The sequence below is a fragment of the uncultured Bacteroides sp. genome, assembly GCF_902491285.1.
Lineage (GTDB): Bacteria > Bacteroidota > Bacteroidia > Bacteroidales > Bacteroidaceae > Bacteroides.
Map to the genome: position 1 here is coordinate 115344 of NZ_CABUHK010000002.1, position 49288 is coordinate 164631.

At 42.6% G+C, this 49288-nt stretch carries 47 protein-coding genes and 2 tRNA genes (1 of these 49 running past the window's edge); 24 read left to right on the top strand and 25 right to left on the bottom strand.

The features are described 5' to 3' along the window. The 7 genes from RDN93_RS00970 to rpsO form a co-directional block, all read left to right on the top strand. Window positions 1–453: the 3' end of an Mfa1 family fimbria major subunit gene (locus tag RDN93_RS00970; RefSeq protein ID WP_117814731.1), read on the top strand. The gene continues 1245 nt to the left of window position 1, outside the view; 453 of the gene's 1698 nt are visible here — the last part of the coding sequence; its start codon lies beyond the left edge, outside the window; it ends in the stop codon at window positions 451–453. A gap of 84 nt (window positions 454–537) precedes the next feature. Then, entirely contained in the window at window positions 538–1584 is a 1047-nt protein-coding gene (locus RDN93_RS00975) for a FimB/Mfa2 family fimbrial subunit (protein WP_005850416.1), read from the top strand. 23 nt (window positions 1585–1607) lie between these two features. Continuing rightward, window positions 1608–2711, top strand: coding sequence for a FimB/Mfa2 family fimbrial subunit (locus RDN93_RS00980; protein WP_057098678.1), 1104 nt, complete (start codon window positions 1608–1610; stop codon window positions 2709–2711). A 15-nt stretch (window positions 2712–2726) separates the two neighbouring features. Then, window positions 2727–4862 carry a DUF4906 domain-containing protein gene (locus RDN93_RS00985; protein ID WP_224205239.1) on the top strand — a complete coding sequence of 712 codons (2136 nt, stop codon included), beginning with the start codon at window positions 2727–2729 and terminating at the stop codon, window positions 4860–4862. Between the two features lie 17 nt (window positions 4863–4879). Beyond that, window positions 4880–5125 (top strand): hypothetical protein, encoded by a 246-nt coding sequence (locus RDN93_RS00990; RefSeq protein WP_005844436.1) that lies wholly within the window; start codon window positions 4880–4882, stop codon window positions 5123–5125. 11 nt (window positions 5126–5136) lie between these two features. Next, window positions 5137–5436: a hypothetical protein gene (locus RDN93_RS00995; protein ID WP_005850422.1), complete on the top strand. Its 300-nt coding sequence runs from the start codon at window positions 5137–5139 to the stop codon at window positions 5434–5436. Between the two features lie 280 nt (window positions 5437–5716). After that, window positions 5717–5986, top strand: coding sequence for a 30S ribosomal protein S15 (gene rpsO, locus RDN93_RS01000; protein ID WP_005844439.1), 270 nt, complete (start codon window positions 5717–5719; stop codon window positions 5984–5986). 102 nt (window positions 5987–6088) lie between these two features. On the opposite strand, the gene RDN93_RS01005 is transcribed toward rpsO, so the two are convergent. Further along, on the bottom strand, window positions 6089–6574 hold the full coding sequence (locus RDN93_RS01005) for an S-ribosylhomocysteine lyase (protein ID WP_057098675.1): 486 nt from the start codon (window positions 6572–6574) through the stop codon (window positions 6089–6091). An 11-nt stretch (window positions 6575–6585) separates the two neighbouring features. Continuing rightward, window positions 6586–7281: a 5'-methylthioadenosine/adenosylhomocysteine nucleosidase gene (locus RDN93_RS01010; protein ID WP_005844442.1), complete on the bottom strand. Its 696-nt coding sequence runs from the start codon at window positions 7279–7281 to the stop codon at window positions 6586–6588. Between the two features lie 84 nt (window positions 7282–7365). Here RDN93_RS01010 and RDN93_RS01015 point away from each other — a divergent pair, with 84 nt between their 5' ends. Next, window positions 7366–9858, top strand: coding sequence for a YfhO family protein (locus tag RDN93_RS01015; RefSeq protein ID WP_100262901.1), 2493 nt, complete (start codon window positions 7366–7368; stop codon window positions 9856–9858). Window positions 9859–9883: 25 nt separating this feature from the next. Here the strand turns inward: RDN93_RS01015 and RDN93_RS01020 are convergent, their stop codons facing one another. Genes RDN93_RS01020 through RDN93_RS01050 form a run of 7 tightly spaced genes read right to left on the bottom strand, consistent with a single transcriptional unit; the run spans window position 9884 to window position 17719 of the window. Next, entirely contained in the window at window positions 9884–10630 is a 747-nt protein-coding gene (locus RDN93_RS01020) for a glycosyltransferase family 2 protein (protein WP_005844447.1), read from the bottom strand. Beyond that, a complete protein-coding gene (locus RDN93_RS01025; RefSeq protein WP_005844449.1) occupies window positions 10623–11885 on the bottom strand; it encodes a glycosyltransferase family 4 protein in 1263 nt (420 codons plus the stop codon). The genes RDN93_RS01020 and RDN93_RS01025 overlap by 8 nt, the downstream gene beginning before the upstream one ends. Before the next feature lie 12 nt (window positions 11886–11897). Next, a complete protein-coding gene (locus RDN93_RS01030) occupies window positions 11898–13013 on the bottom strand; it encodes a glycosyltransferase family 4 protein (RefSeq protein WP_008781382.1) in 1116 nt (371 codons plus the stop codon). Continuing rightward, the gene (locus tag RDN93_RS01035; protein WP_005844454.1) at window positions 12986–14002 is read right to left on the bottom strand and encodes a hypothetical protein; all 1017 of its coding nucleotides are present in this window, start codon (window positions 14000–14002) and stop codon (window positions 12986–12988) included. Before RDN93_RS01035 ends, RDN93_RS01030 begins: the two co-directional genes overlap by 28 nt. A gap of 13 nt (window positions 14003–14015) precedes the next feature. Beyond that, on the bottom strand, window positions 14016–14813 hold the full coding sequence (locus RDN93_RS01040) for a phosphorylcholine transferase LicD (RefSeq protein WP_016271728.1): 798 nt from the start codon (window positions 14811–14813) through the stop codon (window positions 14016–14018). A 3-nt stretch (window positions 14814–14816) separates the two neighbouring features. Then, a complete protein-coding gene (locus tag RDN93_RS01045) occupies window positions 14817–15917 on the bottom strand; it encodes an NAD/NADP-dependent octopine/nopaline dehydrogenase family protein (protein ID WP_008781385.1) in 1101 nt (366 codons plus the stop codon). Further along, window positions 15914–17719 (bottom strand): aminotransferase class I/II-fold pyridoxal phosphate-dependent enzyme, encoded by a 1806-nt coding sequence (locus RDN93_RS01050; protein ID WP_117814730.1) that lies wholly within the window; start codon window positions 17717–17719, stop codon window positions 15914–15916. The genes RDN93_RS01045 and RDN93_RS01050 overlap by 4 nt, the downstream gene beginning before the upstream one ends. Before the next feature lie 90 nt (window positions 17720–17809). On the opposite strand from RDN93_RS01050, the gene RDN93_RS01055 reads away from it, so the two are divergent. Next, entirely contained in the window at window positions 17810–18640 is an 831-nt protein-coding gene (locus RDN93_RS01055) for a hypothetical protein (RefSeq protein ID WP_005844462.1), read from the top strand. A gap of 22 nt (window positions 18641–18662) precedes the next feature. Here RDN93_RS01055 and RDN93_RS01060 read toward each other — a convergent pair whose 3' ends face one another. The 3 genes from RDN93_RS01060 to metG all read right to left on the bottom strand — a co-directional run bounded on the left by RDN93_RS01060 (window position 18663) and on the right by metG (window position 23248). After that, window positions 18663–19688: an acyltransferase gene (locus RDN93_RS01060; protein WP_032946186.1), complete on the bottom strand. Its 1026-nt coding sequence runs from the start codon at window positions 19686–19688 to the stop codon at window positions 18663–18665. Further along, window positions 19688–21124 carry a lipopolysaccharide biosynthesis protein gene (locus tag RDN93_RS01065; protein WP_032946185.1) on the bottom strand — a complete coding sequence of 479 codons (1437 nt, stop codon included), beginning with the start codon at window positions 21122–21124 and terminating at the stop codon, window positions 19688–19690. Before RDN93_RS01065 ends, RDN93_RS01060 begins: the two co-directional genes overlap by 1 nt. Window positions 21125–21205: 81 nt before the next feature. Continuing rightward, window positions 21206–23248 carry a methionine--tRNA ligase gene (gene metG, locus RDN93_RS01070; protein WP_005844468.1) on the bottom strand — a complete coding sequence of 681 codons (2043 nt, stop codon included), beginning with the start codon at window positions 23246–23248 and terminating at the stop codon, window positions 21206–21208. Window positions 23249–23534: 286 nt separating this feature from the next. Between metG and RDN93_RS01075 the strand changes: the two genes are divergently transcribed. After that, window positions 23535–23702 carry a hypothetical protein gene (locus tag RDN93_RS01075; RefSeq protein ID WP_005850567.1) on the top strand — a complete coding sequence of 56 codons (168 nt, stop codon included), beginning with the start codon at window positions 23535–23537 and terminating at the stop codon, window positions 23700–23702. Window position 23703: 1 nt separating this feature from the next. Here RDN93_RS01075 and RDN93_RS01080 read toward each other — a convergent pair whose 3' ends face one another. The 4 genes from RDN93_RS01080 to xerD form a co-directional block, all read right to left on the bottom strand. Beyond that, on the bottom strand, window positions 23704–25242 hold the full coding sequence (locus RDN93_RS01080) for a YifB family Mg chelatase-like AAA ATPase (protein ID WP_117814729.1): 1539 nt from the start codon (window positions 25240–25242) through the stop codon (window positions 23704–23706). Between the two features lie 4 nt (window positions 25243–25246). Further along, window positions 25247–26314 (bottom strand): thioredoxin-like domain-containing protein, encoded by a 1068-nt coding sequence (locus tag RDN93_RS01085; protein WP_005850569.1) that lies wholly within the window; start codon window positions 26312–26314, stop codon window positions 25247–25249. 153 nt (window positions 26315–26467) lie between these two features. Next, entirely contained in the window at window positions 26468–28144 is a 1677-nt protein-coding gene (locus RDN93_RS01090; protein WP_005844474.1) for a tetratricopeptide repeat protein, read from the bottom strand. 141 nt (window positions 28145–28285) lie between these two features. Beyond that, window positions 28286–29227, bottom strand: coding sequence for a site-specific tyrosine recombinase XerD (gene xerD, locus RDN93_RS01095; RefSeq protein ID WP_005844476.1), 942 nt, complete (start codon window positions 29225–29227; stop codon window positions 28286–28288). Between the two features lie 66 nt (window positions 29228–29293). On the opposite strand from xerD, the gene aroQ reads away from it, so the two are divergent. The 5 genes from aroQ to RDN93_RS01120 all read left to right on the top strand — a co-directional run bounded on the left by aroQ (window position 29294) and on the right by RDN93_RS01120 (window position 33523). Beyond that, window positions 29294–29716 carry a type II 3-dehydroquinate dehydratase gene (aroQ, locus tag RDN93_RS01100; protein ID WP_008781394.1) on the top strand — a complete coding sequence of 141 codons (423 nt, stop codon included), beginning with the start codon at window positions 29294–29296 and terminating at the stop codon, window positions 29714–29716. A gap of 32 nt (window positions 29717–29748) precedes the next feature. Beyond that, entirely contained in the window at window positions 29749–31212 is a 1464-nt protein-coding gene (gene pyk, locus RDN93_RS01105) for a pyruvate kinase (protein WP_005850571.1), read from the top strand. A 15-nt stretch (window positions 31213–31227) separates the two neighbouring features. Beyond that, window positions 31228–31866, top strand: a complete 639-nt coding sequence (locus tag RDN93_RS01110; protein ID WP_005844483.1) for an O-methyltransferase — start codon at window positions 31228–31230, stop codon at window positions 31864–31866. Window positions 31867–31939: 73 nt separating this feature from the next. Further along, the gene (gene rbfA / locus RDN93_RS01115; protein ID WP_005844486.1) at window positions 31940–32275 is read left to right on the top strand and encodes a 30S ribosome-binding factor RbfA; all 336 of its coding nucleotides are present in this window, start codon (window positions 31940–31942) and stop codon (window positions 32273–32275) included. 9 nt (window positions 32276–32284) lie between these two features. Further along, the gene (locus RDN93_RS01120; protein ID WP_005850573.1) at window positions 32285–33523 is read left to right on the top strand and encodes an FtsX-like permease family protein; all 1239 of its coding nucleotides are present in this window, start codon (window positions 32285–32287) and stop codon (window positions 33521–33523) included. Between the two features lie 386 nt (window positions 33524–33909). Here the strand turns inward: RDN93_RS01120 and RDN93_RS01125 are convergent, their stop codons facing one another. The 8 genes from RDN93_RS01125 to ribD form a co-directional block, all read right to left on the bottom strand. After that, on the bottom strand, window positions 33910–34782 hold the full coding sequence (locus RDN93_RS01125) for a pyridoxamine kinase (RefSeq protein WP_032952995.1): 873 nt from the start codon (window positions 34780–34782) through the stop codon (window positions 33910–33912). Window positions 34783–34838: 56 nt separating this feature from the next. Next, window positions 34839–35684 carry a glutamate racemase gene (gene murI / locus RDN93_RS01130; RefSeq protein ID WP_005844493.1) on the bottom strand — a complete coding sequence of 282 codons (846 nt, stop codon included), beginning with the start codon at window positions 35682–35684 and terminating at the stop codon, window positions 34839–34841. A 102-nt stretch (window positions 35685–35786) separates the two neighbouring features. Continuing rightward, the gene (locus RDN93_RS01135) at window positions 35787–36290 is read right to left on the bottom strand and encodes an OmpH family outer membrane protein (RefSeq protein ID WP_005844495.1); all 504 of its coding nucleotides are present in this window, start codon (window positions 36288–36290) and stop codon (window positions 35787–35789) included. A gap of 57 nt (window positions 36291–36347) precedes the next feature. Then, window positions 36348–36863 carry an OmpH family outer membrane protein gene (locus tag RDN93_RS01140; protein ID WP_005844497.1) on the bottom strand — a complete coding sequence of 172 codons (516 nt, stop codon included), beginning with the start codon at window positions 36861–36863 and terminating at the stop codon, window positions 36348–36350. A gap of 20 nt (window positions 36864–36883) precedes the next feature. Continuing rightward, on the bottom strand, window positions 36884–39526 hold the full coding sequence (gene bamA / locus RDN93_RS01145) for an outer membrane protein assembly factor BamA (protein WP_005844499.1): 2643 nt from the start codon (window positions 39524–39526) through the stop codon (window positions 36884–36886). Between the two features lie 11 nt (window positions 39527–39537). After that, a complete protein-coding gene (locus tag RDN93_RS01150; protein WP_117814728.1) occupies window positions 39538–40269 on the bottom strand; it encodes an isoprenyl transferase in 732 nt (243 codons plus the stop codon). Window positions 40270–40302: 33 nt separating this feature from the next. Continuing rightward, window positions 40303–41700 carry a DUF6242 domain-containing protein gene (locus RDN93_RS01155; protein ID WP_057279276.1) on the bottom strand — a complete coding sequence of 466 codons (1398 nt, stop codon included), beginning with the start codon at window positions 41698–41700 and terminating at the stop codon, window positions 40303–40305. A gap of 127 nt (window positions 41701–41827) precedes the next feature. Then, a complete protein-coding gene (gene ribD / locus RDN93_RS01160) occupies window positions 41828–42880 on the bottom strand; it encodes a bifunctional diaminohydroxyphosphoribosylaminopyrimidine deaminase/5-amino-6-(5-phosphoribosylamino)uracil reductase RibD (protein ID WP_057279277.1) in 1053 nt (350 codons plus the stop codon). A 44-nt stretch (window positions 42881–42924) separates the two neighbouring features. Between ribD and prmC the strand changes: the two genes are divergently transcribed. The 9 genes from prmC (at window position 42925) to RDN93_RS01205 (ending at window position 48779) form a co-directional block, all read left to right on the top strand. Then, on the top strand, window positions 42925–43761 hold the full coding sequence (gene prmC / locus RDN93_RS01165; protein WP_057279278.1) for a peptide chain release factor N(5)-glutamine methyltransferase: 837 nt from the start codon (window positions 42925–42927) through the stop codon (window positions 43759–43761). Window position 43762: 1 nt separating this feature from the next. Next, a complete protein-coding gene (locus RDN93_RS01170; RefSeq protein ID WP_057279279.1) occupies window positions 43763–44248 on the top strand; it encodes a regulatory protein RecX in 486 nt (161 codons plus the stop codon). Continuing rightward, entirely contained in the window at window positions 44229–44924 is a 696-nt protein-coding gene (locus RDN93_RS01175) for a ComF family protein (RefSeq protein ID WP_057279280.1), read from the top strand. The genes RDN93_RS01170 and RDN93_RS01175 overlap by 20 nt, the downstream gene beginning before the upstream one ends. Window positions 44925–45023: 99 nt before the next feature. Beyond that, entirely contained in the window at window positions 45024–45662 is a 639-nt protein-coding gene (gene pyrE / locus RDN93_RS01180) for an orotate phosphoribosyltransferase (RefSeq protein ID WP_005844513.1), read from the top strand. Window positions 45663–45759: 97 nt separating this feature from the next. Then, complete coding sequence (locus RDN93_RS01185) at window positions 45760–46164, top strand: hypothetical protein (RefSeq protein WP_005844515.1); 405 nt, start codon at window positions 45760–45762, stop codon at window positions 46162–46164. A 14-nt stretch (window positions 46165–46178) separates the two neighbouring features. Further along, window positions 46179–47519: an argininosuccinate lyase gene (argH, locus tag RDN93_RS01190; RefSeq protein WP_005844516.1), complete on the top strand. Its 1341-nt coding sequence runs from the start codon at window positions 46179–46181 to the stop codon at window positions 47517–47519. A 23-nt stretch (window positions 47520–47542) separates the two neighbouring features. Next, entirely contained in the window at window positions 47543–48535 is a 993-nt protein-coding gene (locus tag RDN93_RS01195) for an aldo/keto reductase (protein ID WP_117814727.1), read from the top strand. Between the two features lie 70 nt (window positions 48536–48605). Then, window positions 48606–48678 (top strand) — tRNA-Gly (locus RDN93_RS01200). A gap of 16 nt (window positions 48679–48694) precedes the next feature. After that, window positions 48695–48779 (top strand) — tRNA-Leu (locus RDN93_RS01205). 117 nt (window positions 48780–48896) lie between these two features. Here the strand turns inward: RDN93_RS01205 and RDN93_RS01210 are convergent. Further along, window positions 48897–49288 (bottom strand): transposase (locus tag RDN93_RS01210; protein ID WP_308743853.1); only part of this gene is annotated, 392 nt, incomplete at its 5' end.

Sequence of the window (49288 nt, forward strand, 5' to 3'; positions counted from 1 at the left end):
CAGGTAGGTCATCGTTTGGCTTATTGTTTAGAAAATATTGTGAAAAAAGAAAAGCAAGTACCAGCTTTAGTGACTGGTATTATTTTCCGTGGTCAGATTGGCGATGAAACGGGTGAGCCTGTTGGTACCATTTATAAATGCAATAATAAATTTTATACATCTATTGATGCTGTAAAAGCTGATAATGGTGCAGATGCATCTTATGATACTTATGAAAATGGACATTGCTATTATTATTCATCTGAAATTTGCCACAATAAAGGAGATCAGTATATGGATAAGGCAATCATGAGAAATAATATCTATGTACTGAAAGTTACTGGATTCGAGAATATCGGTGGTGCAACAATAACAATAGATCCTAGCGGTGAAGAGAGTGATAATAATTTCTATTTGCAATTGAATGCTAAGATTATTCCTTGGATTGTACGTTTCAATAACATTGAGTTCTAACAAACACTATGACAGACAGGGGAGGATTCATCTCCCTCCCCTTTATACCTTTCTATATTCTAACATTATAAAATGACCAAAAGCATGAAAACAGTAAAAACATTCGCCCGACAATTCTCCTTCAGCCTGATGATGGCCATGACATTGGGAAGTGCCGTTGTGTCGTGCGACAGCATACTCGGTGAAGAAGAGGTAGATTGCTCTGTAGAGTACAGAGTGAAATTCAAGTATGATTATAATATGAAGTATGCCGATGCTTTCTCGCGCGAGGTGGGGACTGTGACACTTTATGCTTTTGACGATAACGGCAAGTTGGTATATCAGAAGACAGAAGAAGGCGATGTGCTGGGAGAAGAAGGATATACCATGAAAGTGGATTTGGAACCGGGTGACTATCATCTTGTCACTTGGGCGGGACTGAATGATGAGGCTTCATTCTCAGTGCCTTTGGTTACGGCAGGGGAATCCTCGCTAGATGAACTGCAATGCAGGATGGATCGTCTGTACAGTCGTGCGGCTGATGGAACGGCTGTTGTGAACAGTAAACTTTCTGCGTTGTGGCATGGTGAAGTGACCAAGCAATCTTTCTCGCGGGCAGCAAGCTCGCAGGTAGTGACTGTGCCACTGGTGAAGAACACCAACACCATACGCATCATTCTCCAGCAAATGGACGGAGTGACTGTGGAGGTAGATAAATTTGAATTTACGATTACAGACGACAACGGTTTGATGAACTATGATAATAAGCTGCTGGAGGACGAAACATTAACATATTATCCCTATTACCGTATGCAGGGTGGCACGGATATGGGAACACGTGCCGATGGAGATGCAGAGGACAGCAATATCAGCGTAGCTATTGCACAGATTACCGTAGGGCGTCTGGTGGTTGAAAATAATCCCCGCCTCACCATAACCAACAAGGAAACAGGGGAGCCTGTACTTTCCATACCATTAGTGAAATACTTGCTGCTTACTGAAGCAGAAGGACATGAGATGACCAATCAGGAGTATCTGGACCGCCAGGACGAATACAATATGACTTTCTTTTTGGACGAGAGCATGAAGTGGATTAATACTAGCATCATTATCAATGATTGGGTGGTACGCTTCAACGAACTGGACATGTAATAACGAAACTAAAAAAGCAATCTATGAAAAGAGGTTTATCCTATATAGTGATGGCGGTGTTCTGCGGACTGTGCTTCTCGTCGTGTGCGAAGGACGAGTTGGCGGCGAAGGCTGGGGGGGACGGAAGAGCGCCGGTACGTCTTGCATTGTCTCTTTCGGGGAATTCTTCCAGAACGGTTGACGCGCCCACAGCAGATGGTAATTGGGATTTTACCACTCCGGAACAGGGGACTATTGTGGAAGGCGATGTGTATGTACTAGTGATTGATGCGGTTACTCAAAGACTGAAATATTTGGTAGAGGATTTGAGAGTGATTAATGATTATGCCGACCAAAAGATACTGGAAGGGACTATGCAGAGGACGATAGGTAATGAACAGGTACGGTTGGTGGTTCTCGCCAATTTGAATCAGAACCAAATTCAGGGAGTCAGTGAGGGAATGCAGGCATATCTTAATACGATGGTAGGCAATACTGCCGTTGAAATCTATAATAAATTGGTTTATAATTACACTGGTCCGACCCCGTGGAATCTGGCCGAAAGGCGTCTGCCGATGTGGGGGATCAGTCCCGCTACCGGTGTCCCTCCTGCAGGACCAAGCTTAGAGTGCAAACTGTATAGGGCAGTGGCTAAGGTGAGCCTTTGGGTGAACGGGAAACAAGGGCTTCAAGATACAAAAGGCGATTTTACTATTACCGGCATCACGGTGAATAACGCTAATGATAAAGGGTATTGTGTGTCACAAGCTACGTTGAGCCCCGATGAAACAATTCAGTACCAAAGTCCTTACGTAACAGGGTTGTCGATGAAGCCGCAGAACTTTGTTTATACGGGACTGAATGTGACAATGGCTTATGAGGATTTGATTTATTTGCCGGAACAAGAAAATAACGACAGCCGGGCAGTATCCTTGGATGTGACTTACACGTATGGAGGTGAAACCAAGACAAAAACGATCGAGTTCAGAAAAGATGGGGTTGGAGATCGGTTTGAGGTGGTGCGTAACCATGTGTATATATTTAATATAAAAGTGACCGAGACTCCTGCTGGAGGCGGTTTGAAGACGGATGTGGAAACTTATGTGGCAGATTGGGATGAAATATTGCTTAGCCCGGGCTATGAATAAACAAAAGGAGGAAAAATGAAGACAATAAGACTGATAATGATGTTTTTCATCATTTGTATGTTGGGTGCTTGTACGGCAGAGGAGTTAGCCGGTCCGGAGTCCGGAGTGGAGGACGATGCTCCTGTGGTCATAGCAATATCACCAGCCGATATTACTTCTGTGAACATGAACAGCAGGGCTGCCGGAGATAACTCCATATTCTCCGTTATTGATGATGTGAATGTAAAAGTGAATTATGGAGGAAATACGGTAACCGTCTATCTGGTTAAGAATGGGGATTCGTTCGAAGTTTCCGGTAGTGTGGAGAATGGTAGTGCAGAGGTCGTTTCTTCTAAAACAGCAGATGGAAAAGTATATATCCACATCAATGCCAAACAAGGTAACCAGGCTGTAAGAGTAGAGGTTATCGCTAATTATGGACGAAAGATTACTTTGTCATTGTGGCAGAGTGTTAAAGAGAGTTTGATTCAGTGGCCGGTGGATTTTGATGAAACATCCGTTTGTCTCCTTTACGGTGCATCCGAGCAGTTTATCTATACCGAGAATCCGCATGAGGGGGCTCAAGGTGGTAATAAAGGTTGCTATTTGGCTAAAGTTTCTTTGAAACGCCCGTATGCTATGATTAAAGTAAATATCAATACTTCCGGGCTGGACAACGAAGTGACCTTGACGCCCCGATCAGTACAATTATGTAATGTGCCTAAGACTTGTACCTTGGCTTCGGATAATAGTATAACGGATTTTACTTCTTTTGACAAGGAAGGACAGAAGTATGACTTCCCATCCGGTTCGTTGCTTACGGGACCAAGTGGAAATGGCGAAACTCAAGTGATGTCCGAGCGTCTTTATCAGTTTGAGAATAAACAGACGGTTCATGCCCAAAACTGTACGGATGCCCAAAATGGTAATGAAAAAGCCAAAACCCCGAATCGTATCAAAAATACGATGGAGGCAGGTAAAGAAGTGTATGCTGCATTTACCGACTATACAGACAATGAGAACTTGGGTCGCAGATGTTCATACATCCTTGTTACGGCGGATTATGAATATAAATCGAGCAGTGCACATGTAAAGGGAACTATTAGTTACCGACTGTTTTTAGGTAAGAACATATCGTATGATTTTGATGTGAACAGAAATACCATTTATAATGTTACGCTTCATTTGCGCGGAGCGGGAGGTGTGAAAGAATCGGGCTGCATGGATGAGAACGGTGTGATCAACATCTCGGGAAACACGAAGGATGCTCAATGGAGGGTAGACAGCGAATTGTCTGACTTGTTTATTCAGTTCAATGAAGGGCAAGATTATAATATTGACGGACATTTGGTGAAAATCAAAGTGGTGAGTACCGATAGGCAGAAATGGCAAATCAAAGTGGATGATTTTGATGGCGTTTCTGGAGACTATTGGGTGATGTTTGAGTCTGATATGAGTTGGATTACTCCTAGATATGATGAATACAATGTGATACAAAAGGAGGGAACGGCAGAGCTTAGAATGTATTTAAAGGGATACGCTGATCAAAAAACGATTTGGGAGAAAGAATGGAACTCAGAGAAGCCGTATCGTTCGTGCAATATTTATGTGCGTAAACTGGATGCGCAAAACAAGCCTGTTGCGGGCAGCGAAATGAAATATCCTATCAAACAATGGTATCCTATCCAGATTACAGAACAATTGTATGTTGACAGAATAGACCGTTTTGCTGTTGGCGGTCTGCCCTGGGGAGACAATGGGTACACAACGAACCTGACGGACGGACAGAAAATAATAAAGGAGTATTATAAGAAGATAAATAAAGAACATTATTCCAGTGACAATGATGAAAGAAGTGTAATGGATAATGCGATAGGTGTGGCGGTTAATTCCAGTGGTAGTTCTACTCCTGTCACATCGGGTAATAGCTATACGGTTTTTTATCATTTCTCTTTGCCCGCAGAAGCAGAGTGGCAGCAAATAAATGGGGTGATTACCAGTTCCGGTATTAAGTATAATAATTGGTCAGGTGTGCCTTATTGGACAGCTACGACGGAGGGAAATCAGTCAAAAGTATATATTCCGGGGCAGGGAGTGTCAGAAAACAGGTCAAGAAATGAGTCGCATCGTTTCAGGCTGGTATGGCGATATAATAGCTTAGGCTATTATTAAGTATAAAGGAGGATGTTATGAGCAACCTGTTAGAAATCATGGACAAGAAATCATGCGGTAAATCGGAAATTTATATATCCGAAGAAGACGGACGTTGGTACGCTTGCTACCGTTCTGCTCATTTGTTGAAGAAACTTAATGAGACGGTATTGAGAGGTGTTATGCTGGATAAGGTGGAAGTCGATTTGAATAAGTTACTGAACGGCCCTTGGATTGTGGTTCTGTGCTCGGACAATGAGATGATACTGATTAAAAACGAGTAATCTATAAAATTATGCGCGAGATAATAATGATGTTGGAAAGAGAATTAAGCAATGATGGCTTGATATATATCTATCGGGAAAGTGACGGTAAATGGTATGCCTATGAACAGTCTGCTTTTTATTTGAGCCGGATGATGCTTGAGCTTTCTTTAGACCGTTATGTGATGGAAAATGCTTTGTGGCTGGCAAGGGCGGAAATTGATGTAAACCGGATTCCTTGGGATAAAGTTATCAGTCATAGCCAATCCGAATATGTATTGCACTATACCCCTTATGATGGGTTCCATGAGTGGCTGGTTGAAATAAAATAGCGATAGTTTAAAAAGTGTCCAGTCCGAAATTCATGAAGAAACGGTTTCGGACTGGGCACTTTTATTCATCGGATGAAAAGAAATCGGGTTTACAATTTCATTCAATGTCAGTTGGGCAGCCTTTGCTATGATGTTCGAAGATATGCTGAAAGATGCGACAGTAAAAGAGATAGAAGATTATTTTTAAAATAAATCGCTCTAATTCATTGTGATATAAAAGATAATGTCTATCTTTGCACCCGCTAAATGAAAATTTTATATATCAAAAAATCTAAGAATTATGTATTTAGATGCAGCTAAAAAACAAGAAATCTTTGAAAAGTACGGAAAGTCTAACACTGATACTGGCTCAGCTGAAGCGCAGATAGCTTTGTTTTCATACCGTATTTCTCACCTGACTGAGCACCTGAAGCTCAACAGAAAAGATTATAGCACTGAAAGAGCTTTGACAACTTTGGTAGGTAAACGCCGTGCGTTGTTGAACTACCTGAAGAACCGTGATATCGAAAGATATCGTGCTATTGTTAAAGCACTAGGATTACGTAAGTAATTCAATCTTTATTGAAAAGGACTTAAAGAAAAGCCGCTCTCTGAAAAGAAAGCGGCTTTTCTATTTTCTGTTATTACGTTTCTACTGTTCTGTTGTTGAGAATTACTCTTTAGTAGGATAGTACAGATTATCTTTTGTCATGTGCTCCAATACTTCATGCAGATATTTGGCCGACTCCCATTTGGCCATAGGCAGGTCGTGAAGCAAGTAGTTACCGCAATCTTTAGGGGAGGCTCCCGGAACTTCGCCTTCAAAATCGGCTACAAAGCGGAACGTTTCCTGCATCAGTTCTACAATATCTTCCGATTTTAAATCGCCTTTCATTAACAGGTAGTTACCGGTGAGGCATCCCATCGGTCCCCAGTAGACAATTTTGTCAGACCATATAGGGTGGTTACGCAGGTAGGTAGCGGCTAGATGCTCTATGGTATGCAAGGCTCCTTGTCCCAAAGCAGGTTCCCGGTTGGGTTCTTTCATGCGGATGTCAAAGGTGGTGACCGTTTCACCGCCCACTTCGTCTTTTCTGGATACATAGATACCGCGAAGCAAGCGGATATGGTCAATGGTAAAACTGGGTATTGTTTTCATATTATTCGTTTTTATAAATTAGCTGGTAATGAGGAAAGGAAGGTATGAGTGACCTCGAAGGAACGGTCGGCTATAGTCTCCCAAAAATTTGTGTATTGTTCCCAATGGTTGTCGGATCCCGGCGTATCGCTGATGATACGGAAACTGATGAACGGTACCTTATATATATAACAGATTTGGGCGATGGCTCCCGATTCCATATCTACTGCCAGCCCTTCGTGGAACTTTTCTTTAATGTCGTTCAGTTCGGAACGGTCGGTGATGAATTTGTCTCCGCTGCATATCAGACCTCCATGAATGGCGGTCGGAGTATCCAGTGACATGGCGCAATCAAACAATGTGGCATTACCTTCGAATCGGGCGGGAAGTCCTTGTATCTGTCCGTACATATTGCCTTCTCCACACCATACATCATGATATACAACTTGTCGGCTCACCACAACATCCATTATTTTCAGGCAGCTGTCTATGCCTCCTGCTACACCGGTGCTGATGACACAGTCGGGTTGGAAGGTACGGATCAGTTCTACAGTACCGGCAGCAGCGTTCACTTTACCTATTCCGCATTTCATCAGGATAATGGTATTATTTCTAATGCTGCCTTCAGTATATTGGAAAGGACCTTCGGTGTATTCTTTCTTGTTTTCGAGCAGTTGCGCTACTTGTTTCTGCTCGGAACTCATGGCTGTTATAATTCCTATTTTCATAATTCAACTTTATTTATGGCTGCAAATGTACGCATTTTATCAGAGTATATCGTATCTTTGCAACGTTAATAAACAGATATACTTATGAACTTATTTAAAAGAATACTACCTGATATAGTAGTGATTATCCTTTTTGCTGTCATCTCATTCGTCTATTTTTTCCCGGCAGTGACAGAAGGGCGTATCCTTTCACAACATGACTCTGTGGCGGGCATTGGTGCCGGTGAAGAAGCGAAAGAATATCTGGAACGTACGGGAGAGCGTACGCGCTGGACTAATTCGATTTTTGGTGGTATGCCTACTTATCAGATGGCACCCAGTTATGATTCTACGGATACCCTGAAGGGAGTGGAGAAGTTATATCATTTGTATCTCCCGAATTATGTGTGGTATGTATTTGTCATGCTGTTGGGCTTTTATATATTATTGCGTGCATTCGATTTCTCGGTCTGGCTGGCTTCATTGGGGGCTGTGTTGTGGGCGTTTTCTTCTTATTTTTTCATCATTATAGCTGCCGGACACATCTGGAAATTTGTAACCTTGGCTTATATTCCACCCACTATAGCCGGTATGGTATTGGCTTATAGAGGGAAATACTTGTCAGGTGGTTTGCTGACAGCGGTTTTTGTTGCTTTGCAAATAGTGTCGAACCATGTGCAGATGAGTTATTATTTTCTTTTTGTCATGCTCTTTATGGCGGTTGCGTTCGGAGTGGATGCTTGGCAGAAGAAGGAAATGCCGCAATTTCTGAAAGCAACTGGTGTGTTGTTGATGGCCGGTATTTTGGGAGTTTGTATAAATCTATCTAACTTATATCATACGTATGAGTATAGTAAGGAAACGATGCGTGGAAAGAGTGAGCTGGTGAAACCGGATAGTCATAATCAGACAAAAAGTGGTCTGGAACGAGATTATATCACTCAGTGGAGCTACGGTATCGGTGAGACTTTCTCTTTGCTTGTCCCTAATGTGAAAGGTGGTGCTTCCGTACCTTTGGCAGCTAACGAAAAGGCGATGGAAAAGGCGAATCCTATGTATAATAGTATCTATAGCCAGATAGGTCAGTATTGGGGTGAGCAACCCGGTACATCCGGTCCTGTATACGTGGGGGCGTTTGTGATGTTTCTGTTTGTTCTTGGGCTGTTTATAGTGAAAGGTCCTATGAAATGGGCGCTTTTGAGTGCTACAGTTTTGTCTGTCCTGCTGTCATGGGGAAAGAATTTTATGGGATTCACTGATTTCTTTTTGGATTATATCCCGATGTACGATAAATTCCGTGCGGTTTCTTCTATTTTGGTCATTGCTGAGTTTACCATACCTTTGTTGGCAGTCCTTGCTTTAAAGGAGGTAATGGCACGCCCTCAGTTGGTTAAGGAACAGGCCCGGTCGTTTTATATCAGCCTGGGATTGACAGGTGGCATCGCTTTATTGTTTGCATTAGCTCCCGGTTTCTTTTTCCCGTCGTATGTTTCAAGTATGGAAATGCAGGCATTGCAGGGTATTCCGGCAGATCAGCTGGCTCCGTTACTTGCTAATCTGGAAGAAATCCGTCAGAGTATCTTTACTTCGGATGCATGGCGCAGTTTCTTTGTTATTATGATAGGTACGGCAGTTCTTTGGTTATATGGCATGGGCAAACTAAAGGCGAAGGTGACGATTCTGGCATTGGCTGTCCTCTGTCTGGCAGATATGTGGAGTGTGAACAAACGTTATTTGTATGATGAACAATTTGTGGAGAAGGTGCAGCAGGATAATTCCTTTAAACCGACCGAAACGGATAAGGCAATATTGGCCGATAAAACGTTGGATTTCCGGGTACTGAACCTAGCCGGCAATACGTTTAATGAAAATACGACTTCTTATTGGCATAAGAGCATCGGTGGATATCATGCCGCCAAGTTGCGCCGCTATCAGGAAATGATAGAGGAGCATATCAGCACCGAGATGAATGGCGTGTTCAAGGCTGTTTCGGAGGCGGGAGGCGATATGCAGAAGGTGGCTCCGTCCGGTTTTCCTGTGTTGAATATGCTGAATACCCGTTACTTTATTTTTCCGCTGCAAGATGGAAAGACTGTCCCGATACAGAATCCTTATACGCTGGGCAATGCTTGGTTTGTAAACGAGGTGCAGTATGTGGATAATGCCAATGAAGAGATAGATGCTTTGCATCGGATAGATCCGGCAAAAACGGCTGTCGTAGATAAAAAATTCAGTGCGGAGGTAAAATCGGCGGCTGAAACAGATACACTGGGTACAATCAAACTGACTGCGTACGAACCTAATGACTTGAAATATGAGGTTAATTCGAAGACAGGAGGAACAGTGGTTTTTTCGGAAATTTACTATCCTGGTTGGCAGGCATATATTGATGGTGTGGAAGCACCGCACGGAAGAGCGGATTATATTCTTCGGGCGATGAATGTGCCGGCCGGAAAGCATGTAGTGGAATTTAAGTTCGATCCGAAATCGCTGCATGTTACGGAAACGGTGGCTTTTGTGGCGTTGGGTGTATTGACCTGTGTGCTGGTCTTGTTCTTATTCTTGCAGGTCAGAAGAGCCCGTAGGAAAATTGATTAAGGCCCGTCGTAAGCCAGACTCCGGATTATTTGTAAAGCAGGCGCAGAACGAACCATAAGTGGTGTGTCACTGTGCTTGCCCATCCATAGTGACGGCTCATAATACGGAAGCGTTCTTTCAAGGAGGCTTTATGGTTACGGGTGGTCATTCCTTCATTCAGGTAATCAATAAGAGTAAGATGGGTGTTATGGAGTACATCCGCTTTCTTCATGATACGGATACACCAGTCAAAATCTGCCGAGAACCGATATCTCAGGTCATATGGTTCCACCAGATCACGGCGGGCGAAAAAGGCTTGATGGCAGACTAGCATTCCTTGCTTGAAGCTTTTCCAGGTAAGCGTTGCGGGTGCGGACAGGCGGCGCATATATAAAAAATGCCCTTGACTGTCCACAATTTCTGTTTCTCCATATAGCACTCCCGGCAGGGCTGTTCCATTGATGGAATGTACCATTTGCAGCAAAGTATCATCCTCGTGCAGGCCGTCACCGGCATTCAAGAAACAAAGATAATCTCCGGTTGCCAATTTTATTCCTTTGTTCATGGCATCGTATAAACCTTGGTCGGGTTCACTGATAACAGTGGTGATATGTTCCTGGTATTTGTGAATGATATCCAGTGTTTCATCTGTTGATCCCCCATCTACAATAATATACTCCAGATTCTTATAAGTTTGTGTAACAATACTTTGTATAGTATCCTCCAATACTTTTGCGGCGTTGTAGGTGACAGTAATAATAGAAAACTTGGGATGAGGATGATGGTTATGCATGATTCCCTGTAATCTTGTTATAGATTTCAACATATTTCTTGGCGATGGTACTTTCCGAATAGCTGGATACTGCCTTACGGCAGGCTTCTTCGCTCAGACTTTCATATTCTCCTTCGGTCAATGCCCAGTGAATTCCGTTTGCCAGATCCTTGGAAGACTGATATTCGGCTACATAGCCGTTGTGCAGGTGGTCAATCATTTGTGGAATACCTCCTACATTGAACCCTATGCACGGAATACCACAGGCCATTGCCTCTACGATGGTATTGGGTAGGTTGTCTTGTAAAGAAGGTGTGACGTATAAGTCGACTGCGTTGTAAATATCTACCAGTTCCTTCTCGTTGCTGACATAATTCATCGGATAGATAGGGAAAGGAAACAGGGAAGCGTATTGTTCGGCTTGGTTGCCAAAAACCACTACACCTAACTCTTTACTAAAATCAGGATACGAGGAAGCTATTTGTTTGCAAGCTGATACCAAATAGTCTATTCCTTTTCTCTTGTCTGTAATTTTTACGGAGCCGAAAAGCAATAACTTCTTGTCTTGCGGGAGGTGGCATTTTTCTCTGGCCTGTTTTTTATCACGAGGTTTGAACAGGTTGGTGTTGATTGCATTGGGAATATTGGTAATGGTCTGACCTTTAATCAGATCACTTTTCTTAGCCAATGATTCTAACCAGCGGCTACAAGCTACAAAGGTGATTTGTGCTCCTTCAAACAGTTTTTTCTTTTTCTGGAAAGTACGGTAGGCTATGTCTTTCCTGCTTCCTTTGTAAAGTTGTGGACAGTTGTGGCATTGTGTGGCATATTTATCGCAATCTCCTGCATAGTGGCAGATACCGGTAAAAGGCCACATATCATGCATTGTCCAAACGATGGGCTTGCCGGATTGGATGATACGCCGGATATCTGTCAGTGACAACATACCTTGGTTAATCCAATGCAGATGAATGACATCGGCTTGGGTAAATTCGGGCAATGCTGTGATATTGGTGCCGGTATTCGCTATGTCAACGGCAAACAAGTTATGTTTCTTGAAGTGGTTGGCTTGCCAGATAACGACACGCTCCCAGATGAATTGCCATACTTTCCACCATGATTTCTTTAGTTCAACGACACTTATCTGGTCGGTCTGCTTGTCGCGTACAAGCATTTTTGTCTTTATTCCGTTGTTTTTTAAAGCCTCCATGAGGCGGTTGGCTGCAATGGCGGCTCCACCTATTCGCTCAGACGTATTGATGATAAGTACTCTCATGTGCATAAAAGTTTATGCAAATGTACGCTTTTTAGGGGACATCTTGGATATTTCCAGTAAGCTTTCTGCTATTTCACGGGAAAAGATTTCCAAATTGAAACGTTTTTCTGCCAGCTTTCGGGCGTTGGCGCCCATTTTTTGGGCTTCTTCGGGATGGTCGGCTATGCGATGAATGGCATTGATCCACCCTTCCACGTCATCATAGGCTACGGTAATTCCTATTTCTTCTTTGTCTATATCCATTTCAAAATTAGGATTACGTGAGCAAATGACAGGGATGCCTAATGCAAAGGCCTCTACCAGTGTGGTAAGACCTACGGTATAAGGAAAATCCATGCAGCAGATGACAACACAGCTTTTTCGTGCCACTTTCTGTGCCAACAAGTATGGGATGACACCGTCCGTATAATGTACTCGTACAGAATCGGGCAGACAGAAGCTTTCAATAATCTGTTGGTAGTTTACACTTCCATTGGTGGGGGCTATGTACAAGTCCAGTTGTTGATCGGTGGCGCAGAAAGCTTGCAGCATTGTGTCTACATCCCGGTTTTCTTTCCCGGTGGAGATAAAACCTTCCGGTTTCCGATCCGGCATTGTTTGTAGAAGATGGTCATAGAAAGCGAGGTCCGGCCCCCAATGGATAAGCTGAAGCTTTTCTTCGGGAGCTTTTCCGGTTGCTAATGAGTCTTTAATCAATTTTTTACTGAACAGGAACATATGATCAATGCCCTTATAAAAGAAACGTGAGATGCGTTCTCTTATTTTTCTGGATGAGGTTTTTAAAGCAGTGTGATGCCAAATGACAATGGGCTTGCGGTAGAGGCCTAATGCTCTGAGTAGGATGATAAGTTCCAACCCACGGAAAGATGTACCGTAGAGCACTTCGTATGGCTCTTTGCAGCACAGAATCTCTTTAGTGGCATAGAACATTAGTTTCAGACGGCTGGGGAAAGCTTTGTATTTATGCATCACCGACCGGATTCCATATTTTTCCAGCAAAGGAAGTCCGTAGAGGATATGTCCCGGAAACTTATAATCTTTCCATTCCTCGTAACTTTCACGGGTTAATCGGGTGTGATAAAAATAAATAGTGAGTGGTTTTACCGGTGTTGGTCTCTTTTCAGCCATTTGTTAATTCTGTTTTTTATTGCTTTAGTGATGATGGAAAAATTGCCGTATCGCAGGTTCAGAAATAGTTCTTCAAAAGAACGTCCTATCTTAATCCAGGGATGTCCCCACCCCATAATGCGGTAGACAGCTTTTTTATAAGCTACATTCTCAATGACATAACGAGGATGCTTGAGAGGAAATTCTACTTCATACCGTTTCATGGTGAAGATGCGGCGGTATCCTTTAGGTAGTGTATGCACAGAACCGGCAAAATGGGTGGAATCTGCCGTGGCTCCCAAGTTGTTAATCATGTTGCGGGTGGGCACGATAGCCAGTCCCGAGTTGAAAAGCATGGAAGCGTGGAAGATGGTTTCATAATAGGCTTTGTTGTTTTCTTTATGGCGATGGCACATATAGATAAAGTCTTTACGGAATTTCCGTTCTTTAATGAGCTGTTCCAGTTGTTGCATATTGAACTTGTCTTCTAGAAAAGTATAATGTTCGTCCCATTGGTCAATGACCCTTTTCCAACTGGCCCATCCCCAGATAGAGAAAGTGGAGGCAAAGAAATAATCGTATGGTACACCCGGAGTAATCTCTTCGTTATTGAAACCCGCAATCATGGTGATACGGGGGTCTTGCTCGTATTTGTCTAACATTTCTTTACAGAATGTGAAAAAAGAAACGGAAGGCACATCGTCATCTTCCAATACGATACATTTGTCAACCATAGAAAAAGCCCATTTTTGTGAAATGTATTCCGAAGGGTCGCAACCGTAGTTTTTTTCCTGATACATACGGTGGACTTCGCAGTCCCAGTCTATCTGATCTGTCACTTCACGACATGCTTTTATACCGGGCAGGTCGTGTTCGCTGCGTGGTCCGTCCTGATAGAGGAAAAGCTTGGAGGGACGGGCATTCCTGACTTGTTCAAACACTTGCGACAGCTGTTGCGGGCGGTTGAAGAACAAAATGAGTACAGGTACATCTACAAGGAACGGTTTCATAGTTCAATCTCCTTTATTTGTAAAATTCGAGTTTGTTGTAATGCGGATGTATATTCTCTAAATCTGGTAATTGCATATAGTCACCGTATATCTTCCTTAGCACAGCATCTGTTTGGCGTGGTACGGGGAACATTTTTCCTTCAAATTCCATTTCTGTCAGTGGAAAAATATCGTCTGTATAGCGCGGTTTGAAATAGGCGGTGCCAAAAGAATGGCGTAATTCTTTTCTGGGGAATAACTTGGCAATGAACCTTAGGATGGGAAAACCGATGCGGGTATTAAAATGATAAATCCTACGAATCCGTTTGTATAATGTGCTTTCTTTTATATTTTTATTATTCAACTGATTGTATATCTGCCCTTGCATGTGTCCTCCTATCCAAGCCAGACAATAAGGGATCTTTTCTAAAGGAAAAATATCAATGTAGATACCGGTATAATGGAAAATACGGTCATATGAATTTGTTTCTTCCAAATGAGAATCCTTATCACGTAATTTGCCGTATATAAAGATGTAATTGGGATCTGTTTCATTAGTTTGCAATGCAAGATTGTCCGGAAGTTCTTGAGGAAGAACTTTCAGCAGACGCAGGTAATCTGAGCGAAGCATTTCTATGTCCAGATCATCATCCCAGGGAATGAAACCTTTGTGACGTGCTGCACCTATTAGAGTTCCGGAACTGAGCCAATAGGGTATTTGGTGCTTGCGACAAATCACATCAATAACCTCCAGAAGCTCTAACATACGTAGTTGCTGGCGACGGAGAAGGGAACCATCGGGGTTAAATCGCTTTCTTAGTTCACTATCCATACATTAATTTTTTAGTAGTTTATAAAACAAATCAGCGTTGATGTAACCTGTTTCTGACAGGTCTTTTCCTTTTAATTCTCCTTCGTGGATATATTCTTTGTTTAATACATCTTGCCCCCATAGCAATATTTTATCAATGTTTGGGGTACAAATATTTAATACATCTGCTATTGATTTGATTATCAATAATCCAAATGGAAAATCCTCAGTGAAATACCGGCTTTTGAAATCAGGCAGAAATCCTTTTTCTGTTTTTTCCATAGGAGCTGGAATATGTTTGAAGGCAATGATGGAGCGTATCTTGCGGGTAAGTGACCTTGCATCATAACTGTCATAATATTCCAATAAAGTAGGAATTGGCTCTATTCGGACTGGCAGTGCTTTCAGAATTTGTTGGAATTCATTGTCACAAGCAATGAGGAGCTCTGAACTTTCTTCATCCCAACTATTATAGAACCCGGGAATCTCATGATATGCTTTTCCTCTACTCCAGGTATGGAAAAGTGAATAAAGACGGGCTGGATGAAGCAATGGATTGCTATTGGTCAGGCTGGCTTCTAGAAAATGATGAAGCATACGCACCGGCGTATCTAACATTTCTTGAAGAGTTCGTAGTAAAATATCGGATTTTGATATGTTTACGGTGGCTATTTGTAATTCCTTTTTGTATCCCAACAAGAGTGCTTTTTGGCCATAGGTTTGCACACGGGCAATGAATGGAGCACGCTGGAATCCGAAAAGTGAAGCTGTTTTGCCTAATATTCTATAAGCGGTAAAGAAAAAACCGGTACAACTGACTACACTTCCTATGCAAGTTTTTTCCTGCAAGAACGGTTGTATGTGGAGAAGTTCTTCCTCAATGGCAAATCCGGGGAGACAAAGCAATACGATATCAGAGTGTGGAATGACCTCTGCCGGGTTAGCCGTAACGCAGGCTAATGAGCCGGAGAATGTATTTCCCCGGCAATTTTCAATGAGTAATGATGGATTCCATTGCTCGGGATGCCGGGTGAGGACGGAAACATTAAAGCCTTTATGTGCAGCTACTCCTGCAATGACGTGCCCCAGACCGCCACCGCCACAAATACAGATATTGATACTCATGCTTGCAGTTTTTTTAAGTTTTCAGCCAGATAATTGTTGTCTTCAGTGTCGCGTATGGCGATACGGATGTAATTCCTGCCATTGAATCCTGTCTTGGTACTACAATCTTTTAACAAGAGATTATGCTCCAGCAATAAAGAAACGAGTTTGGTGGAACTGAAGCGGGAAGTTACTTCGCACAGGAAATAATTGGCTTGTGAAGGTATGACACGTAGGAAGTCAACCTGTTGCAATACCTCGAAAAAGCGTTGGCGCTCGGCTATGAATTTTTTACAGGCATTTTGATAATCATTATTATACTTGCTGTATATCTGTAAATAGAATTCGGCGAAGGAGTTTATATTCCATATGGCCATGTTTTTTCGTAAATAGGATATTATCTCTTTGTCGGAAGATGCGGCTATCCCCAAGCGTAATCCCGGAACTCCATAAGATTTGGAAATACTTTTAATGACTGTGAGGTGTGGGTATGTTTCCAGAACTTCATTCTTAAGCAGCGTATTTTCGACACTTTTTTCGCTGAAGTCAACAAAAGATTCATCCAGTATTAAGTGGATATTTCGCTGCTGCGTCCATGCCAGCAAATCCATAAGTTCGTTAAGGGGGATGAAGTTACCTGATGGGTTATCCGGATTGATCAAGAGTAAATGGCGGATATCTTTGTCCGCATAAAAAAGCATCAGTTCTTTTGCCGTATAATGAAAATCGGCATTCTGTGGATAGAATGCAATGATTTCTTCTGATTGCCGGTTGGGATATTCTTCAAAAGTGGGATAAATTACTCCCATTTTGCCATCTGAATGTTCCATCAGCGCTTTGATGATTTCGGCGGCTCCGTTGCCAACAACCACATAATCTTGCCGGATACCGAAGTTTTTTGCCATGACAAGTGTGTTCACTCCCATGCCGGAAGGGTATTCACGGAGAAGCACATTAAAATTAGCCTGTAGTTCTTCACACATTTTTTGTGGTGGAAAATAGGGGTTTACTAAATAGCAGAAATCTTTCAGCTTTGGGAAACGCCAGTATCCGCCATATCTTTTTTGGTAGCGTTGTAGCTGGTCCTGTTCGGCAAAAATGGTTTCAGCGATGTCAAGATCTTGTATATCATCAATCTCATACCAGCGTTCTCCTTCCAAAGGGAGTCCTTTCAGTTCACATCTCTCCAGCAGGGTGATTACCCGTAATACCTGTTCGTAATATTCGTTATTACCCAGGGCTTTGCTGTAGGCTTCAAGAAATGGCACATAACTGTTGCGGAGAAACTCCTTGCTGAATTTATAGATATTGACGGTTTTGTAGTAATCGTCAATATCTGCGTAGCGGAACGTTTTTTTTGAGATAAAATCAATGATGTCATTTTCAGTATTGAGCCGTACCATCGTGCCGTCCATCCATGGCTCATATTTAGCTACAAGTGCCAGATTGGGATAGGGGTTATTTAAAATTTTGTGGAAAAGTGTATCCTCAAAAATCAAATCGGATTCAATTAATAAAGTATCTTGCTTTTGCAATTCCTCTTTAGCAAGATAGAGAGAATAGATATTATTGGTCTTATTGTAGACAGGATTGTAAATATATTCTATCGGAGTATTTCTACTTTGTTTCTCTATGTGGGTACGTAATTTCTCTCCCTGGTAGCCTATGACTAAAATGATGCGTTCCAGATTTAATGAATCTAACTGTGAGAGCAGACGGTCTATCAGATAGGTCCCGTTTACTTTAATCATACACTTGGTGTTATCTTTGGTAAGATCTCCCAAGCGCTTGCCCATGCCGGCGGCTAGAATGATTGCTTGCATAATAAATTTAGGTATATATATTGCAAAAGTAGTAATTAATTAGCATTTATAAGCGATGTTATTTATATTTGCCTCAAATTTTAAACAGGAATGGGTAAAATAACATTTGTACCGGTAGGAGGATTGGCCAACCGTATGCGTGCAGTGGCTTCGGCGGTAATGCTGGCAGGAAAGACGAAAAGTGAATTAAGCATCATTTGGTTTCGGGATTGGGCACTGAATGCACCGTTTTATCAGTTGTTTAAGCCTGTAGACAGGGAAGTGGCTTGTTTACGGGATGCTTCGCGGTTGGATTATGCATTATTAGACAGACCTCGTTCCAAGAATTTTCATTTCCCGCTTTTGTTTCAGAAACTGCTTTTCAAGTCTTGTCTGTACGAGCGTTCCATTACTCCTTTATGTAACCGGCATTTTGATTTTGAACGGTGGGTTAAAGAAGGTGGCTGTGTTTATATGGCATCATACACCGCTTTCCAACTTTATGATTATGCGTGGATCAGTCGGTTGTTTGTTCCGGTAGACGAGATTATGGAAGAGGTAGAAAACCGTTGTCGGAATTTTTCGGATGCTATGATTGGTGTGCATATCCGTCGTACAGATAATCTGGCTTCTATCAGGCAAAGCCCTATCGAGTTGTTCTATCAGAAATTAGATGAGAAGATAAAAGAGGACGGCAAGGTGGCTATCTATTTGGCTACAGATTCGGAAGAGGTGAAGCGGGAAATGAAAGAGCGTTATGGCGACCGGATATTCTGTTCCGGAAAAAAGGCAGACCGTGGATCTTTGGAGGGAATAAGGGAGGGTATCACGGATATGTACACATTGGCTCGTACACAAAAAATATATGGTTCTTTTCAGAGTTCATTTTCGGATATGGCAGCTCAGATAGGAGGGGTTCCATTGGAGATTTTGAAATTATGAGTTGCGGAAATAAATCATTGTTTTAATGATTATCTGCAAACATTTTTATTTTTGCTCCTCTTCTTTCTATGGCATTTGCCAATTTGTTTTCTATTTTTCCTAATAGCAGCCGTCTGCTCCATTCTATAACAAGCGTCGTCAGACAGATAGAAACAAGTGTTCCCATAAAATACAGAACAAGTAGGTTGCTGTCTGCATAAGGGATATACCAGGGTTGTAAACAGTGGATAAGAAGTCCTTGAAGCATATATAAGGCAAAAACGTATCCTGCTAGGTAATTGATGATGCGGGATGAAAAATGCCATCGGGTGAACTGGTAGAAAATCATGATAGAGGCGATGATAATCAGTAGATTATTATCTCGGGCGAATCTCAGTATGATATTTCCACTCATTGCTGTAAGCAGGGAATTCAGTATAAAAATACCGGCAAGGCTGCCTGACAAGATTTCCCGGCTATGTCGTTTCATGTTTTCCGGAAGACCATAGGTCTTTAGATATTGTCCTATGAGATAAGCTAGTGTGACATTGATAATTCCCTTGCCCGTGTCATTCTGAATTTCAAAAAACAGGATTGTCGGGGCAAATACAAAAAAGAATCCCCATAGTAACAGTAGTTGTTTATAACTTTTTTGTGAGAGGTTATGAACCAGCCGGTTTAAATAGGGCGAGAAACAATAAAGTACTACATAGCAGGTCATAAACCAGTATTTTTTGCTAAGTATCGGTAGCAATGAGGAGGCCAGCCCTGTCCAGGTATGCGGAGTGTGAAGCCATATTGTTTCGATCAGATAAGAAACGATGGAATAAAACCATACGACAACCAGCATTTTGAAAAATTTATGTGTATTGAAACGGATTCCAAAATAACCTGAGATCAGAATGAACAAGGTTACTCCGGTGTTTCCCAGTGTATTGATAAATAGTATGAATTCTTTGTTCAGCCAGTTACCGGTGTGGAAGGTATTTCCTAGAATATGCATGGATACAATCAGTATGATACTGATAATTCGTAAACATTCTAATCCGGAGTGACGTGTAGCATCCATTATTTCTTGATTATATAGTGTAAACTCTCTTTAAAAGTGACGGAGCCGCTCAACCACAGGGTGGCTGTGTAGAGTGTGCCGGCTATGATCATTTTGCTTGCCATTAATAAATACAGATTGGCAAAGCCGATAGTGATATAATAGGTAGCCGCCATTACTGCGGTAGCTATGAAGGCAAACGGAAGGATGTCTTTCAGCGCTGCAAACAAGCTGAGCCGTATTTGTTTCCATACAAAATAGTGCCATACAAACAGCCAGCAGATATTGATGGATACATACACTATAATCATGGTATGTACGCCGTATGGATAGAGCAGAAGCATGGTTGTTAACTGGATGATGCCTAAGCTGATGGTATTCCACATATAGATATCCGATTTTCCTTTGCTGATGACTAGGTTGGAATACAAATTGGTTATGGGAATGAATGCGCCACCGATGCAGAGCAATTGCAGAATGAAGGCACTGGGTAGCCATTTGTCTGTAATAGTCAGTATAATCAGTTCGGGTGCGATTAATGATAATCCTAACATAGCCGGAAAAGAAATAAAGGCAGTGAAGCGGAGCATCTTCCGGAAAGCGCGTTGTTGGCGTTCCCTTTCATCCGACAAACTGGAAAGTACAGGTTGGGCTACACTGTTGACTGTTCCTGAAATTAATGAATGTCCCATATAATTCCATTTATTAGCTTGAGTAAAATAGCCTACTTCTTGTCCCGAATAGAATTTACCAAGGATAACGGTAAAGATATTATTATTGATGTGGTTGAATATATTGGTTACTAATAATTTGCTGCTGAAAGAAAGCATCCCTCTCAAAGGCTTGAAGTCGAAAGTAAGTGTAGGTCGCCAGGGTGAGAAGCACCAATAACAGATATTAATGGTTCCTACATAGACAATGCTTTGTGTGGCTATCCCCCAATAGGCAAATCCCAAGCAGGCCATAGTTATACCGATAGTTCCTGAGGCGGTTAATCCGATAGTGACCGCCATTGCCTTTTGCTTGACCATTAAGTTGCGGAACAGGTAAGCACTGTGGGCAATGCCCAAACTGGCTACAAAGAAACCGAGGAAAGTGTATCGTGCCAAAGCTGTCAGTTCGGGAGTGTGATAGAATTCGGCAATGAGTGGGGCGCAAAGGAACAGAATGAGGTAGAGACAGGCACTTAGCCCGGTACTGAACCAGAATACGGCATTATAGTCTTTGTGGGAGATATTCCGTTTGTTGGCTAGGGCGGCCGTGAACCCGCTTTCCTGCAAAGAACCTGCAATAAGGGAGAAGATGGACAGCATTCCCACCATGCCATAATCTTCCGCGTTCAGAATGCGTGACAGGAATATCCCGAAAAAAAGATTCAGCAGCTGCTGTACTCCATTGCTTAATCCGCCCCAGAAGAGGCCTTTTGCTGTCTTTTCTTTCAAGGATTGTTCTGCCATTTTTATAGATAGATTATAAAACAGTCAGGCTGAAAGCGGACGTTTCAGTTGCTTTCAGCCTTTTCTGTATTTGGGTGTATATTATTTCACTTCACTGCCCGGCTTTACCTCTCTTAATAAAGAGGTCACCGCTAAGGTGCCGTCAAAGTTTTCAGCACTCAGGATCATGCCTTCGCTCACCAATCCGTTCTTGAATTGGCGCGGAGCAAGGTTGGCAATGAATAAAACTTGTTTGCCCACCAGTTCTTCCGGTTTATAATGTTGTGCGATACCGCTGACGATGGTACGGTTCTCCAGTCCGTCAGCAATCTTGAATTTCAGCAGCTTTTTCATTTTAGGCACTACCTCACACTCTAATACGGTACCTACACGGATATCTAACTTTTCAAATTCTTCAAAAGCAATTACCGGTTTTATCGGGTTGGCTTTATAGTTGGCAGCCTCGTTTGCTTTTTTGGTAGCCAACAGTTTGTCTACTTGTGCTTGAATGGTTTCATCTTCGATCTTTTCGAACAACAGTTCTGCCTTATTCAATTGATGTCCTTCTGCCAGCAGATCGGTACGCCCCAGTTGGTCCCATTCAAATGTTTCCATATTCAGCATTTGGCGGAGCTTTTCGCTGCTGAAAGGCAGGAAAGGTTCGAATGCAATAGCTAGATTGGCAACTAGTTGCAATGCTATGTTAAGGATGGTGGCTACACGGTCCATATCAGTTTTTGCCAGTTTCCAAGGCTCTGTATCGGCTAAGTATTTATTACCGATACGTGCCAGGTTCATTGCCTCTTTTTGTGCATCGCGGAATTTGAATACATCCAGTAGCTTTTCTACTTCTGCCTTTACGTCTGCAAATTCTTTTAATGTTTCTTTGTCGTAGTCGGTCAATTCACCGCAAACGGGAACTTTCCCGTCGAAATATTTATGAGTCAGCACTAAAGCACGGTTTACAAAGTTACCGTAAACAGCCACCAACTCATTGTTGTTACGTGCTTGAAAATCTTTCCAGGTAAAATCGTTGTCTTTTGTTTCGGGGGCATTGGCTGTCAATACATAGCGCAATACATCCTGTTTGCCGGGGAAGTCCTGCAAATATTCATGCAACCATACTGCCCAGTTGCGTGAAGTGGAAATCTTATCACCTTCCAGATTCAGGAATTCATTGCTAGGTACGTTATCCGGTAAGATATAGCTTCCTTCCGCTTTCAGCATAGCAGGGAAAACAATGCAGTGGAATACAATATTGTCTTTTCCGATGAAGTGAATCAAACGGGTTTCTGGATCTTTCCACCAAGTTTCCCAACTGTCGGGAAGTAATTCTTTTGTATTTGAAATATAGCCGATGGGGGCATCGAACCATACATAAAGTACTTTTCCCTCAGCGCCTTCTACAGGAACAGGGATTCCCCAATCCAAGTCACGGCTTACCGCACGGGGTTGCAAGCCCATATCCAACCAGCTTTTACATTGTCCGTATACATTGGGGCGCCATTCTTTATGATTTTCAAGAATCCATTCACGCAGCCATCCTTCGTGTTTGTCCAATGGCAGATACCAATGTTTGGTTTCACGCATCACTGGTTTACTGCCACTGATAGCACTTTTCGGATTGATCAGGTCGGTCGGAGAAAGTGATGTTCCGCACTTCTCGCATTGGTCACCGTAGGCTCCTTCTGCATGGCAGTGAGGACATTCACCGGTAATATAACGGTCGGCCAGGAACTGATGGGCTTCTTCGTCGTAATATTGCATGGAGGTCTTTTCAATGAACTCACCTTTATCATACAGGGTTTTGAAGAATTCGGAAGCCAGTTCGTGGTGTGTCTTTGATGTAGTACGAGAGTATATATCGAATGAAATTCCAAATTCTTTGAATGATTCTTTTATCAAGGTATGATAGCGGTCCACCACATCTTGTGGAGTAATACCTTCTTTCTTTGCACGAATGGTGATAGGTACTCCGTGTTCGTCAGAGCCTCCGATGAAAAGAACATCTTCTTTTTTCAGGCGGAGATAGCGCACGTAGATATCAGCAGGAACATATACACCTGCCAGATGACCAATATGTACCGGACCGTTTGCGTAGGGCAAAGCGGATGTGACGGTGGTTCTTTTGAATTTATTTTCCATTGTATGATGTCTTTTTTGTTATTTCTACCAGTAACGTGCAAAGTTAGTGATTTTTAGTAAGTATATGGAATAATCAGAAATATTTCTCCCTTAAAATCTCTGACAGGCCGTACTTATTATAAAATATGGTTATTCGGGGGCTTTGTCGGAAGAAGTGAAAATACAGAAAAATGTTATATCGTGATGCAGTGATTTGCACTTATTTGCATTTAATCTTAAGGAGAGAAAAATGATGAACTAAATTTTACTTATCCTGTTTTTTATAAAACCTTAAGTCGAACGAGACATGAATACGTGGTATAAATTCATTTTAAATGCACTTTTCTCTAAAAAGAGAGAGGATAAAGATTGGGAAACGACCGATAAGGAAGAGGATGTTCTTTCAAATTACATTGAACTGGACTCATTGATGCAGGTCATTTATCATGCAAAGGAAACTGAGTCGGGCAGCTAAACTAACCGGCCCAGTCTTCTCTATCAAGATTTCTATAGCTTATCGCTTCTGCCAGGTGGATGGAAGTAATGTGTTCGCTGTTGTCCAGATCGGCAATGGTACGCGCTACTTTTAGAATACGACCGTATGCGCGCGCCGACAGGTTGAGGCGTGTCATGGCAGTTCGTAATAATTTTAGCCCTGCTTCATTGGGTTGAGCGTACAGATGGAGTAACCCGGCTTCCATTTGTGCGTTGCAGTAAATACCCGGATGGTTGGCAAAACGTTGAGCTTGTATTTTCCGGGCCTTGATAACCCGTTCGCGTATGCTTGCACTACTTTCCGCATGATGGCGTTCTGCCATTTTTTCGAATGGAACCGGAACTATTTCTATTTGGATATCTATGCGGTCCAGTAAAGGACCGGAGATACGGTTCAGGTACCGTTGCACTTGTCCGGGATTACAGACGCAAGCTCGTGTGGGATGATTATAATATCCGCATGGACAGGGATTCATACTGGCTACCAGTATGAAACTGGCCGGATAATCCAGACTGTATTTAGCTCGTGCGATGGATATATGCCTGTCCTCTAGGGGTTGGCGAAGTACTTCAAGTACACTTCTGTTAAATTCCGGCAACTCGTCTAGAAAGAGCAAACCGTTGTGAGCCAGACTGATTTCTCCTGGTTGGGGATTGGTGCCGCCACCTACCATTGCTACTTGCGAAATTGTATGATGGGGACTACGGAAAGGCCGGATGGCAATCAGTGAACTGTCTTTTCCTAATTTTCCTGCTACTGAATGTATTTTAGTCGTTTCCAGACTTTCACCCAATGAAAGGGGAGGGAGAATGCTTGGCATGCACTTTGCCATCATGGACTTCCCACTTCCGGGTGAACCGATCATAATCAGGTTGTGTCCTCCGGACGCGGCTACTTCCAATGCGCGTTTTACACTTTCTTGTCCTTTCACATCAGCAAAATCGTATGGAAAGCTACTTTGGTGTTCATAGAATTCCTCCCGTGTATTGACGATGCTAGGCTCCAGATTGCGCTCATTATTGAAAAATTCGATGACCTCTTTGATATTTTCTACGCCATATACTTTCAGGTTGTTTACTACAGCAGCTTCCCGCGCATTTTGTTTGGGAAGTATGAAGCCTTCAAAACCTTGCTCGCGGGCACTGATAGCTATGGAGAGGGCTCCTTTGACTGGTTGAAGGCTTCCATCCAGGCTAAGTTCTCCGATAATAAGATAACGTGAAAGTTTTTCTTCCGATACGATTTGGGTAGCGGCCAATATTCCGATTGCTAGCGGAAGGTCGTATGCAGACCCCTCCTTGCGTATGTCGGCAGGGGCCATATTTACTACAATTTGACAAGTGGGGAATTTATATCCGTTTACCTGTAAGGCGGAAATAATACGTTCATGACTTTCTTTCACGGCCGAGTCCGGCAGACCGACAAGGAAGAATTTTATACCTCGTGAACTATTTACTTCAATAGTTACAATGGTAGCGTCGATACCTTGAACGGCTGCTCCATAGACTTTTACCAGCATTCTTTTATTTTTTATTTTGTCTCTTTCGAGCACGTTCTGCCTCTTTGGCGGCTTTTTCTTTCTCTTTATCTTGTTCTGTCAGCTGTCTCACTTTGTCTATCAGTTCTTTGCCCCGTATATCTTGTGTGATGACCCGCTTGTCAGGACCTATCAGTATATTGGCAGGAATCCGGGTTATGCCTTGTTGCTTGACAATGGAATTGTTCCAGCCTTTGAAATCGCAAACTTGTTTCCATTGCGTGGTATCTCTTTGAATGATTTTCTCCATCCATTCCTTTTTATCCAGATCAAGGGAGAGGCTGATAATAACAAACTTGTCTTTTTTCAATGCCTTTTGTACGGATACTAAAGAATCTTGTGTGGCAATGCTTTCTTTGTTCCAGCTTGCCCAAAAATCCAAAAGGACATATTTCCCTTTTACACTGTTCCAGTTGACGGTCTTTCCTTTTTTATCCGTGCACGAGATGTTGGAAACGTAGCGATGTTCTGTCAGTTCTTTTTTCTCACTTAATTTATTCTGGAGTTCTATAATATAAGGTGTGTCTTTTATAATACCGCTTAGTCCTTTTATCAGCTGATCTATGTGGTTGTAATCAGGAAGCGAGTCCTGTACGTAATATTTGTCTATCAGATAGATATTGCTGTACGAGCTTGGGTTGGTTTTAATCAACGAATCCACAGCAGTCATAACAGCTGCCTTGTTATTTTCTAAGGTGCTAAGGTACTGGATATGTTTTGCCAGTTGTGCGTTTTCTCCCTTTCCTTTAACCTCTATCTTTCCGACCATTCCGTTTAGGGTAACACTTTCTCCTTTATCAGCATATATCGGTAAGATTTGTTTTTCTCCCAATAGTAATGAGAAGATAGTAAATGTGTCAGGGGTAATGGTGTAAGTGAATTTACCTTTTGAGAGGAGTATGGTATCCAGCTTGTAATCGGGTTCTTGATAAAATACTAATATAGTGTCTGAAGGAAGTCCTTTAATGCTTCCTTCCAAGGTGAATGTATTTTTCTTGCCGCAGCCGCTTGCCAGCACAACAAGAGTGAAAAGAAAGAATAGTAATTTTTTCATTTCAAGATATTTTTTGCGAAAATACGCATTTTGTGGCTAAAGGCAGGTATAAATGAAGGTTATTTTACATAAAAAGACCGGAAGCTTCATCACGAAGCCTCCGGTTTCAGTCATAATCATCTAAAAAACTAGACAAGATGATATCTAGTTATATTATTTGATAGCATCAGCGTATTTAGCGAACTCGCGATCGTTAGCAGCTTTTTCAGCCATTGAAGGATCTTTTGCGATTGCGCTCTTGATGCTGCTGCTTACCAATGAAGCATTGTTTGTGCGAGCACCAACGATAGCCATCAAGTAGTCAGTCATTGCATCCGGATTCTTGATTGCAGACAAAGTAGCTTTTGCTTTGTTATAGTCTTTAGCCAAAATCTGAGCTTGAGCGGCACTGTTAGTCTTAGCGTCACCGAATGAGTTGACAGCTCTGTCATACTGGCCTTGTTTGATATATAAGTTACCCAAAGCTTCGCCGGCAGCGTTAGCACCTGTAGCTTTGCCTAAGTAAGTTTCGGCAGCTGCAACATTGCCCTTAACCAATTCGCAAAGACCAAGGTTAGCGTTTACTTCAGGAGCGTTAGCGTTCTTAGAAGCAGCTTGTTTGAAGTAGCTTTCTGCTTTAGCAGCATCACCGGCAGCGAATGCCAATTCACCCAAGTTATTATAAGCACGGAAATCGTTCGGATAAAGTTGAGTTGTCTTGGTGAAGATAGCTTCTTTGCGAGCGTTGTCGTTAGTCAGGGTAGCAGCGTACAATAATTCTTCTACACTCAATACTTTAGGATCAGAGTTGAATGCTTCGTTGATTTCGTCATCGCTACGACCGATGATGTCATAGTTGGCAGTTAAACGGGCACGACGCAACTGAGGCAGGATTTCGTCAGCCAAAGTTTTGTATACAGAAGAGATATTCTTGATTTCAGCTTCTCTTTGTTCAGGATCATTGTACATAGAAAGAACACGTAAGATCAAATCTTTATCCTGCAAGTTTGATTTAGATACCAGTTCTTGGAAGCCTTCCCAGTCTTGTGCAGTGTATTTTGCATCCAGGTTAGTATCAATCTTGCCCTTCTTCAACTGGCGTTCCATATATTTTTCTGTGTTTGCTTCACGGTTTTCAGCCAAACCGGTGTTCAGTTCCACACCACCATCAGGTGAAGCGTATGCAGAAATTTCGATGTTGTTCAGTTTGTAGTTCTTTGTGTCGGCATTAATTTCAGCCACTTTCTTATGGAATTCTTTGATATCGTCAGAATTCAATTCGCTGTTGCGCAAGTTGGCTTGCTGGATCAAGAACATGATGTTGGCAGTCTGAGCATCTTTAATAATGCGTTGGAAAGCATCGTTAGCGTATGATGCGTTAGAGCTGGCAGCAGTAGGCAGTTCAGAAGTCGCGATAACGCCATCAGCGATTTTTACAGAAGGAATAGTGTATGATTTCTTTCCTTTTGTAATCTTGAAATCAAGATAAAGTTCAGAGTTTGCCATTTCGGGAACGTAGTCGAAAGAAGCTTTCATCGTGTAGCTGCCACCTGCCTTGTAAGCGATAGTCTGATTGTTTCCTTCTACTTTTTCTCCTTGGAATACAGCGGGCTGGCCTTTAGCTTCGCCGCCTTTCCATCTCAGAACGGGGGTAACTTCAACAGTTGCGTTCTTCTTGAAATACTTTTCGGGGAATTTACCATTAATTGTCACAGGCACTTTACCACCGATTGCTTCAAGCACTTCAGGGTTAGTTGTGAAATAGTCAGAAGACAATTCTCCCATCTTGCCGCATGATGATAAGGCAAGGACCAATAAAGCCACTAAGGGCAAATACAACTTTTTAATCATAGTTACTTATTAATTTAACGTTTGTAATGTAAAATTCGCTATAGTACGTTTTTGTGCGTCTCTTTGGGGGCAAAGATAGGAAAAACTCTATTATATGCTAGCTTCTTAGCCTGCTTTTTTTTCAATTTATCTTAAAATATTTTAGAATATAGAACCTTTATTATCTTTTTCTCTGAATTTGATGTTACGGGGGTGATGTTCTATGATTTCACTGCGTAGCATATTACGGTCTATATGTGTATAAATTTCTGTTGTCCCGATACTTTCATGTCCCAGCATGCACTGTATGGCACGCAAGTTGGCACCTCCTTCCAGCAAATGTGTTGCAAAAGAATGGCGGAATGTGTGAGGACTGATTTTTTTTTTCAGACCTATCCGGGCTGCCAGTTCCTTGATGATATGGAAAACCATGATGCGGGAGATGTTCTTCCCGAAATTGCTGATAAAGACAAAGTCTTCAAATCCCGGCTTTATTTTCATCAGGTTACGGTCGGTGAAGTAGAGCCTGATTTCCTTGATGGCGCGCGGTGAAATAGGAACCAGCCGCTGTTTGCTTCCTTTTCCTTCCACTTTGATGAAGCCTTCTTCAAAATAAAGTTCGGATAATTTCAGGTTGCAGAGTTCGGAAACACGGAGCCCGCAACTGTAAAGCGTTTCCAGTATGGCCCTGTTGCGCTGTCCCTCTTTGGTGCTGCGGTCTATGCTTCCTATCAGCAGGTCTATCTCTTCTACTGTCATTACTTCGGGCAGTTTGAAACCTGTCTGGGGGGATTCCAGCAATTCTGTCGGATCGGCTTTCAGGTAATCTTCCATAATGAGGAAACGGTAGAAAGAGCGGATGCCCGACAAGATGCGTGCCTGCGAACGGGGGTGGATGCCGATATCATGTAATCCGGCCGAGAAATCTTCCAGATTTTCAAGCCGGACATCCAGAATGTTGATGTTTTCTAATGTAAGATAAGCCAGTAACTTGTCCAGGTCAGTAAGATAAGCATCTACCGTATTGTCAGATAACGATTTCTCCAACTTTAAATATTGTTTGTATTTCACCAATATCTTGTCTGTTTTCTCGGTTCTTTTCATTTCTTTTTTCTACCTTTGTACCCAAATTCCCTGCAAAGGTAGAAAAAGTTCAGATATAGTATAAATATGAAAATACAAATTATTAATGGACCTAATATCAATTTATTAGGCAAACGGGAACCTTCCATTTATGGCGCTGTTTCATTTGAAGACTATCTGGTGGAATTGCGCCATACTTATCCGGACATTGAAATAGCGTATTATCAGTCGAATGTGGAAGGTGAGATGATCAACAAAATACACGAAGTGGGTTTTGATTATGACGGCATCGTGTTGAATGCAGGGGCTTATACGCATACTTCCATTGCTTTGCAGGATGCTATCCGCGCCGTGACAGCTCCCGTGGTTGAGGTGCACATCTCGAATGTACATACCCGTGAGGAGTTTCGCCATAAGTCGATGATTTCCTGTGCTTGTGCGGGAGTGATTTGTGGGTTCGGGCTTCATTCATATCGTTTGGCGATTGAGGCTTTGTTAATGAGAAAATAAAACGTTTAGGTATAATATAAGGTGATAAGATTATGATGTTGAAACAAACAAAAATCGTAGCGTCCATCTCAGATCAGCGTTGCGAGGTAGAGTTTATAAGAGATCTTTTCAAGGCCGGTATGAATGTGGTCCGTATGAATACGGCTCACGCTTCACGTGAAGGTTTTGAAAAATTGATAACCAATGTACGTGAGGTTTCCAACCGTATTGCCATATTGATGGACACAAAAGGGCCCGAAGTGCGTACTACTGCTATTGCGGGCGGCGAGCCTATTCCTTATCAGATTGGTGACAAAGTGAAGATTGTAGGTAATCCTGCACAAGAAACGACCCGTGAATGTATTGCTGTATCTTATCCCGGTTTTGTGCATGATCTTCAGGTGGATGGCGATATTCTGATTGATGATGGTGATCTGGAGCTGCGTGTGATTGAGAAGACAGACGAGTATTTGTTGTGTGAGGTGCAGAATGAAGCTACTTTGGGTAACCGTAAGAGTGTAAATGTACCGGGCGTGCGCATCAATCTCCCTTCTTTGACAGAAAAGGACCGTAACAATATACTGTATGCTATTGAAAAGGACATTGATTTCATAGCACATTCGTTTGTTCGTAATAAGCAGGATGTGCTGGATATCCGTCAGATACTGGATGCATACGGCAGCGACATTAAGATTATCGCCAAGATCGAAAATCAGGAAGGAGTGGACAATATTGATGAAATATTGGAAGTGGCCGACGGAGTCATGGTGGCTCGTGGTGACTTGGGTATTGAGGTTCCTCAGGAACGAATTCCCGGCATTCAGCGTCTGTTGATCAAAAAATGTATTCTGGCAAAGAAACCGGTGATTGTTGCTACCCAGATGTTGCATACCATGATTAATAATCCGCGTCCTACCCGTGCTGAAGTGACCGATATTGCCAATGCTATTTACTACCGCACGGATGCATTGATGCTGAGTGGGGAAACGGCATACGGCAAGTATCCGGTGGAAGCCGTGAAGACGATGGCCAAGATTGCAGCGCAGGCCGAGAAAGATAAACTGGCCGAGAATGACATCCGTATTCCTTTGGATGAAAACTCCAATGATGTAACCGCTTTCCTGGCAAAACAGGCAGTAAAGGCTACCAGCAAACTGAATATCCGCGCCATTATTACCGACAGTTTCAGCGGGCGTACCGCACGTAATATTGCTGCTTTCCGTGGCAAATATCCTGTATTGGCCATCTGTTATAAAGAAAAGACGATGCGTCATCTGGCTTTGTCATATGGGGTGGAAGCTATCTATATGCCCGAAAAGGCTAACGGACAGGCATATTATTTCGCTGCTTTGCGTAAATTGCTGGATGATGGTGTCTTGAGTGAAAGCGACATGGTGGCTTACCTGAGCAGCGGCAAGCAAGGTACTCAGACTTCTTTCCTTGAAATCAATGTAGTGGGAGATGTGTTGAAGTATGCTATGGACTATGTGCTGCCCAACCGCAACCGTTACCTATAATAATAGAAGATAGGAATGAAAGAAACGGACGCTATTGACGAATATATCCTTCAGCACATTGATGAAGAAAGTGATTATCTGAAGGCACTTTATCGCGATACGCACGTCAAGCTTTTACGTCCCCGTATGGCTTCCGGCCACTTGCAGGGACGTATGCTGAAAATGTTTGTGCAAATGATACGCCCCCGTCAGGTGCTGGAAATCGGGACTTACAGTGGCTACTCCGCACTTTGCCTGGCCGAAGGGTTGGAAGAGGGGGCCACGTTGCACACATTTGAGATAAACGATGAGCAGGAGGACTTTACACGTCCCTGGCTGGAAGGTTCGCCTTACGCCGGCAAGATTAAATTTTATATAGGTGATGCGCTGAAGTTGCTGCCTGGCATGAACATTACCTTTGATTTGGCGTTTGTAGACGGTGATAAGCGGAAGTATATTGAATATTACGAAATGGTACTGGAGAAATTATCACCCGGCGGATACATCATTGCCGATAACACATTGTGGGACGGACATGTATTGGAGGAACCGCATCATACAGATCTTCAGACTATTGGAATAAAGAAATTTAATGATTTGGTAGCTGCCGACAAACGGGTTGAAAAGGTGATTCTTCCCTTGCGCGACGGGCTGACAATCATAAGAAAATGTTGAATAATGTGCCAATAGGTTATGCTATGAACCGTATGGCATATTAACAAATTAGTAAACTGAATAATTATTAATTATGGAAACGACCAGACAAAATAAGATTTCTCGTTTGATCCAAAAGGAGTTGAGTGAGATTTTCCTGCTTCAGACCAAGTCCATGAATGGTGTTTTGGTGTCGGTAAGTGCTGTCCGCATCAGTCCCGATATGAGTATTGCACGTGTCTATCTCAGCGTGTTCCCTTCTGAGAGGAGCCAGGAAATAGTAAAGAATATCAATGATAATATGAAATCCATCCGTTATGAATTAGGAACACGGGTACGCCATCAGTTGCGCATCATTCCCGAGTTGAAATTCTTTGTGGATGATTCATTGGATTATGCCGAACGTATAGACGAATTGTTGAAAAAGTAGAACCGGGCGGTGAATTTTCCCTTTTATATAGCGAAGCGTTATCTTTTTTCCAAGAAGTCGCACAATGCCATTAATGTCATTTCAGCCATTTCCGTCTGCGGAGTGGCTTTGGCTACATTGGCATTGGTATGTACTTTGTCTGTTTTTAACGGCTTCCAGGATCTGGTGGCTACTTTCTTTACGGCTTTTGATCCGGAGCTGAAAATTACGGCTGTCACCGGAAAGGTCTTTGACGGACAGGAAGCGCGTATAGAAGCTTTGCGCCGGATGCCGGAGATCGCTGTTTTTTCTGAGTCCTTGGAAGAGAATGCGATGGTTCAGTATAAGGGCCGTCAGACTATGGCGGTGATCAAGGGAATTGAGGATAATTTCGAGGATCTGACCGCTATTGACAGTATTCTTTTCGGCCGGGGGCAATTCGTGTTGCATGATGAAGTGGTGGATTATGCCATTCCCGGCATAGAATTGGTTTCCATCTTGGGAACGGGTATCAAATTCCTCGATCCGCTAGAGATTTATGCTCCCAAACGGGGAGCTAAAGTCAATATGGCCAATCCAGCTTCCAGCTTTAACTCTGCCGATTTATATTCCAGCGGCCTTGTGTTTGCGGTGAACCAACAGAAGTATGACTCTTCTTACATTCTGACTTCCCTCCAATTTGCCCGTAGGTTGTTCCAGTATGACACAGAAGTGAGTTCGGTAGAATTGAAATTGAAGCCGGATGCAGATGTAGGGAGTGTAAAATCGAAGATACAGAAAATATTGGGAGATGGTTTCCGGGTGCAGGACCGGTATGAGCAGCAAGCGGATACTTTCCGCATTATGGAGATAGAGAAGCTGATATCTTATATTTTCCTTACCTTTATCCTGATGATAGCTTGCTTTAATGTAATAGGCTCCTTGTCCATGCTGATTATAGATAAGAAGGCAGATGTAGTGACATTGCGCAATTTGGGGGCCAGCGACAAGCTGATCACGCGTATATTCCTGTTCGAGGGGCGTATGATTTCACTGATAGGTGCGGTGGTTGGTGTGATACTGGGGCTGATCCTTTGCTTTATCCAGCAGGAATTCGGATTGCTTTCGCTGGGAGGTGGTAATTCCGGCGGTAATTTTGTGGTGGATGCCTATCCCGTCAGTGTCCATGTATGGGATATTGTTATAGTCTTTGTCACTGTGCTGGTGGTGGGCTTTCTTTCCGTGTGGTATCCGGTGCGTTATCTCAGCCGCAGGTTGCTGGGCAGGTAATTTATTTATTATTGTTGATACGGCTGATGTTTGTCGGTTTGTACGGTACGGCTTGGCTGCTTTCTTTGTTTTTATTCTTTTCGTCTTTTGGCCTTATGGCTTTATCTGGTTAAGTCTTTTCTTCTTTGTGGTTAACCTTGTTTTACCTTATGGTTAAGCTCTTTTTTATGGCTGTGTACTATAGTCTCTTGCGGTGGTTTGTACAGTCTGATATAGTGGACTGTATAAACTCTTGCAGTAGACTGTACAGTCCACTGCCGGAGTCTGTAGTAGTTAACTGTATGATAAGGGTTAGCTATAAGGGAAAACGACCTTAATCGTCGGAGCAATAGGGCTTGGTACAAGCTTCTTTCCAGGGTGTTTCGGATCTTCTACTTTCAGGGTCCTCAAATCAATTCGTAGCTGCTCACCTGAATAGGCATATCCAGATTATGCAGCACCTTCTCCAGCAAAATGCCTTCCCGATTATCATATTCATAGCCGAAAGTGGCGCGGATGCCTTGAAGGATAAACTGTGTGGCGCGGTCCAAGGCGATAGGAAGACTGTCGCCTTGCATCAGTGAGCCGGTTATCACACTGGTAAATGTATCGCCTGTGCCGGGATAGTGTGCGGGCAGGTAGGGACACGTTACTTTCCAATAGCGGTTTCCCTGTCTGTCATAGGCGTAAACGGAAGTTTTGCGAGGATCTCCCTGTACGGGCACGCTGGTGATAATAACGATGCCGGGGCCGTGCTCCGAAATCTCATGCAGGTAAGCTTTTAGTTCTTCGTCTGTATTCTCCGCTTTATAGGGTTTGTCCAGCAAATAGAACAGTTCGGTCATATTGGGCGTGATGACATCTGCTTTCCGGATGAGGTGACGCATTTCCAGAATCATTTGTTCGTCAAAGTTGGTATATAGCTTTCCGTTGTCTCCTAATACGGGATCTATCATGACCAGGTTGTCGGACTGGCGGAAATCATCAATGAACCCGGATACGATTTGTATCTGGCGGGGAGATCCCAAGTAGCCTGTATAAATAGCATCGAATTGTACGCCAAGTTGTTTCCATTCACTGATAATCTTGGGCATCTCGTCCGTGAGGTCCAAGAAAGAGAAGTGCGGGTATTGGGTGTGGCTGGATAATACGGCTGTGGGCAGAGGGCAGACTTGAAAGCCCATGGATGAGAGGATAGGGATAACGACGGTGAGGGATACGCGCCCTGCACCGGACAGATCGTGTACCGCAGCTATCTTCTTTACTTTATTTGTATACATATCTTCATGAATTAAGCGTTATGGATGGTATATATAACAGGTAAACCGGAAGAAAGTTATTCCAATGCTATGCTTTTTACCTTTATGTCTTGCCGGCCCAAGAAGATGGAAGCGGATTCCTCAAACTTGTTTTCGCTTTCTGTGGTGAGGAAGCGGCAGTTTCCTCCTTTATCGCAGCGTGCGTCCATTTCCGGATGGCGGTTTAAATAGTCTCGCAGGCTCCGGGCCACATATTCCCCTTGTGAAATGATGCGGATAGGTTCAGGCGTAAATTGCCTTATTTTATCCAGTAGTAGCGGATAATGGGTACATCCCAATATGATGGTGTCAATCATCGGATCTTTATCCAGCAGCCGGTTGATATGTTGTTTGACGAAATAGTCGGCTCCTTCCGATTGATATTCATTATTCTCTACCAAGGAAACCCACATGGGACAGGCTTCTCCTGTTACCACAATGTCGGGAGATAACTTATGTATTTCCAAAAGATAGGATTCGGATTTGATGGTACCGGCTGTGGCCAGTATACCTACGTGCCGGCTTCGGGTGATTTCTCCTATACATTCTGCTGTAGGCCGGATGACACCGAGTACTCTGCGGGTAGCGTCTATTACCGGAAGATTGATCTGCTGGATGGTGCGTAAGGCTTTTGCCGATGCTGTGTTGCATGCCAATATCACCAAAGGACATCCCAGTTCAAACAGTTTGCTTACGGCTTGCAGGGTAAATTCGTAAACAACTTCAAAAGAGCGCGGTCCGTACGGACAGCGTGCGCTGTCTCCCAAATAGATATAATCATACTCAGGCATCAGTCCGCGTATTTTGTCCAGAATGGTCAGACCGCCGTAGCCGGAGTCGAATACACCGATGGGACCGGTTGAAGGGAGGATAGATGGGATCATGGCAGTATAGCTATATAATACAGGCACGGATTACACGGATGTTCACGGTTCTGAAACCTGTGAAATCTGTGTAATCCGTGCCTGTAAAGGTCCTTAACTTAATTATTTGATTCCTACTTTAGCTTTGACAGCAGCAGTTACATCTGTAGACTGCGCTTCATTTACGTAGGGAATTTCTGTTCTGTTCAAATCGAAGATATAAGTATATCCACCTTCCTGGCCTACTGCTTTGATGGCGTCTTCAATTTTCTTGTAGATAGGTTCCATCATATCAGCGTATGATTTCTGCAACTGTTGTTGTGCATCTTGTTGGAACTGCATTCCTTTTTCCTGTAACTCCTGCAATTCTTTCTGGCGTCTTTCCTGAATGTTCTTAGGAAGGTTGGCTTGTTCCTGTTGATATTCAGTATATTTTTTGGTCAGTTCATCAGTTGCACGTTTCATTTCATCCTCGTATTGTTTCTGCATGGCTTGGATGTCGGTCTGGGCCTTTGTGAATTCCGGCATGACAGTAAGTACATCTGCGGATTTAATATGCCCGAATTTCTGAGCAAATACACTCATCGGAGCGATAAGTAAAAGTAGTAAAGCAATTTTTTTCAACATAGTTCTATTTTTTATTAGTTATTGCAAATTTGGATTATCGGTTGCAAATGTAGGAAATTAATTTGAATATCCTAATCTTGAGAGCACTTCATTGCTGATATCAATGCTTGGAGATGCGAAAATAATGCTTTGGGCGGAGCCTCTGTCCACTACTGCCGCATATCCTTTTTGCTCTGAAATCTGTTTTACCGCTTCATAGATTTTATCTTGAATTGGTGCGATCAATGCCTCTTGTTTTTTGGCCATTTCTCCTTCGGGACCGAAATATTTCTTTCTCAGTTCGGCTGCTTCCTTTTCTTTTGCTACAATCGCTTCTTCTCTTTGCGTTTTCTGTGCGGCCGACAGGGAAGCCGAGGCTTTCTGGTATTCTTTATAAAGTGCTTCCGCTTCTTTTGCTTTTGCTTCCACCTCACTTTGATATTGTTGTGAAGCTTGATTCAGTTGGGTATTCGCCTGTTCGTATGCAGGAATATTCTTCAGGATATATTCCATATCAATCAAGGCGAACTTTTGAGCGCTGGCTGTGAATACACAAGCCACAAACAATAGAGATAATAGGATAGCCTTTTTCATAATCACATTGTTTTTAGTTATTAAAACTCTTGTCCCAGGATAAAGTGGAACTGGCTTCCACTATACTGGCTGGATCCGTTAATCTTGTCGAAACCGTATGCCCAGTCAATACCCATCATACCAATCATCGGCAGGAAGATACGGACACCGACACCTGCCGAGCGTTTCAACTGGAACGGATTGAATTTGCTTACATCTGTCCATGCGTTACCTCCTTCAATGAAGCCTAGTGCATAAATACTGGTCGAATTTTCCAGCATCAACGGGTATCTTAATTCTGCACCTAAACGTACGTAAGCATAGCCTTCACTACCATAAGGAGTCAATGAACCGTTTTCGTAACCACGCAGTGCAATGGTTTCGGAAGCGTAGCTGGTGCTATAGCCTGTCATACCGTCACCACCCATATAGAATGTTTCAAAAGGTGATTTCTTGTACTTGTTATAGTGACCCAGCAAACCGAACTCTGCACGTGTCATGATAACCGGACATTTCTGACCTCCTGTAAGAGCGGTATAGGTCTTTGATTTGAATTTCCATTTGTGGTATTCAATCCAGTTGAACATACTTGCCGCTTCATCATAATCATCTTTACCGTATACCGAGTAGTCCTTGTTACTGAACAATGAGTACGGAGGAGTCAGCTGTACGGAAGCCGAGAATTCAGAACCGCGACGCGGGAAAATCGGGTTATCCGTAGAGTTACGTGCCAAAGTCAGATTCAAACTCAGGTTGTTGCAATTACCGGTTGACATGTATTCTCCGTTGTTCAACTTGATATACAAGTAGCTCCAGTCTTTCAAAATAAAGCGCTGGTAAGAAAGTTCGGCTGACAAGGTAAAATAGTCATCCGGCCATCTCAAACGCTTACCCCAACCGATAGATGCTCCATACATCTGGATAGATTTATCGGGGTCATAAAAAGACTCGTAGTTGTTATTATATCCGCCATAATAATTTCCATAACCGCTGTAATAATTGTAGTAATTATTCATATAAGCTGAGTTATAGTAGTTACTGCTGATATCTGTCTGTATGGAGTAGAAAGCCGAAACAGAGAATGAATTCGGACGTTTTCCGCCAAACCATGGGTCAAAGAACGATACACTATATGACTGGTAATAACTACCGTTGGTCTGTCCGCTGATGGTTAATGTCTGTCCATCACCCTGTGGCAGGAATCCGCGGTAGTTGTCACTCTTATGGAACAAGTTGGCCATAGAGAAGTTCGTGAACTTCAAACTTAATTTACCGATAACACCGGTTTGTCCCCAACCTGCCGAGAATTCTACCTGGTCGTTTGCTTTGGACTCCAGGTTCCAGTTGATGTCTACCGTACCGTTGGTCGGGTCCGGTTGTACATCCGGCTGGATATTTTCAGGGTTGAAGTGTCCCATTTGGGCTATCTCACGATAAGAACGTTCCAATGCTTCTTTGCTGAACAGATCTCCCGGCTTGGTTCTTAACTCACGGCGTACTACGTTTTCATACAAACGGTCGTTACCGTTGATACGCACTTTGCTGATAGAGGCCTGAGGACCTTCCTGAATACGCATTTCCAAATCAATGGAGTCGCCGTCTATGTTTACTTCTACGGGGTCAAGGTTATAGAAAACGTATCCTTTATTATAGTAGTAGTTACCGATAGCATCTTCATCACCGGTCAGACGCTCGGTCATTAATTTCTGGTTATAAACATCTCCCTTTTTCATACGGAGCTGTTCGTTCAGCCAGTCCGAAGCATAAATGGTGTTACCTACCCAAGTCACGTTGCGCAGATAGTATTTGTCACCTTCTTCTATTTTCATGTACACGTCGACGGTACGGTCATCGTACGGAGAAACACTGTCCACAACAATTTGTGCGTCGCGGTAACCTAATTCGTTGTATTTGTCGATGATATGCTGTTTGTCTTCTTCGTATTTCTCTTCAATGAATTTTTTGGTACGGAAAAGGTTGACAAGTTTGTTTTTCTCATTCGTCTTCTTCATGACGCGTTTTAACTTCTTGTCACTTAACACGGTGTTGCCGTCAATGGTGATCTTGTGGACTTTCACCTTTTCTTTCTTGTCAATCATCACATCAACATCCACTTGGTCCTTATTGTCAGCCAAATCACGCTCTACGATGGTCACTTCGGCGTTTTTAAAACCTTTTTCATCGAAATGTTTCTTGATTAATATTTTAGCACGGTCTATCAAGTTGGGAGTAATCTGGCTTCCTTTTACCAAACCTAGTTTGGCTTCCAAATCTTCACGCTCGCTTTTCTTTACGCCGTGGTAACGAATGTCGGCAATACGTGGACGTTGGGCCAGGATGATTTTTAAATAGATCTTGTCTCCAACAATTTTTTCAGCTAGGATTTGTACATCCGAGAACAGTCCGTGTCGCCAATAACGTTTTACAGCTGTGGTGATGTCATCTCCCGGAACAACAATGGTCTGTCCTACCGATAGTCCTGAAAGTCCGATCAATACATAATCTTCATAGTTTTTTACGCCTTCTACTTTGATTCCGCCGATTTCATACTTCTTGGGCGTTCCGGAATAAAGTATGACTGGATTGTCGTTTTCTTCTACGTTTGCTTCTTGGGCGTAACTGCCTGTTGAAAAGCAAAATAGGCATGTAAGCGTTAATAGTATAAGTGAAATACGATATAGCATTTTATCTAACTTTATATTTGTTCACTGGTTTTGCCGAAACGGCGTTCTCTTTTCTGATAATCATAAATGGCTTTGCAAAATTCTTCTTCGCGGAAGTCCGGCCAGAACGTTTCACAAAAATATAGTTCGGAATAAGCACATTGCCAAAGCAGATAGTTGCTAAGGCGGATTTCTCCTCCGGTACGTATAAGCAAATCCGGGTCGGGCATATAGTTTGTACTTAAATGTGCACTTATCAAATTGTCATCGATGTCCTCAATGGCTAGTTTGTCGTTTTGAATCTTGGCCGCTATTTGTCTTACCGCTTCTGTTATTTCCCATTTGGAAGAGTAGCTTAAAGCAAGTGTCAGACACATACCGGTATTGATTGAGGTGCGTTCAATGCATTGGTTCAATCGTTCCAGAACTTCTACCGGTAACTTTGCCGTATCACCGATAATGCGAAAACTGATGTTGTTTTTCATGAAAGTTTCTTCTTCAATGGAGTCCATCAGAAGACTCATCAGAGCAGCGACTTCATCTACCGGACGATTCCAGTTTTCGGTAGAGAAAGTATATAGTGTCAAGTATTTGACTCCCAGTCTAGCCGCTTCTTCTGCTATGATGTGTACAGTTTCTGCACCGGCTTGATGTCCGAAGCTGCGCGCCTGTCCACGTTGTTTAGCCCATCTTCCATTTCCATCCATTATAATGGCTATATGGGCAGGTATACGGCTTTTGTCTATTTGCTCTCTATATGGCATGTCGCAATCTATTTTATATGACTCTCTTTGACTTTATTCCTTGGAATCGAATCCCAACTTATTGATTCGTCCTCTCCATACTTCTCCGCTTCGGCTCCATATAATCCACAAGAAGTTATTCTTGTCTACAACATAAGAATAGTTGCCGTCTGCCTGGTTGTATAGATCAGTGAATTCTGTAGGGAAGAATACATATCTTGAAACAGGTTTCCATGTAACGCCTTGATCCGTTGATCCGTAGAATCGGCTGAAAGCGGGAATGTCCTTACCGAAACTTTTACCCGGACCACCGAAAGCGTATAATTGGTCGTTGTAATGAATCATGGCTATATTAGCCAGCTTGGGACAATAAAAACTATCGTATGCGGCTGTAGGATAATCTGCCCAACTGTCTTCTGTAGTCAGTCTGGTCCATACAGTAGAGGTCGTGTCGGTCGCAATGGGATTTTCTCCCATTAGTACCATACGGTCTATGAATTTATTGGTTACCAACGGGTAAGCTGTGTATGATAACTGATTTTTCGGGAAATTGGCCGGAACCTCGCCATTAGTATCCCAAACCAGAGCATCCGTGCTTTCCATAAAATGATTGTTGGTGTCTATGGCGTACAATTTGCAGTTATGTTCTGAATGAACACCGGCAATCAGCTTCTCGAATTTGGTGTTAGTGCCCATCTTGCTCCAGCTTTTTCCGTCAGAGGAGCAGTACAGATCATTGTCGGCAAGTATGTATAACTGGTTTCCCCATGCCATGACAGAAGAATAGTCCGCATTTTGCATATTTTCAGGTAAAGCCTGTAAGGGCGTCCAGGTTTTTCCGTCATTGATGTGGGTGCTTGTAACAGCGGCGCCATTGTCTTGCTGTGCGAAAACATAAATATAATCCCCTAATGTGACTGCTTTCTGTGCTTGGATAGTGTTGTCGAAACTACTTCCCCTATGGCTCCACTGCAATGAGTCGGGAACTTGTTTATGTACATTAATCTCGGCTTTATAAATAGGTCCATAGACTCCGCTCATCGCCATAACTTTAAATTGGACAGGCTTTTCGAAATTCAGGGAGTCGGTATCACTCCACAACGAATCTTTGTCCTCAGAGACAATAAAAATGCCAATACCGTCTGATATTATGCTGACTACGACTTTGCTGATGTCTGTACCGACTGGCAGGGAGTCTACGTTGTAGATATGTCTTGTGCCTTGGTCGATGGCAAAAGGGTATTTGGTACCATCAACGGTGAATGTCAGCGTTGTGTCTTTGCCATTAACCTTTTCGGTATATTGAGTTTCAATTTTATCTTTTATAGCGAAAGAGGTAATGCTTGATTCTGAACTATATTCTGTTTCTACTTCGTTGTCGTCCAAGCAAGATGTAATCATAAAAGCCGCAGCAAGCAGACTTGTGATGACAGTCAAAAACTTTATTTTCATTTGCAAATGAGTCTATTGTTACAAGTCGCAAAAGTAGGAAGATTTTTTTCTATATAGAAGTTTTGGGACAAGTTTTATATTAATTTATAGATAAACCAGCCCTTTTTCTCGGTCAATCAGCCACATTTTATCTTTGAATTTGTGAATGGACGGCATGCATTATTTCTCTTCCAAAGTATATTTTATTCAGTTTAAAGTGTTTTTTTTGAATAGAAGGTGCCTGTATTCCATTGTTTAAGCGTAGTGGAACCTTTTCTATGAAGGCTTCATCCCATAAGCCGGAGTCTATGAAAGACTGTAATAAAATACTTCCGCCTTCTACTAGAAGTGATTGTATTTTTTTCTGATATAATACTTCCATTATTTGCGGCAGGATATCTTTGTTGAAATCCAACGATATGTATTCTGTTAATGCGTTTGGCTGACAGGGGGATTCCCGGGTAAACACGAATGTCTTTATTTTGCCGTTGAAAAGTTCCAAATCTCGGGGTAATGTCAATTCTTTATCTATTACCAGACGCACGGGATGCTTGCCGTACCAATTCCGGGTGGATAGGGAGGGATTGTCAAGTAATGCCGTGTGTCGTCCTACTAATATAGCGTCATGTTCGGCGCGTTTTTTGTGTACCAGCATGCTGGTCAGCGGATTGGAAAGTATGATCGGCTTTCCTCCTGTGCGGTTTATATCGATAAAGCCATCAGCGGATTCTGCCCACTTTAAGGTTATGTATGGGCGTTTGAGCGTGTTGAATGTTATGAAGCGTCTTATCAGGTGCCGGCATTCCTCTTCTAAGACGCCTACGGTTACTTCAATGCCGGCTTTGCGCAGTTTCTCGATGCCTCTGCCGGCTACTTGGGAAAACGGGTCTATGCAGCCTATTACGACTTTGGGGATTCTCTTCTCTATAATCAGGTCGGCGCAGGGAGGGGTTTTTCCATAATGGGAGCATGGTTCCAGACTTACGTATATGGTTGATTCCTTCAAAAGATTTTCGTCTTTAACGGAACGTATGGCGTTTACTTCGGCATGTGCCTCTCCGCAACGGATGTGGTAGCCTTCTCCAATAATGGTGTCGTGATATACAATGACAGCACCTACCATCGGATTAGGGGCTGTGTTACAAAGTCCGTTGTATGCCAGTTGCAGGCAACGGGAAATATATTTTTCATCTTTTGTCATAACGATCTTGTTTAAATTCTTACTTTTGCATATAAAATGACATTATGAATCCTGTTGTATCTTACATAAAACAAACCTTGCAGGGATATTACCCTGATTCAGAACTTGTGCCTATGGCTAAATTGCTGCTTACACAAGTCTTCGGCATGTCTGTTGTTGAATTGTATGCAGGCAAAGATACTACTTTTTCGGTGAATGAGCGGAAACAGCTGGATGATATTCTGGTTCGTCTGCAAAAACTGGAACCTATTCAATACATAATAGGTACGGAAGAATTTTATGGCCTTACTTTTGAAGTGAATAAACATGTATTGATTCCACGTCCGGAAACAGGGGAGTTGGTAGACTGGATTATACGGGAGCATAAGTATGGTCGGGTTAGAATATTGGATATTGGTACGGGGAGCGGCTGCATCGCTGTCTCTTTGGCCAAGAATTTGGAAGGGGCGGAGGTCGTTTCATGGGATGTTTCAGAAAAGGCGTTGCAAGTTGCGGAACGTAATTGCAGGCGGAACGGCGTTCGTGTAACTCTTGAGCAAAGGGATGTGCTGCTTGCTTCTCCTGCAGGTGAGCGGTTTGATGTCATTGTCAGCAATCCACCTTATATTACAGAAAAGGAGAGGGCGGATATGAGTGCTAATGTCTTGGAATGGGAGCCGGAATTGGCTTTGTTTGTGCCGGATGATAGTCCATTGCTGTTTTATCGGAAAATAGCAGAATTGGGTAGGGATATGCTAGGGTCTGGTGGAAGGCTTTATTTTGAAATTAATCAGGAATACGGTCGGGAAACGGTGGATATGTTGGCAGGTTTGGAATACAAAAATATAGAATTGAGAAAAGATCTCTTTCAAAATGATAGAATGATAAAAGCGGAGAAATAAGATGAAGGGAGAATTAAGTGAGAATGATTTGAGGTATAAGGCAGAAGCTTATTGCTCTTCAATGGAGCGTTGTGTAGCAGATGTAGAGGCTAAATTGTCACAATGGGGAGCCACTCCGGAAATGATGGAGAAAATCGTTCGGCATTTGCAGGATGAGAGATACATTGACCAGAAGCGTTTTTGCTCGGCCTTTGTTCGCGATAAATATCGCTTTAACCAATGGGGCAGAGTGAAAATCTGCCAGGCTTTGCGCATGAAGAAAATCCCTGCGGATGTTATAGCCAAAGGATTGGAGGAGGTAGATGAGCGGGAATATATGGAGGTACTATCTGGTTTGATCGAGCAGAAAAGAAGAAGTGTGAAAGCATGTACGGAATACGAACGGAATGGGAAATTGATTCGTTTTGCAGTTGGTAGAGGATTTGAAATGGAGGCTGTTTGCCGTTGTGTGAAACAAACCGGAGAAGATGATGCCTATCTGGACTGATCTTTGGAATTTATTTTTCCCTCATAGTTGTCTGCTTTGTGGGCGGCAGCTTATATCAGGGGAGAGAGTGCTTTGCTTGAAATGTTTGTCGGGGCTTCCGCGTACTCAATTTCATTTACGGAAAGATAATATTGTAGAATGTAATTTCTGGGGAAAAATACCGGTGGGGCATGCCACCTCTTTTCTTTATTATGCAAAGGGAGGAAATGTCCGACAGTTGTTGTACGAACTGAAATATCATGGTAATCAAGAAGTGGGTGAAGTGATGGGGCGGATGATGGCATCTGAACTTATGTGTTCTCATTTTTTTGATGGGATAGATTTGATTGTTCCTGTTCCGTTGCATCAACGTAAAAAACGTTTAAGGGGGTATAACCAAAGCGAATGCCTGGCAAGAGGAGTTTCGGTGGTGACAGGTATTCCTATGGATACTAAAGTTGTGATAAGAAGCAGGTATACTGACACACAGACGCATAAAGGACAATATGCAAGATGGGAAAACGTGCGAAATTTGTTTGCCTGTATTTTCCCTGACAGCTTGGAAGGAAAGCATCTTTTGTTGGTGGATGATGTGCTGACAACAGGGGCTACGGTTGTTTCTTGCGCTGATGCCTTTCGTGGCATACCCGGATTACGTATCAGTGTGCTTACTTTGGCATTGGCAGGGGAATCCTGATAACAACAACTATTTTTTAGAAAAATACCTTGTCCGATTTTTCATTATCTCGATGTATTTCTATATTTTTGCACAATATTTATCAGATATAGTTGAGTTATGAAGACTTTAGAAAAATTATTCGCAGAGAAATTACTGAAGATTAAGGCTATCAAGTTGCAGCCGGCTAATCCTTTTACTTGGGCGTCCGGTTGGAAGTCGCCTTTTTATTGTGATAACCGCAAAACTCTTTCGTATCCTTCTCTTCGTAATTTTGTGAAACTTGAGATTAGCCGTATTGTCCTGGAGAAGTTCGGTCAGGTAGATGCTATTGCCGGTGTGGCGACAGGGGCTATCCCTCAAGGAGCTTTGGTGGCTGAAGAGTTGAATCTGCCGTTTGTGTATGTTCGTTCTACTCCGAAAGACCATGGCTTGGAAAACCTGATTGAAGGTGAACTTCGTCCTGGTATGAAAGTCGTAGTTATTGAGGACTTGATTTCAACTGGCGGCAGCAGTTTGAAAGCTGTTGAAGCTATCCGTCGTGACGGATGTGAAGTGATTGGTATGGTCGCTGCATTTACTTATGGTTTCCCAGTGGCAATTGAAGCGTTCAAGGAAGCAAAAGTGAACTTGGTTACTCTGACTAATTATGAAGCTGTATTGGATTCAGCCTTGAAGACCGGATATATTAATGAAGAGGATGTTCCGGTTTTGGATAATTGGAGAAAGGATCCGGCTCATTGGGAGGCAGGCAAATAAGTTATAGTTTTAAAACAAATATAATATGAAGAGAACCGTTCGGGAATTTTTATGGATTTCCGGATTGTTCTTTTCGTGTTTTTAGAGAGCAGGTATTATGGCACAATTTGAGAGTGGTGTGAAATATGTTCCTTATAGTCAGGAGCAGGTGTTTAATAAGTTGTCGGATTTAAGTAACTTGGAATCTGTGCGTGATAAATTGGCCGACAAGGTACAAGGTATGGAGTTCGACAGTGACTCTTTAAGTTTTACGGTACAAGGCATAAGCATTACTTTGCGTATTATAGAACGTGAACCTTATAAATGTGTTAAATTCGAAAGTGAAAAATCTCCGGTTCCTATGAATTTGTGGATTCAGATTTTGCCTGTAGAGGCTGGGCAGGCAAAACTGAAAGTAACTATTCGTGCAGAAGTGAATATGTTTATGAAGGCGATGGTTGCTAAACCTTTACAGGATGGTGTGGATAAACTGGCTGAGATGTTATCGATGATTCCTTATTAAAAATAAAGACAAATATGGCACAGAAACTTTGGGAAAAAAATGTCCGGGTAAATGAGGAGATAGATCGTTTTACTGTAGGACGTGACCGTGAAATGGACCTTTATCTGGCTAAACACGATGTATTGGGCTCAATGGCACATATCACCATGTTGGAAAGTATCGGTTTGCTTACAGCCGGAGAATTGGAAATGTTATTAGCGGAATTAAAGAATATCTATGCTTCTGCCGAAAAGGGAGAGTTTGTAATAGAGGATGGTATAGAGGATGTACACTCGCAAGTAGAATTGATGTTGACGCGTAAGTTGGGAGATGTCGGAAAGAAAATTCATAGTGGACGTTCACGCAATGACCAGGTGTTGGTGGATTTGAAGCTGTTTACTCGTGCGGAATTAAAAGAAGTGGCCGAAGAGGTGGAGCAACTTTTTCATGTGCTGATTTCTCAAAGCAATACATATAAGGATGTGTTAATGCCGGGTTACACTCATTTGCAGATAGCGATGCCTTCTTCATTTGGCTTGTGGTTTGGCGCGTATGCTGAGAGTCTGGTGGACGATATGATGTTTCTGCAGGCTGCATTCAAAATGTGCAACCGCAATCCGTTGGGCTCTGCTGCCGGGTATGGTTCTTCTTTTCCGCTCGATCGTGAGATGACCACCCGCTTGTTGGGATTTGATTCGATGGATTATAATGTGGTGTATGCGCAGATGGGGCGTGGTAAGATGGAACGTAATGTGGCTTTTGCTTTGGCTTCTATTGCCGGGACAGTTTCTAAAATGGCTTTTGACGCTTGTATGTTCAGTAGCCAAAACTTTGGCTTTGTAAAACTTCCGGATGAATGTACTACCGGCTCCAGTATAATGCCTCATAAAAAGAACCCTGATGTCTTTGAATTGACACGGGCAAAATGCAACAAGCTGCAGGCTCTTCCTCAGCAGATTATGATGATAATGAATAATTTGCCTTCGGGGTATTTTCGTGATTTGCAGATTATAAAAGAAGTTTTCTTGCCTGCGTTCCGGGAGTTGAAGGAATGTCTGCAAATGGCTGCCTATATTATGGACAAAATTAAAATCAACGAACATATTCTGGATGATGACCGTTACCTTTATATCTTTAGTGTGGAAGAGGTCAACCGTTTGGCGTCTGAAGGTATGCCGTTCCGTGATGCTTATAAAAAGGTTGGCCTGGACATAGAAGCCGGCAAGTTCACCCATGACAAGAAGGTGCATCATACTCATGAGGGTAGTATCGGTAATTTGTGTAATGACAGGATCGAAAGCTTGATGCGGCAAGTAGTGGACGGATTTAATTTCTCAGTCATGGAACAGGCTGAACGAAGCCTTTTAGGTAGATAGAAATAATTGTAAAACGTAATAGCATGAAATATCAACCTTCGGCAGACCGTTATAGCAAAATGCAGTACAAATACTGCGGAAATAGCGGCTTGCTTTTACCTCGTATCTCTTTAGGTTTGTGGCATAACTTTGGTAGTGTGGACGATTTTGGTGTAGCAACCGATATGATTAAATATGCTTTTGATAGCGGGGGTACACATTTTGACTTAGCTAATAATTATGGCCCTGTTCCGGGAAGTGCTGAGATTAATTTCGGTAAAATTCTGAAGGAGAATTTCCAAGGTTACCGTGATGAATTGATTATTTCCTCAAAAGCAGGACACGAAATGTGGAATGGACCTTATGGGGGAAACAGTTCGCGTAAGAATTTAATGGCCAGTATCGACCAAAGCCTGTGCCGTACCGGTTTGGATTACTTTGATATATTCTATAGTCACCGTTATGATGGCGTGACCCCGGTTGAGGAAACGATGCAAGCGTTGATTGATATAGTGAAGCAAGGAAAAGCATTGTATGTGGGTATTTCAAAGTATCCGCCTATGCAGGCAAAGGTGGCTTATGAAATATTGAGAAGTGCCGGTGTGCCGTGTTTGATCAGCCAATATCGTTATAGTATGTTTGATCGTGCTGTGGAGGAGGAGGTATTGCCGTTGGCCGCTGAACAAGGCTCCGGCTTTATTGCATTTTCGCCTTTGGCACAAGGATTGCTGACCAATAAATATTTGCATGGTATTCCGGAGCACTCTCGTGCGGCTCGTGCTACTGGGTTTTTGAAAGTAGACCAAGTGACAGAAGATAAAGTGGAAAAAGCACGTCGGCTGAATGAGGTGGCTGTACGCCGTGGGCAGACTTTGGCTGAGATGGCATTGGCATGGGTGTTGAAAGACGAACGGATGACCTCTGTTATTGTGGGGGCAAGTTCTGTAAAACAGCTGGCAGATAATCTTCATGCGTTGGATAATTTGGCCTTTACTGATGCAGAATTGACCGAAATAGAGGGAATTTTACGATTGTGAATAAAAAAATGGGTGTAAAGTTTGGTTGGTATTATAAAATGGCTTATCTTTGCACCCGTTAAAACAAAACGCGGAAATAGCTCAGTTGGTAGAGCATAACCTTGCCAAGGTTAGGGTCGCGAGTTCGAGTCTCGTTTTCCGCTCTCTCTCGTCGAGGATGCTCGAATGGTGGAATCGGTAGACACGAGGGACTTAAAATCCCTTGGCCATTGCGGCTGTGCGGGTTCAAGTCCCGCTTCGAGTACAAGATGTAATTGCAATCATTGGAAAACTGATGATTGCGATTTTTGTTTTGTATAATTCACCATAAGATAACGGAAGCAGAAGCAGGGTCAACGTAACAATCTGAGGGATTTTATATTTAAGCATATAATTTAGCAAGTCTATATAAGAAAAAAGCTCTATCTCTTACTCCTCTGAACTGTGCTCTAAATGCTTTGATTTTAGCATTGAATGACTCTGCTGCGGCATTGGTTGCCCTCCTTTCAAAAAAATTGATTATATTCAGATAATGTGTTTGTATAGAACGTACGACCCTTCCAAAGGTGAGGAACCCTGATTTATCTACTTCATCATACCACCTTGCCAGCCTTGTCAAAGCAATATCCTTAAACTTACACTGATGATAGATTAAGCCTAACCGCATAGACAGATAATATCCTTTCTTTATATCGGGATATTCCTTGAAAAGAATTTCATGGGTCAACGTAACAATCTGAGGGATTTTATATTTAAGCATATAATTTAGCAAGT

Coding starts and splice junctions, on each gene's coding strand:
- RDN93_RS01050 (WP_117814730.1), bottom strand. CDS start 17,719: ATGCAAGCAATCATTCTAGCCGCCGGCATGGGCAAGCGCTTGGGAGAT.
- RDN93_RS01060 (WP_032946186.1), bottom strand. CDS start 19,688: ATGGATGCTACACGTCACTCCGGATTAGAATGTTTACGAATTATCAGT.
- RDN93_RS01155 (WP_057279276.1), bottom strand. CDS start 41,700: ATGAAAATAAAGTTTTTGACTGTCATCACAAGTCTGCTTGCTGCGGCT.
- RDN93_RS01075 (WP_005850567.1), top strand. CDS start 23,535: ATGAATACGTGGTATAAATTCATTTTAAATGCACTTTTCTCTAAAAAG.
- argH (WP_005844516.1), top strand. CDS start 46,179: ATGGCACAGAAACTTTGGGAAAAAAATGTCCGGGTAAATGAGGAGATA.
- RDN93_RS00995 (WP_005850422.1), top strand. CDS start 5,137: ATGCGCGAGATAATAATGATGTTGGAAAGAGAATTAAGCAATGATGGC.
- RDN93_RS01015 (WP_100262901.1), top strand. CDS start 7,366: ATGAACTTATTTAAAAGAATACTACCTGATATAGTAGTGATTATCCTT.
- prmC (WP_057279278.1), top strand. CDS start 42,925: ATGAATCCTGTTGTATCTTACATAAAACAAACCTTGCAGGGATATTAC.
- RDN93_RS01005 (WP_057098675.1), bottom strand. CDS start 6,574: ATGAAAACAATACCCAGTTTTACCATTGACCATATCCGCTTGCTTCGC.
- RDN93_RS01035 (WP_005844454.1), bottom strand. CDS start 14,002: ATGAAACCGTTCCTTGTAGATGTACCTGTACTCATTTTGTTCTTCAAC.
- RDN93_RS01065 (WP_032946185.1), bottom strand. CDS start 21,124: ATGGCAGAACAATCCTTGAAAGAAAAGACAGCAAAAGGCCTCTTCTGG.
- RDN93_RS01040 (WP_016271728.1), bottom strand. CDS start 14,813: ATGGATAGTGAACTAAGAAAGCGATTTAACCCCGATGGTTCCCTTCTC.
- RDN93_RS00990 (WP_005844436.1), top strand. CDS start 4,880: ATGAGCAACCTGTTAGAAATCATGGACAAGAAATCATGCGGTAAATCG.
- RDN93_RS01185 (WP_005844515.1), top strand. CDS start 45,760: ATGGCACAATTTGAGAGTGGTGTGAAATATGTTCCTTATAGTCAGGAG.
- RDN93_RS01135 (WP_005844495.1), bottom strand. CDS start 36,290: ATGTTGAAAAAAATTGCTTTACTACTTTTACTTATCGCTCCGATGAGT.
- RDN93_RS00985 (WP_224205239.1), top strand. CDS start 2,727: ATGAAGACAATAAGACTGATAATGATGTTTTTCATCATTTGTATGTTG.
- pyrE (WP_005844513.1), top strand. CDS start 45,024: ATGAAGACTTTAGAAAAATTATTCGCAGAGAAATTACTGAAGATTAAG.
- RDN93_RS01195 (WP_117814727.1), top strand. CDS start 47,543: ATGAAATATCAACCTTCGGCAGACCGTTATAGCAAAATGCAGTACAAA.
- RDN93_RS01030 (WP_008781382.1), bottom strand. CDS start 13,013: ATGGCTGAAAAGAGACCAACACCGGTAAAACCACTCACTATTTATTTT.
- rbfA (WP_005844486.1), top strand. CDS start 31,940: ATGGAAACGACCAGACAAAATAAGATTTCTCGTTTGATCCAAAAGGAG.
- RDN93_RS01140 (WP_005844497.1), bottom strand. CDS start 36,863: ATGAAAAAGGCTATCCTATTATCTCTATTGTTTGTGGCTTGTGTATTC.
- RDN93_RS01125 (WP_032952995.1), bottom strand. CDS start 34,782: ATGTATACAAATAAAGTAAAGAAGATAGCTGCGGTACACGATCTGTCC.
- RDN93_RS01010 (WP_005844442.1), bottom strand. CDS start 7,281: ATGAAAATAGGAATTATAACAGCCATGAGTTCCGAGCAGAAACAAGTA.
- RDN93_RS00975 (WP_005850416.1), top strand. CDS start 538: ATGAAAACAGTAAAAACATTCGCCCGACAATTCTCCTTCAGCCTGATG.
- RDN93_RS01150 (WP_117814728.1), bottom strand. CDS start 40,269: ATGCCATATAGAGAGCAAATAGACAAAAGCCGTATACCTGCCCATATA.
- RDN93_RS01020 (WP_005844447.1), bottom strand. CDS start 10,630: ATGCATAACCATCATCCTCATCCCAAGTTTTCTATTATTACTGTCACC.
- RDN93_RS01170 (WP_057279279.1), top strand. CDS start 43,763: ATGAAGGGAGAATTAAGTGAGAATGATTTGAGGTATAAGGCAGAAGCT.
- aroQ (WP_008781394.1), top strand. CDS start 29,294: ATGAAAATACAAATTATTAATGGACCTAATATCAATTTATTAGGCAAA.
- RDN93_RS01110 (WP_005844483.1), top strand. CDS start 31,228: ATGAAAGAAACGGACGCTATTGACGAATATATCCTTCAGCACATTGAT.
- xerD (WP_005844476.1), bottom strand. CDS start 29,227: ATGAAAAGAACCGAGAAAACAGACAAGATATTGGTGAAATACAAACAA.
- bamA (WP_005844499.1), bottom strand. CDS start 39,526: ATGCTATATCGTATTTCACTTATACTATTAACGCTTACATGCCTATTT.
- rpsO (WP_005844439.1), top strand. CDS start 5,717: ATGTATTTAGATGCAGCTAAAAAACAAGAAATCTTTGAAAAGTACGGA.
- RDN93_RS01045 (WP_008781385.1), bottom strand. CDS start 15,917: ATGAGTATCAATATCTGTATTTGTGGCGGTGGCGGTCTGGGGCACGTC.
- RDN93_RS01080 (WP_117814729.1), bottom strand. CDS start 25,242: ATGCTGGTAAAAGTCTATGGAGCAGCCGTTCAAGGTATCGACGCTACC.
- RDN93_RS01175 (WP_057279280.1), top strand. CDS start 44,229: ATGATGCCTATCTGGACTGATCTTTGGAATTTATTTTTCCCTCATAGT.
- metG (WP_005844468.1), bottom strand. CDS start 23,248: ATGGAAAATAAATTCAAAAGAACCACCGTCACATCCGCTTTGCCCTAC.
- RDN93_RS01025 (WP_005844449.1), bottom strand. CDS start 11,885: ATGAGAGTACTTATCATCAATACGTCTGAGCGAATAGGTGGAGCCGCC.
- RDN93_RS00980 (WP_057098678.1), top strand. CDS start 1,608: ATGAAAAGAGGTTTATCCTATATAGTGATGGCGGTGTTCTGCGGACTG.
- RDN93_RS01055 (WP_005844462.1), top strand. CDS start 17,810: ATGGGTAAAATAACATTTGTACCGGTAGGAGGATTGGCCAACCGTATG.
- RDN93_RS01090 (WP_005844474.1), bottom strand. CDS start 28,144: ATGATTAAAAAGTTGTATTTGCCCTTAGTGGCTTTATTGGTCCTTGCC.
- RDN93_RS01085 (WP_005850569.1), bottom strand. CDS start 26,314: ATGAAAAAATTACTATTCTTTCTTTTCACTCTTGTTGTGCTGGCAAGC.
- murI (WP_005844493.1), bottom strand. CDS start 35,684: ATGATCCCATCTATCCTCCCTTCAACCGGTCCCATCGGTGTATTCGAC.
- pyk (WP_005850571.1), top strand. CDS start 29,749: ATGATGTTGAAACAAACAAAAATCGTAGCGTCCATCTCAGATCAGCGT.
- ribD (WP_057279277.1), bottom strand. CDS start 42,880: ATGACAAAAGATGAAAAATATATTTCCCGTTGCCTGCAACTGGCATAC.